Below are 57,671 nucleotides of genomic sequence, written 5' to 3' on the forward strand. Positions count from 1 at the left end.
CTCAGGAAGCAATTTCGTCATGAACTGCTTTAGATCTATCCGAGAACGTTTACTTTTTCAACTGCCAAAAAATTATTTTCCTGGTGCGACCTGATGCTGTGGCTGCGTTTTCCCCATCCGGAACCATTCCGGCATCGACAGCGGATTATTCCAATTTTCCTGCCTTACCACGGCTGTCCACATCGTTGTTCGTATTGCGCGCAACACCTTCAAACAGGTGCCGGCTCTCCAACCTTAGAGGACATCCATGTCCGGATGTCCAAAGAGCTTGCGGGCCTAGAGCAAAGCGGCTCTCGGCAGTTCGGTGTTGCCTTTTACGGGGGGACATTCACCGCCCTTCCGGATGCCTGGCAAAGACGATTCCTTGCCGCCATTCATCCCTACCGGGAATCGGGCCTGATTTCCCATGTCCGCTGCTCCACCCGACCTGATCGGATTTCCGCGGACCATTTGCGATGGCTGCAGGAGCTGGGCATGAACATGATTGAATTAGGCATTCAAAGCTTCGATCAAAAAGTTCTCCAGGCTTCGGGCAGGGGATACGATCCGGAAACCGCCGAAATGGCCTGCAGCCTTGTCCGCGAAAGCGGCCTGCAGCTCGGAGTCCAGCTCATGCCGGGCCTGCCGGAATCGGCCATGCAAAGCTGGCTGCACGATGTTCGGCGGACATGCGCCCTCCTCCCCGAGGCTGTCCGCATCTATCCCTGCCTTGTATTGAAAGACACCCTTCTGGCCCGACAATTTTATGCCGGAAATTATCGCCCTTGGTCCCTGCCCTTCACCACATGGGCCATAAGTCAAGCCTTACTGCGGCTCTGGAAACACGGGATTCCAGTCATCCGCATTGGACTTGCTCCGGAACATGACCTTTTCAGCGCCATCCTCGACGGCCCCTGGCATCCCGCAATGGGTTACCTGGCGAAATCCCATGCCTTGAAAGCATGTATCCTCCATCATCTGTCTGTCCTGCCGGATGTTCCATTGCACTTGAACATCCCGAAACGCTTTGCCGCTGAATTCTGGGGACATGGCCGGGAACACGCCGAGACCTGGCTCCGCTATGGTCTTAGTCCATCTCATGTCCGAACCTGGGAACATTTTTTTTTCATGATTACGGAAGCAGATCCCGTGAACTTCACGGACTCCGCCCGTGTCGCACGTGTCGCCCGCAGGAGGTCAATCTGATAAATGCTTTCGCAACACCTTGACTCCGCCACTTCCTCTTTGTAATGAAACGAATTCGACAGTTGACCATATCTGATGGGCACGGCCTTGAGCCGTCGACGACAATATGCAGTTGACGTGTTTCTGAATCAATTCTTATTGGACCAGAAGACGACACCGCCCAACGAAACGGCGTAGGGAAAACTTTTTTTGATGGATATGCAGGACGAAGGAGAACACCATGAAACGGACGTATCAACCAAGCAACACTCGTCGCAACCGCACCCACGGCTTTCTGGTGCGCATGAAAACCAAGAACGGACGGGCCATCATCCGCCGACGTCGGGCCAAAGGCCGCAAACGCCTAGCCGTTTAAAGCTTCACCCCCGTGACAAGATCAAGGAACGGGAAGATTTTACAGCATGCTATGAGAAAGGCAGGAAGTACCATTCCAGGTATTTCCTCCTTTTTTTTCTTACCGCAACCGACATGCCATCCCATGACGGTACCCGAATCGGTATTGCCGCGGGACGAAAAATCGGCAACGCCGTGCAACGCAACCGTATCAAGCGTCTGATTCGCGAATCTTTTCGGCTTGAGCGGAGCATTTTTCCTGCCAATGCCGATATTGCCATTGTCGCCAAACGAGGCATTGATCCGATGAAACTGCAACTGGCCGACGTTCAGAAGGATCTACGCATCATCATGCATCGAATTTGCCGCGACGTGAATGCGCTTGCACCCTCGAAGGCCGCTCGTCGGGAAGACCGCTCCTGCGGCAAGCCGGATGCCAGATAATGCGCCGTTTGCTGATCCTGTTCATCCGGGGCTACCAGTTGTTCATTTCACCCCTTTTTCCACCCAGTTGCCGGTTCATCCCCTCCTGCTCGGAGTATGCACGACAAGCCCTCGAGCGGCACGGCTTTTTCAAGGGACTCCTGTTGACCGCATGGCGAGTTCTGCGATGCCAGCCTCTTTGTTCCGGCGGTCTTGACCCGGTTCCGGAACATTGGCCCGCCGTATCCAGCTCACAATCCAGCGTCGTTCCGCCTTCCATCGCAACCCTTAACCACCCAAAATCCTGACATGGACCATAAAAGAGCCTTTCTGGCGATCACAGTTTCCCTGGCATTTCTTGTATTATGGAGCTGGTATTTCGCTCCCCAACACCAGCCCGTTCCCAGGACGGACACCCCGCATGTGGAGTCCCAACCCAGCCCGGCTCCGGAAATCACCCCCATAGATCCATCCCTTGCCCCCCCCCCTGCCATTGCGCCGGGCTTTCAGGCCGAGACCCCTTTGGATCCCGGTTTCACCGCCGCACCACTGGTCCGGGGAAAGCAGATCACTGTTCGCAATCCCTATTTCCAGGCGGTTTTCAATTCGGAAGGCGGTGTTCTGGAGCGATTTGAACTGCTTCAATACCGCCAGACCATTGATCAGAACGCCCCGTTCGTCGACTTGATCGGCTCGCCCGAACCCCGCAAACGTCCCATGGGACTGCTCTGGAACAGCCAGCCGACGTGGATGCAGGGGGAATGGACGTTTGAAGGCGAAAATCTCCATTTGCAGCATGGCCAGACCGGAACCCTGACCTTCATCGGCCGCTTCGGACTTCTGGAGTTGGTCCGTACCTTTCAGTTCACTGGTGATTCATACCTGATCGATGAGCAGGTTCAAGTCCGCAACCATTCGCCGAACCAGATCAGCGCCACCCTCGGATTCACTCTGGCCAGCGAAGCCCTGAGCGCCATCCGGGACCGCTACACGCCAACCCAGATCATGTTCTATGATGCCACCGGACTGGAACAGGAAAAAAGCGAAAAACGACTGCTGCCGGGCATTCAGGCCGAGGGCGGCATCCGCTGGGGCGCCATCCAGAGCAACTACTTCCTCACCGCCGTTGTTCCTGCTTTTAACGATCCGGTTTTCAAGGCGCGGCTTGAAGACGGCGTGCACAGAGCGGTCATGGAAACCCGGAACTTCGTTCTGGATCCGCAACTGGAAATGCAGTTCCGGGCCACTTATTACCTCGGACCGCGCGAACGCGAGGCTCTTTCCGTGGCTCCTGGCAACCTGCTTGAAGCGCTTCACTATGGCTGGTTTGATCTTATTGCCAGCCCGTTGATCCAGGTGCTCAACTTTTTCTACGGATATGTTCACAATTACGGCTTGGCGATCATTCTTCTGACCGTGGTCATCAAGCTGATCTTCTGGCCGCTGTCCCAGAAAAGCTATAAATCCATGCAGCAGATGAAGAAACTGCAACCCATGATGCTCAAGCTGCGGGAGAAGCACAAGGACGACCGCCAGAAAATGAATGAAGAGATGATGCAGCTGTACAAGACCTACAAGGTGAACCCCTTGGGCGGTTGCCTGCCAATTGCCGTGCAGATTCCGGTGTTCATCTCCTTGTACCAGGCCTTGATGGGTGCCATCGAGTTGCGTCACGCTCCCTTCATTTCGCATGTACCCTTCACGGACATCATCTGGCTGGCCGACCTTTCCGCAAGGGATCCCTACTACATTACACCCGTTGTCATGGGGGCGACAATGTTTCTGCAACAGAAACTCACCCCCGCCCCCGGTGATCCCATGCAGGCCAAGATCATGCTCTTTTTGCCGATCATATTCACCTTCCTGTTTCTCAGCTTTCCATCCGGGTTGGTGCTTTACTGGCTGGTGAACAACGTTCTCTCCATTGCCCAGCAATGGTGGGTCATGCGCAAGGCGTAATCCCAATGGAGCACCGTGCGGGCGCCGGAATGGACGCATTCCGGCTGCGACGCGCAGGTAAAGGAGAACAACTACAGAATGAACGAAGCAAAAGATTTTCAAAACAAAAGTGTTGATGAGGCCATTGAGGATGCGTGTACTTTTTTTTCATGTCCCCGTGAGGAGCTGGAAATTTCGATCCTCGAGGGCGGTTCCTCGGGAATTTTCGGCCTTGTAGGTGTACGCAAGGCCAGGATCAAGGCCCAGCCTCGGATACGCCTGGGCGAACTTGAAGCAATGATCCGCACCATAACGGAGCGCATCACCGCCGACATCGTGGACAACCCTCGGGTCAGGGTTGAACAGCAATCCGACATGATCAAGGCAACCATTGAATCCACGGGCGACATTGAACAGCTTCTTGGCCGGGATGGACAGGTGCTTGGCGCACTGGAATACGTCGTCAACCGGATCATCGCTCGTCGCTGGCCCAACGCAGTACGCATCATGCTCGATGCCGGCGGATTTCGGGAAAAACAGGACAATGAACTCAGCATCCTGGCGGTCTCGCTTGCTGAAAAGGCAAAATCAACGGCATCCCCGCAGAGCACCAAGCCTCTACCGTCATATCAACGTCGCATTGTTCACCTGGCCTTGCAATCCATCACGGATATCCACACCAAGAGCAAGGGCGACGGCCCGATGAAACGGGTGTTGATCATTCCTCGTGCTCCAGCCCCCCAAGAACCAATGGAGGCTTCCGCAGGCGACCAGCCTCATGCGACATGATCGCACTCTCCACGGAGACCATTGCCGCGATTGCCACACCGCCGGGACACGGCGCCGTCGGCATCATCCGAGTCAGCGGCACTTGCGCCAGGGTGATCGTGACAAAGCATTTTGCCTCCTCCCGCCGAACCTTCAGGGAGCTGCGCCCGTATCGGTTGCATCACGGACACTTCTTCAATGGAACAGGGCAGATCCTGGACGAGGTCCTTGTTGCCTTCATGCCCGGTCCCGGTTCATTTACCGGAGAGGACGTGGTAGAAATCAATTGCCACGGCTCGCCCGTCGTCCTGCAAAGCATATTGGAAACCTTGCTCCAAGAAGGCGTTCATCCGGCAAATCCTGGTGAGTTCACCCAGCGGGCTTTTCTCAATGGCCGCATGGACCTGACCCAGGCCGAAGCCGTGGCTGAAATCATTTCGGCCGTTTCTCCCACCGCGTCGCTTCTTGCCCAGAACAAATTGTCAGGAGCACTCCGGCACTGTCTTCAGGGATTGCGTGACCGCCTGGAGGAATTGCGTGCCCAGCTCTGCCTGGCCGTGGATTTTCCGGAAGAAGAGGTCGAATGCCTGTCTCCGGAGTTGTTTCTGCAGTCCGTAGAGGACATCCGGAAGCAGCTTGGCATTTTGTTGCAAGGACATCTCCAAAGCCGCATCTGGAACGATGGCGCGCTTTGCGTTCTTTCCGGGGCAGTCAATGCGGGCAAATCCAGCCTGCTCAACCAGCTCCTGGGCCGGCAGCGGGCCATTGTCAGCCCGGAACCTGGAACAACCAGGGACTACCTGGAAGAACGGATCACGCTGCATGGGTTGAGTCTTCGGCTTGTGGATGTCGCTGGTACACGCAAGGAGGCTGGAATTCTGGAACGTGAAGGTCTGGCCTTGGCCCGACAATTCCAGGATGAGGCGGACCTGATTTTGCTGGTGGTGGACATCGCGACCCAAGCCCCCCTTGGCGTCGTGAAGGATCAGAACCTCTCCCTCTATCCTCCCTCCAGAACGCTGATCGTAGCCAACAAGTGCGACCTGAAACGCGATCCGGAAACAGAATCCTTCCTTTCCAATCAGGGGTATGATGTCGTACCTGTTTCCGCGAAAAACGGCCAAGGCTTGGAAGAGCTGCAAGACCGAATCTGGCGCAGATTGATCGCAAACTCCCCGGAGCCGCGCCCGGATGCCTTGACCCTGAACCTGCGTCAAAGCGGGGCCCTGGAGCAGGCTGCCCTGGAACTGGAACGGCTGCGGGAGGATATCATGCAAAACGTTCCATACGATCTGCTGGGTGTTCGTCTCGAATCAGCAAGCGTTATTCTTGCCGAAATTACCGGAGAAATCACCTCTGATGAAATTTTAGAGTCGATTTTTCAACGATTTTGTATTGGCAAATAACTTGTAGCGGCTCAGCCGAATAGCGACTTGCCAGTCCCGCGGTCCTCAAAACTTCACCCTCATAGTATTCATGATGCCCTTTACTGGTAAGGTTGTATCCCGCCAAGGGTTGCAGGCCCAAGTTCTGCCGGATTCCTCTGAAAAATGCACCACCTGTTCCTGTGCCTCGCCCTGTAAGGATCAGGGGCTTTCCTCTCGAGTCATCACCGTGCAAAACCCTATTGGTGCGGCAGTCGGCCAGTCTGTGCTGATGATTGAACAGCACAGAGCGAAAACAGCAGCACCGTTCATTCTTTTTCTCATCCCTTTGGTGGGGCTTTTTTGTGGAGTCCTGGCGGCAACATGTTGTTTGATGCCTTTCAGCAATGAAGATCTGAATGTTTTTCTTGGAGCTGCTGCCGGCTTGGCAACGGGTTTTGTTCTGGCAAGACGAATCGCAACAATTTTCTTCCCTGAAAACCTCTCCTTTCCCCTCATTGTCGAGATTGTCTCCCCTTCGGCAAACCAGCCAACTCCGCGGAAGACGAGCTAGGCCCACAATCTTAGCCACAGGACATAAAGACCAGCAATTTCAGACAAATAATCAGTGTTTATTTGCGCTATTTTTTTCACAAGCACGTTGGAGCTGCTTGACAATACACGCCGGCTCATCTAGCAAGTCTACCTAAAAACCCGCCTAATGATGCGGTTATATTGCTTCCGCAAAAGACCCTGATTTGCTCTACGGTCTTTCGAAAATACCCTCCATTGCAAAGAGGTTATTGTTTTGCCCGCGGCACCTCAATCAGTTGAATCAATGCATCCAGATTCTGGAAGCGTGAAAAATTTCATAAAAAGGAGCGTACTGGTGACATGGTGAATGTATAAGTGCCGGCAAACGCGGACACGAGGCAGAGGCAATTCGATTGGCAGCAAGCAACACGCTCAACGTATGTGAAAAAGGGAGCGATTTTCATGGCATACAGGAAATTTGTACTGGGATTGTCCGGTTGCCTGTTCGTAGTAATTTGCGTGCTTTTAGTACAAGCCGACGTCATGAGCATGATCAGTTCTTCCGGAAACAATTCCGGCAGAGCGGATCTTATCATGATTCAGACCATGGCAAAGCAAACGACGAAACAGGCCCAGGCTGTCCCTTTTCTACACGATTTGCACACCGAGGCATTGGCCGAACAGGACAAGGACTGTACCGCCTGTCACATCAGAAATGATCAGGATGTGATCTCTTTCAAGTATATGCGCTTGGAAGATCCCCCCGCGGAGCAGTTAAAGAATCTGTACCACCAAAACTGTACAAGCTGCCATGCCGGTAATGCCGCCGCGGGTATGCGAAATCCCGGTCCGCAAATCGGCGAATGCCGCAAATGCCACGCCGAGCCGACCTCCGCCCAGGAGTGGGTCTCCGGTGGCATGGACAACATGCTGCACTACATCCATTGGAGCTCCGACCTGATCCCCAAGGATGAAGGCGAAGAAACCAACTGCGGTCAGTGTCACCATGACTACGATCCGGACAAGGAAGAACTCGTCTACACCAGGTTTACAGAGGAAGGTTGCCGTTCGTGCCATACCTCGGAGCCGCAGGAACCGGTGAAGTCGAATCTTGCGGAAGCATTTCACGGCCAGTGCGTGACCTGTCACCTGGATCAACGTGAAGCGAATGCGGAACGCAACGGTCCCCTGGACTGTGCTTCCTGCCACGGCACCGCGCAATCGCTGGAAATGCGAACCAAGAACCAGCAAAGACTCGCTGAAATGGACGGCGTAATGCCGCGCCTACCGCGTAACCAGCCCGATGCGGTTCTTCTGACCGCAAAAATGCCCGAGAATACTAACGGCACACGCCCGACCTTGATGTATCCGGTTGCCTTCAATCACGAGCTGCATGAACACCAGACCGATGCTTGCGGATCGTGCCACCATGAGACGTTGAAGAGCTCCTGCACCGATTGCCACACCCTCCAGGGCACGGAGCAAGGCGGTTACATCACGCTGGAAAAGGCAATGCATTCAGCTCAAAGCACGTACAGCTGCGTCGGCTGCCACAACGAACTCAAGAATGATCCCAGTTGCGCGGGTTGCCATGCCGCCATGCCGCGGGGCACTGAGCCGCCGGCAGCAAGCTGTGCAGTGTGTCACGTGAATCCTGACACCACGAATCGGAACAACAATGAAGCAGCTCAGGATTATTCGGACTACACGGAAATGCTCATTCCTGCCCAGCCCAATGGACGCATGCCGCCCCGCGAACCCTTTGTTCTCCCAGAGGACAAGGAAGGGCGCGCGGTCTTGGCGCAGCAGATCATTGACCGACGTCCCTCGAAGCCGTTGCTGATCTCCGTGGAAGATATTCCGGATGTCGTGATAATTGATGTCTTGGCTGACGAATATCAACCGGCCGAGCTGCCCCACCGCAAGATCATCCTGAGCATGATGGAGAAAATGGAAGATAATTCCCTGGCTACGGTGTTTCATGAAACTCCGGTAACCATGTGTCAGGGGTGTCACCATCACAGTCCGCTTTCCGCAACGCCTCCAAGTTGCCAAACATGCCATGATCAGCGTTCCCCGATTGGACGGGTTGGACGGCCTGGGCTTTTGGCCGCCTACCACATCCAATGCATGGCCTGTCACCAGGAAATGGAACTGGAGAAACCCGTGGCCACTGACTGTTACTCCTGCCACAAACAGAAAGATAACGGATAGCCTGTAAGGAGATGGATATATGAAACGCAGATCATTCCTTGGATTGATGGGCGCAGCCGGGGCTGGACTCGCAGCTCCGGCCCCGGCCAAGGCTGCAGTCCGGGATTTCAGTTTTTTTCACGGTACTCCGGGAGTACTTTTCGACGGCACGCGCTGCATCGGCTGCCGGAGATGCGAAATGGCCTGCAACAAGGTCAATCATCTTCCGGAACCGACAGTTCCTTTCGATAATCTTGATGTTCTCAAGACCCCTCGGAGAACCGATGCGACCACCTATACCGTTGTCAACAGATTCGACTTGCCTGGTGGTCCGGTCTTTCGCAAAAACCAATGCAATCATTGCATTGAACCGGCCTGTGCATCCTCCTGTTTCGTGGCGGCGTTCCGCAAGCTGCCGGACAGTTCCGTAGCCTACGATGAAACCGTGTGCGTCGGTTGTCGTTACTGCATGATCGCCTGTCCTTTCGAGATTCCCACGTACGAATACAACAAGGCGCTCACTCCGCGCGTAATGAAGTGCACGCTGTGCGGACCGCAGATGCGGGCCGGCGAGTTGCGGCTTCCCGGTTGCGTGGCTGCCTGTCCGGTGGAAGCCATGACCTACGGCCCCCGCGACGAATTGATTCGAATGGCCCGCAGAAGATTCGAGTCCTTTCCCGGCAGATATGTGAATCATGTCTACGGTGAAAACGAGATGGGGGGCACGAGCTGGATGTACATCTCGGGAGCTCCCTTCAGCCAGGTCGGCCTTAGAGAAGATTTGGGAACCAAATCCGCTCCCGAACTGACTTCCGGCGCACTGGCGGCCGTTCCGATTGTCGTGGGCGTCTGGCCCATCCTGCTTGGCGGCATCTATGCCATCAACAAGCGCAAAGACAAAATCGCCCAACAGGAAAAAGAGGACGAAATCGCGAAAGCCCTGGCCCAGGCCAAGGCCAAAGCTGAGTCCGAAAAAGCCGAGGCTTTGGCAAAAGCCGAAGAATCCGCCAACCGCCGCCTGGAGAATGAAGTGAAAAAGGCCGTCAAAGAAGCCCTGGCTCAGAAAGAGCAGGAAAGCAAACCGGAAGAGGAGAGCGGCAAATGAGCAACGTAACTCAAAATGACTCCAAGTCGTACTTTACGCCATTCAACATCGTGACAGGCCTGATCATCATCGCCGGGCTCATCGTCACGGTCCTCCGGTTCACAGGGGGATTAGGCGCGGTGACCAACCTCGACGACAACTATCCCTGGGGTATCTGGATCAGCTTTGACCTGCTCTGCGGCGTAGCTCTGGCGGCCGGCGGCTATACCACCGCCGCGGCCTGCTACATCTTCGGCCTTAAAAAATTCCATTCAGCTGTTCGTCCGGCGCTCCTGACCGCATTACTTGGCTATATCCTGGTAGTTCTTGCACTGCACTATGACGTCGGTCGTCCTTGGCGTCTGCCCTATCCGCTTTTCGTCCAGCAGGGTGTCACGTCGCTGCTCTTTGAAGTAGGTTTGTGTGTCTTTTTGTACCTCACGGTCCTGTTCCTTGAATTTCTGCCGGCGGTTTTTGAATGGACCGGGTGGAAGAAGCTGCGCGAGCCCCTCATCAAACTGACCTTCGTCCTGACAATCTTCGGCGTTGTGCTCTCGACCCTGCACCAGTCTTCACTGGGAGCGCTTTATCTTATTGCACCGATGAAAATCCATCCTCTCTGGTACAGCGCATACTTGCCGATATTCTTTTTTGTCTCCAGCATAGCGGCCGGCCTTTCGATGGTTATGTTCGAAGGTGCGTTGTCGCATCGTTATCTGCACAGGATGATGGATGACGAGTACAACAAGAATCACGACTACGTCGTGCTCAGCTTTGCCAAGGCCTGTTCCTGGGTCTTGTTCGGTTACTTCGCGCTGAAAATGATCGGTGTCGCCTACGACAACAACTGGCACTATTTTTCCACCGGTTACGGCGTGTGGTTTCTCGTTGAGCTTCTCTGTTTCGTCGCCCTGCCTGCTTTTCTCTATGCCGTGGCGGCTCGTGAGAAAAACTTCGCGCTTATCAAGTGGACGGCAGTCATCACCGTGCTGGGCATCGTGCTGAACAGGTTTAACGTCTCTCTTGTCGCGTACAACTTTCATTTACCCGCGGAGTCACGGTATTTTCCGAGCATCATGGAAATCATCATTTCCATCTTCATCGTTACCATCGGTCTTGTGGTGTTCCGCTTTGTTTCCTTAAAAATGCCCGTCTTTTTCGAGCATCCGAAATACAAGGCTCTGCATTGAGCCACCAGGGAGGTTAAGACATGGAATTCAATACGTTGCATGAGTTTTATCTGCATAGCAAAGGGATCACCTACCTGCTCATGGGCGGCATCCTGATCGGCGCTGTCCTCTGGTGGCAGTTTTTGATGGGCGAGAAGAAGCCTATTGAAAACCCCCATCGAAAGAGTGAAGGCAACGAGCATGGGCATTAGGCCCCATCATTTTTTCAGTGACGCCGGGTTCGACAGCGAACCCGCGTCATCTGCGACCACAGGCTCGAACTGTCTCATGACCCGCAACAACAGTGATGCTCGAGGAGACGCACATGTATAATTTTTTGACGGGACCAATGGTCTGGATCACATTCCTGATCGTGGTCGTTGGATTGACCTATCATGTCGTGACATACATCCGAGGCCTGGATTGGCGTCTGGATCGTGTCGGATACCGGCCGAATATGAAGTTTGGTTTAAAAGGCGCGGCCAGATCCATTTTTTTCTGGATTCTGCCCTGGGGATCTCACGGATGGAGAGCAAAACCTCTTTTCACTCTCCTTTTTTTCGCATTCCATATTGGCCTGGTCTTCACCCCCATCTTTCTCGAAGCCCATAATATCATGCTCAAGGACAGCTGGGGCATCCGTCTCCCGGCCTTTTCCAGCGGCGTGGCCGACGCGCTTTCATGGATTGTCGTCGTCGGCGGAATTTTCCTCATTCTTCGACGCATTGCCTATCCGGAAGTCAGAATCCTCACATCCATGTACGACTATGTCTTGATCATCATCGCAGTGGCGCCATTTTTGACCGGCTTGATTGCCAGATACAATGTTGGTGATTATCATTTCTGGTTGTTGGTCCATATCATCACAGGCCACATTTTTCTGTTGAGCCTCGTCTTCACCCGCCTCAACCATGCAATTCTCTTCTTTATGACCCGTGCCCAACTGGGCATGGACTACGGCATTAAGCGCGGTGGGATGAAAGGCTCCCAAATGTCCTGGTAATGACCCAGGTTCTATACAGTTAACATTCAGGGAGATAGAATATGCCCGAAGGAATTCTTTGTAACAAACAGCCCATCGTTACCGACGAGCAATTGAAGCTGACGCTCGGGGACAAGGGCGGCAAACAATACTACGCGGAAATGGAACAACTGGAAGTCGACACGGACAAGCTCTGGGCGACGATCCAGAATACGATGAAATCCAGGCTGAAGACATGGCTCAATATTTGCGCAAGATGCGGCCTTTGCGCGGACAGCTGTTTTCTTTACGAATGCAATGATCGTAAACCAGAGCAGGTTCCCGCTGCGAAGATCCATGCCACCCTTGGAGAGATCGTTAAACGAAAAGGGAAGGTTGACAACGCCTTCATGCGCAGAACTATGGACATTGCCTGGAGCTGGTGCACCTGCTGCAACCGGTGCGGCCAGTTCTGCCCCCACGGCATCGACATGGGCATCATGTTTTCCTACTTGCGGGGCCTGCTCTTTTCGCAGGGTTTCGTGCCTTGGGAGTTGAAGATCGGATCCGGCATGCACAGAGTCTACAAGGCGCAGATGGACGTGACCACCGAGGATTGGGTGGACACATGTGAATGGATGGCCGACGAGAACTGCGAGGAATGGCCGGGGTTGGAAATTCCAGTGGACAAGGAAGACGCGGACATCATGTACACGCTCAACGCTCGCGAAGCCAAACACTATCCTGAAGACATCGCCGAGGCGGCCATTTTGTTCCATGTGGCCGGAGAAAACTGGACGGTCCCCTCTGAAGGCTGGGAACAGACATCATTGACCCTCTTCGCCGGTGACTGGGAAGGTTGCAAGCAGAACGTCCTGCACGTCTATGACGCCATTGAGAGGCTGCGGCCCAAGCGTGTCGTGGGCACGGAGTGCGGCCACGCCCACCGGGCCACGGTTATCGAAGGACCGTACTGGGCCGGTCGCGAAGACGGCCAGCCCCCCAAGCCTTTTATTCACTACGTGGAATGGCTGGCTGAAATGCTGCGCACCGGGAGAATCAAGATCGATCCGGAAAAGCGCATCAAGGAACTGGTTACGCTGCAGGATTCCTGCAACTACGTCCGCAACCAGGGTTTGAAAAACATCACCCGGGAAATTGTCAGTTATCTCGTTGAGCCTGGCTATTTCGTGGAAATGGCTCCGAACAAGGAATACAACTATTGTTGCGGCGGTGGCGGCGGATTCAACGGGATTGGAAAATATCGCCCCCAGCGCAACATCGCCCTGCTCAAAAAAAGGGAGCAGATCCTGGACACCGGGGCAAAGCTGGTGATCGCGCCCTGCCACAACTGCTGGGACGCCATCCGCGACCTTGAGGAAGAGTATCCCATGGGTATTCGCTGGTCCTTCCTCAAACCGTTGGTGATCAAAATGATGATCGTTCCGGAGCATCTCAAGCCCAAGGATGAGGAAGGCGAAGAGGAATAAATCCGGTTTAGCCGCACCAACAGTCAGCTTACACGAGGTATTAGATGAAAAAGAAAATTCTCTTGGCGACCACTGGATCTCCGGCCAGCTTCGGATCAGCACGGGTGGCCTTCGAAATGGCCCAGCGCTACGATGCCGAATTGCTTCTCTTTCATGTCGCCGGCGTACCCAAAAAGGGGTTTTCGTATCAGGAAGTCAACGATGTGCGGTCTCAGGAGGCCGTTGAAGTCGACGCGGAATACCTGGCTTGGGTTGAAGAGGAGTTGAAGACCACCTATGCCAAGCAGCTTGAAAACTGCAAAAACGCCCGTATTATTTTGGCAACGGGTCTTCCGCACCGGGAAATCCTTCGTGTCGCCCGCAGTGAAGATGTGGACATGATCATCATGGGAGCGCATTCGGGCGACTCCAGCGCAGTCTACTCCAAGGGCTATCCCGGCAGCACGCTGCAGCGTGTTGCCAAGGCGGCCAAGTGTCCGGTGATGACCGTTCACCGTGAATCTGCGTCGTATATGGGCGGTTTTTCACATATCGTCTTTGCCACGGATTTTTCCAAGCAGTCCGACAGCGCCTTCAAGTACGCGCTGTCCATGGCAAAAGAGTTTAACTGCGAACTGACTCTTTTCCACGCTCTGGATATTACCAGCAAGGTTCTGGCCCAGAACGAGATCGAGGACAAGTTGATCGCCATCAGAAAGCGGTTGCGCGACACATACGGTCCCAAAATGGGCGACTTCAAGAACTTTGAGGTGGACGTCTGGGAAGGGATTCCGTATGTTGAGATTGTCAAAATAACCCGTGAACGAATGGGCGATCTGATCGTCCTGGCCCACAACACCAAGGATCTTGACCCAGAACAAGCCAAGCTCGGCTCTACGCTGGAACAGGTGATCCTGCGGGCCAATTGCCCAGTGGTCAGCGTGAACAGGCCGGATAAGGTCTGAGGTGCAGCAAATTCTTGCTGACAAACGCGCATTTAACGGCAGTCGGTTATTCGGCGCCGCCGTACTATGGGCGGAATGAAATCACCATCGATATCCCTGGGACATCGATGGCGACAACCTCAAGGACTGGAAACACATTCCATGTCGTAGCAGGAGGTGTACATTGGCTAAGAAAATCATGGTAATCGACGACGACAAGGAAATCACTTCCTATCTGACCCAGTTGTTCAAGGACAACGGCTATGAGACTGTTGAAGCCAACGACGGCTCCGAGGCCCACGATATTGTGGCTCGTGAGATGCCCGACCTGATCACCCTTGACCTGGAAATGCCCAATGAATGGGGACCACGGTTCTATCGCAAGTTTTCCCAGAACCCTGATTTCAGAAAAATTCCCATCATCGTGATCAGCGGTTTACCTTCCAACCAGTATGCCATTCAAAAGGCTGTTGCCAGCCTGACGAAACCCTTTGACAAGGATGAACTGTTGAAGATCGTGAAGCAGACCATCGGCTGACGCCAACTCATCCAGTACAAAGCCTGCCTACGTGTAATCACAAGGCAGGCTTTTTTTTTATCAATTCGCAACTACTCTGGTAACGTCCGGATTATTCAGAATTGCGGCCTCGCAATCTTACTCTCTACTGGTATTGCTCAATAATTTTCCTCTACAGCCGTTATTGCTTTTTATATCTACCCCATCTAATTATTTATATTTTCCGCATGATCTTTAATGTTCGGCCAGGAGCCGCCTTGGTGCTTTGCAGCACAATCAAGTACCCTAGGTCGCTGGTTGGGAGTTTTTTGAGCTTTAACGTTTAGATCATGGCTTACAGCGGTTCAACGCTATCGACCACTTATCCAAATATGGAGCTGGGCATGAACAAGAAGATTTTGCTGGTTGACGACGAAGAAGGTATTCGCCGCTTTCTCGGCCTGACCCTCATGGAGATGGGGTACGATGTCAAAACCGCCGAGAACGGTGAAGTGGCTCTTCAGGTTTATCGTGAGTTTCAACCTTCCATCGTGCTCAGCGATATCAAGATGCCGGTAATGGACGGTATCGAACTGCTTCGCCACCTCAGGTCCGAATACCCTGACGTCGAAGTGATCATCATCACCGGTCATGGCGATCTGGACTTGGCCATCGAAGCCCTGAAGCACGAAGCCGCTGACTTTATCACCAAACCCATCAACGAGGACGTCCTGGAAATATCTCTGAACCGTGTCGGAGAAAAGCTGTCCATGAAACGCCAGCTCAAGGATTACACGGAGAATCTCGAGCGGCTCGTGGATGAGAAGACCCAGCGGATAGTCGAACTTGAACGGCAAACGGCTGCCGGACAGATGGTGGAGAAATTCAGCACGATCCTCTCCAGCATATCCACCGAGGTGGAAAACCAATCCGGCCTGTTCAATGAATTGCCCTGCCTGGTCACTCTGCACAACAGGGACATGCGTGTCGTGGCCTGCAACAACCTGTTCAAGGAACGTATCGGCGACTGTTCGAACATGAACACGCATCAAATGTATTTATTTCGTGATTTCGCCGACAACGAATGCCCTGTCGGCCTGACTTTCAAAAGTGGCCGCGGCCAGCGCAGCATGGCGACTCTCGCAGGGCATGGCGAGGAGGCCATCCCCGTGACCATGCATACTTCTCCCATTTCAAACAAGCAGGGTGAAGTCGGTCTGGTCTTGAACGTCTCCGTGGACATGACCGAACTGAGCCGGCTCAAGGACGAATTGCTGGCCACGCAACACAAGTACCAGCGACTTTTTGACGAGGCGCCCTGCTATATCACCGTCCAAAACAGGGACTACTCCATTGCCGAGCTCAATCGGCGCTTCAAGGAGGAGTTCAGCGATGGTGAGGGGCTGCGATGTTACAGCGCCAAGCAGGACAGGGAAGCTCCCTGTGACGATTGTCTATTGGAAAAGACACTCCAGGACGGGCAAAGCCATCAGATGGAAACAGTTATCACCACCCGTGACGGTGCAAAGAAGAATGTTCTGGTGACTTCTTCACCCATCCGTAACGTAGCGGGCGAAATCCATCAGGTCATGGAAATGTATACTGACATTACAGAAATCCGTCGTCTGCAGGACCATCTGACGTCTCTCGGTTTGATGCTCGGATCCATGTCCCACGGGGTCAAGGGAATGCTGACAGCCCTTGATGGCGGAATCTACAGACTGGAATCAGGCCTACGTAACAACCACGTCACCCAGATTCAAGACGCCCTGAACACCTTGAAGAGCACCATCGGACGCGTCAAAAAGCTTGTCCTGGATATTCTGTATTATGCGAAAACCCGTGAGCCCGAACTCCAGCAGATGAATGTCGCCGAGTTTCTCGAACAGACGGCCATTCTGGTGAAGGCAAAAGCAGAAAAGGAAGGTGTCCAGTTTGAAAGCAACCTGCCTTCGGACCTCGACGCTTTTGAAATCGATCCCAACGCCCTTTCCGCGGCCCTGGTGAATTTTCTCGAAAATGCCGTGGATGCATGCGAAGGCAGTGAGAGAGAGCAATGTCATGTCCGGTTGTCCGCATCCGGGAACAGCGATACCGTAACCATCACGGTTCAAGACAACGGCAAGGGCATGGACAAGGAAACCCGGGACAAGATTTTCACCCTCTTTTTTTCATCCAAGGGCAGCAAGGGCACCGGCCTCGGGCTTTTCATCTCCAATCAGACCATAGAAAAGCATGGAGGCACCATCGCCGTGCAGTCCGAACCCGGACAAGGCAGCACGTTTACCATCACCTTGCCCAGGAAACAGACATGCAAAATCCTATCGAGCCGGAAGACTCCCCCCCGGAAACTTTCTGCCCATTAAGCGGCAACATATGTAACTACTTATCACATTTTTACTGCATGGCATGAAGTGGTCCGGCTTGTCTTGCCGTTTCGCGTCAGGCGAAGCATCAGGCGAGCCAGGTTCGTGCCGTCCTGGGCAGTGGGATTCAAGGGTACCGAAGCCAGGATGCCCAGACCTTCGCCGGCACGATGAAAATTCTCCTCGTCAAGTGATGATACGACGATCGTGTTGATCATGGCATTGATTTTCAGCAATTCGCGGGTCAATTCCAAGGGAGCGCCCTCCGGCAGCCCCTCGTCCAGAATGATGAATGCCGGTGCGCTCATCTTGACCGCAGCCAGTGCGTTGGCCCAACTGTTGGTGAACAGCAGATCCGCATCCTTGAGATCGCGGTTCAACGCCTCGGCAAAGTCGTAAAAATCCGCCGATCTGGTTGTCGCTATGAGTATTTGCACGTTCCCCTCCCGAACACATGATCAGACCTGCGCGGTTCCCCCGCAGGTGTTTTCAGTACTGAAAGCGGGCAGCGTCCCCATCAGGAAGGCTTCAACCGCATGACCTACGGATGGAGCGCCAGAACCATACACCACCCGGACGCCCACCTGCTGAAATCCCATGAGCGGACGCAACCCCATCCCACCGGCAATAAGCACCTTGACCCCGTTGCTGGCCAGATGGTTCACCGGCGCCATGCACCCGCCCTGCTGATGGGGAACATTGGGCAAAATGCCTACCGACTGAATTTCTCGACCCTTCACCACAACGATGGTGTAGAGATCACAGTGGCCGAAATGCTGGCCGATGGCGGCGTCAAGGCCGCCGGGGTTCTCGGATGGGATGGCGATGATCAGTGTGTCCATGGATGCGTTTCCTCTGGTATTAATGGTGTTGGAGATGACCGCGCCCACCACTGGGCAATGAAACAATCCTTTGCCAAATATCCCGGATGCTTTTTGCAAAAGCGGCTTCGGGCATTTCCGTGACGCACTGGCCCTGCAGCATGGCCTGGGTCACCACCTCGTCATAAGGCAGCATCCCGAGCAGTTCATGGCCGTTGTGGCGGCAATACTGCTCGATCTCCCTGCTGTTCGACGTGTTCAGGTCATACTTATTGATGATCACCGAGGCGGGAATACGAAAATGGGTGCACAATTCAGCCACCCGCGCCAAGTCGTGTCTTCCTGAAGGTGTGGGTTCGGTGACGATGACCGCCAATCCTGCCCCGGAGAGCGAACTGATGACCGGACAGCCGATGCCGGGTGCGCCGTCGCACAACACCAGAGGGATTCCCTGGGACTCGGCCCGCTGGCGGGCCTCCTTCTTCAAGATGGCGACAAGGCGTCCGGAGTTTTCCTGTCCGGGAAAAAGCCGTGCATGGACCATGGGACCAAAACGCATGGAGGACACATACCACTGCCCGCAGTATCTTTCAGTGAATGCCACGGCCTTGGCAGGACAGAAATGCACGCAGACCTTGCAGCCTTCGCAGCGCAGGGGGTCGATCTGAAAATCCTCCGTGCCCCCTTTCCGCACGGCGTCAAACTGACACAGACTCGCACACAGACCGCACCCCGTGCACAGCAAAGGATCAATGTATGCCTCGTACCCGGAACGAAACGCATGTTCCTCCTCAAGCCGGGGAGCCAGGAGCAGATGCAGATCCGGGGCGTCCACGTCCAGGTCGCAAAGCATCACGTTGTCCGCCACGTGGGCAAATGCCGCGGTGATGCTGGTTTTGCCCGTGCCGCCCTTGCCGCTGATAACGACAATCTCACGCATGACCGGCCTTCCTTAAACCAGAAATTGCCGCAAACAGTTTCTCCGCAAGCTCGATAAAAATCTTGCGCAGTTCCGGAATCTCCCGGCTGATCACTTTGCCTTGGGAATAGGCCTGGGCAGCAGCACGAGAATAGGGAATCTCAGCCCAAACAGGCAGGCCGTGATCCAGGCAATATCTTTTCACCTGTCCATCCCCGATGCCCGCCCTGTTGATCACGGCCCCAAGCTGTTTGCCCAGCGGCGTGAACGCCTCCACGGCCAGCTTGAAGTCATGCAGCCCAAAGGGAGTCGGTTCGGTGACCAGGACGATGCAGTCCGCGTCCATGACCGCGTTCACCGCCGGACAGCTCACGCCGGGAGGAGCATCAATCAAGACATCTCCTGCATCCCCTTCCGACATGAGTCGCTGCTTCACCTGCCGCATCAAGGGAGGACTCATGGCCTCTCCCACCCGCAGGCGGCCCATTAAAAAACGGGCGTTTCCAGCTCGCCCCTCCAGAATTGTCCCCAGTTCCCGGCCGCCGGGTCTGAGCGCCCCTTCAGGACAAAGCGCCAGACAGCCGCCGCAGCCGTGACACATCTCCGGAAACACCAGCAGTTTCTTGCCAATTACGGAGAGCGCCTTGTACTGGCAAAATGCCGCGCATTCCCCGCAAAGAGTGCACAGGGCTGGATCCAACTCTGGAACTTCCAGCAGGCCCTTACTCTCGCCGGTGATCACTGGATTCAGAAAAAGATGCAGGTTCGGCTCTTCCACGTCCAGATCTACCACTGTAAGCGGGTGATCCCAGATTTCGGCCAAGGAAGCGGTTACCGTGGTTTTCCCCGTGCCGCCCTTGCCGCTGGCAATGGCGTAAATCACCGTGCTCCTCCAGCCCCTTGCCGCTTTCCTCCCGTGTTTCCGTGGCCTCTGGAATTGGGAGCGTCGGCCACCTTCAATTCTCCTCGCCGATACTTGTCCAGGGCCTGGGCCACGGTTACCCCCTCAACATTCTGGATTATCCGAATTCCCGCGGCGGAAAGAGCTTGGAAGGCCTTCGGCCCGACAAAACCGCTTATCACCAGATCCGCACCGGCTTGAGCCACGTTTTCAGCGGCCTGAATGCCCGCCCCCTGGGCCAGGGTCTGAGAGCCGCCGTTGTCAATGTACCTGGCTTCATTCTTGGTCAGGTCCATTATCACAAACCCGGCAGCCCGCCCGAAACGAGGATCAACCATATCTTCCAGGAGAGGGCCTTCACTGGTCACGGCAACAACTTCACTCTTCATTTCAGCACCTTCTTTATGGTTGTATTCTGATCCGTATCTCTTCTGTTTGCCGCGGCATCCAGCGCATCCGGGCATCTTCACCGACTGGATGCGGCCGGAAAACCATGCGTTGAGCACTTCGTCCACGGCTCCTCCAATCCAGGGTTCCACCCGGATCCCCTTTTTGCGGAGCGTTTCCAGGTCGCCGCAGGTGAGTCCGCCGCAGAGCAACACATCCGTCCCCCACATCGCCAGCATGTCAATGAAACCGATCAGGCCGACCTCGCGCACGGGTGTCGGCAAGACGATGACAAGCTTTTCCCCCACCTGCACGTCCGATTCCTCTCCTGGCCTGGATTGATCAACCCTGACTTTGGTCGCGGGGTAGAAGCACAACTTTGTGGCGGTTTCCAACAATGTCGCCACACGATCTCCGTAACATGCCAGGCATAGACGCATGGGATTTCCTTCGAAAGATGGCTCAACGAGACCTGCTGGGTCACATTCAATGAATGGCAGAAAACATGCCAAACAATTTAATTCTATAGTTACGACATGTTAAAAAATTTCACAGCAGAGCAAATCAGAAGTCGGGCGCAAAACAAGCCCAGTTCGTGCACCGATGGACGTCACCAGGAGCAGGCCGTTGTGGAAGGTCGGCTTACCGGCATATGGAGATGTGGGAGTAGGGAAGAAGTACGCGGTGCTGATCTATCAGGATCATAAAGAGGTGAACGTTGTGCCGAAGATAAGCTGCTTAGGCGCGGTCATATTGCAGAGGAGTTCATCTTGCGGGATTTATCTTTCTATGCGGCCTGCGAGGCGTTCAGCAGTCGACGCAGGGTATCCTTGGAAACCATCAATTCACGGCAGGCGGCCATGACGCGTCCGTTGTTGCGGGCCAGGGCAGCAGCAGCAGCCTGACGTTTGATCTCGTCCATGGTCCCTCGAAAGGTCGGCGAAGGGCTGGGTGCCTCGAAAGGGCACAATCCCTCGGGCAAATGCTCCTGCATAATGAACCCGCCGGGGCAGAGGATAAAGGCATATTCGATGATGTTCTCCAATTCCCGGACGTTGCCGGGAAACGCATGCCGCATCAAAAACTGAAGCACCTCCGGGGCAAGTCCCTGGATGTCCTTGCCGCTCAGGACATTTTGTCGCTTGATGAAATGCTGGGCCAGAAGCAGAATGTCCTCAGGCCTGCGGCGTAATGGAGGCAGAACCAGGCGGACCACGTTAAGTCGATAATAAAGATCGCTGCGAAAGGTTTGCCTGGAGACCATCTCCTCCAGATTGCGGTTTGTGGCGGCAATGACCCGGACGTTTACCGCAACGCCGCGAACCGACCCCAAAGGTTCAACCACTTTCTCCTGCAGAACGCGCAGGATTTTGACCTGCAAAGCCAGCGGCATGTCGCCGATCTCATCAAGGAACAAGGTGCCGCCGTCGGCCATTTGGAAGCGTCCGGGCTTGTCCTTTTTGGCATCAGTGAACGCCCCGGCCTTGTGACCGAAAAGTTCGCTCTCCAGCAGATTTTCCGGCAAGGCGCCGCAGTTCACGGCAACGAAGGGCTTGGTGCTGCGTCCGCTCAAATTGTGAATCGCACGGGCCACAAGCTCCTTTCCGGTACCCGACTCGCCAAGGATAAGAACCGCAGAGCCACTGGCCGCGATCTGCGGGAGAATACCGAGAATCCGCTGGAACTCTGGACTCTTGCTGAGAATGTCTTCGATCCTGTACAGTCCGTCGAGTTTTTTCTGAATCAGGCGCAATGCCGAAAGATCACGAAACGTTTCCACCCCCCCCACGATTTTTCCCCGCCGGTCGCGCAAGGGCGCCGCACTGATGCTGATGGGAACTTTGGTTCCGTCGGCACGAACAAAATGCAAAGAGCGGTTGCCTCGATTTTCTCCGGCTTCCAGTGAGGTCCTGAGAACGCAGGCCCCGTCGCAGATGCTGGAACGAAAAACCTCCCAGCACTTGCGCCCCAAAGCCTCGTCCTTGAGCACCCCGGTGATGGCGCTGGCCGCACGATTGAAGAACGTGATGTTCCAATCCAGGTCCACCGTAAATACGCCGTCGGCCAGGCTGTCCATGATATGTTCACAGGAAATATCTTTCGGAAAACTCATAAATGCCCCATTCATAAAATTCGGCCCCAGGTGGGGGAGATGCAAACTGCTAAAAATACGCCCTAAGAAGCCATTCGGGCTCATAATTAGCCCAAGTCGCTTGTACACCCATCGCCATAGATGTCAACCCTCTATATATAATGAATAAAATTTTCGGCACGCAAAATGCTTATTGACAAGCCAAGCACAGTCCAAAAACAGGGCAAACATGAACCGAATCCCATTCCTTGAATTCAAGAAAGCATAAAAAACAAATTATTTCATGAATATGGGAATCCGCCCGACCCTTTCAGAAATATTTTACGATCTGATCGAACATTCAAGGAGGCTCAGCCATGCCGAATCAAGACGGTACAGGTCCAGTAGTTCAGGACAAAGACGGAAACAGAGGCAAACAAAAGCGGCGCGGCCAGTGCCGGCGAACCGGGGAAAATGGAAATGGACCACGGTGCCAAAAGAACCGAAACCGCCAGGGCCAGTGAGCCATTTTCAATCAAGGATCTTGAACGTGAACCCCATCCGGGAAAGCCAAGCCGCAACATGGATACATCGCTCCGGCAAATGAAACATCCTCGGTCCGGGATCATTGGAACCGTTTCCGTGTCCGCGGCGCAGAACAGCATGCCAAGGAGGAGAATATGTTCAAATTGATCCTTCTTGCCCTGTCCGACAGGGGCGACGGGAAAGCCGCTTTTCAGGCGGCATCCTCCATGGCTGTCAGGAACAACGCGGGGTTCACGGTCCTGCATGTCAGCACCCCCCTCGGCCATGAGGGGGGTTGCGTGTTGCAGCTTTCCAACGCGGAGGAAATCTCCGCGCGTCGTGTGGAAATTGAGGACATGTGCCGGGCGATGATGCCATCGGGGCTCACGGCGGATGTCATGCTCAGCGCGGGATTCCTTGATGTGGAGATCCTCAAGACATGCCGTCTTCTGGAACCGGACCTTCTGGTGGTTGGAGAGCAAAGCGGGGCCGACAAATGCCGGCGGGAGCTGACAACAATGGGCGCTGCCGATACCGCGGAACTGACCGCCCGGACAGCTCCATGTCCGGTTATGGCAATTCCCGCCGCTGCGAAACCCGACACCTTATCCGGCGCGTTCCAGCGCATCCTGATAGCCAGTGATCTCACTCCGGGAACAACCGGCATTTTCAAAGTGGCGGAACAGATTTCCGCTCAGGAGAATGCGGAGTTGCGCGCATTCCATGTCCTGGCCGCGGATGAGTCCGTTTCGGACAGGACAGCCCTGAACTGCAAAATTGAAAAGGCAAAGAAACAGTTGACGTATCTTTGCCGGAATCTGCCCGTAGCCTGCCTGACCGCTGCCCGTGAAGGGGAGCCTGCTCTGGAGATCCTGAAATACATGCGCGAACACGATGTAGATTTATTAATCATGGCAACGCATTGCTATAACGCAAACCCAGAAGAACAAAACGGAGCCGTCGCGGCAGCCGTGATCAACCGGGCACGCTGTCCGGTCATGCTTGTCGGCCCCGCTGTCGCGACCATCAACCCAGATGTTTCAGCACGAACACCACGAGGAAACAAATAGATGCCGCAGCACATCGTCATCATCGGAGCCGTGGCCCTTGGCTCAAAGGCCGCGGCACGTTTCAAGCGTCTGGAGCCGGACAGCCGTGTAACCCTTGTGGATCGGGGAAAACTCATCGCCTACAGCGGCTGCGGCATTCCCTATTATGTTTCCGGTGAAGTGAACGAAGAACGGGAGCTGCAGAGCACCGCCTTCCATATGCTTCGTGATACCGAGTTTTTCCGCAAGACCAAGGGAGTGGACGTGCGGATCGAAACCGAGGCTTTGGCCATCGACCGCAAAAACCGGACCGTAAACCTGCGCCACCTGCCGACCGGAAATGAGGAAATTCTGGCTTACGATCAGCTGGTGCTTGCCACGGGCAGCACCCCGTTCCAGTTGCGTGTTCCGGGAACAGCCTTGCAGGGTGTGCATACCATTCAGGATCCGGAATCCGCCCGGCAGATTCGATCACGCATCGCCGGCGGCAAGGTGAAGCGAGCCGTGGTCATCGGCGCGGGTTTCATCGGCATGGAGATGGCCGTGGCTCTGGCGGATTTGTGGGATGTTCCGACCACGGTAATCGAGTACCGCGACCAGATCCTGCCCGGCGTCATCGGGAACAATCTGGCGCGGATGGCACAGCGGCGCATGGAGCAAAAAGGAATCACATTTCTGTTGGGAGAACAGGCCAAGGCCTTTGAAAGCGATGACCAAACGCATGTGGCTCGCGTGGCCATGGAAACGACGACGTTGCCCGCTGATCTGGTCATCGTTGCCGTGGGAGTTCGGCCCAACAGCGCATTGGCTCGTCAGGCAGGCCTCGAGGTTTCCGAACGCGGGGCCGTACAGGTTGACGAATATCTGCGGACTTCAGATCCACATATTTTCGCCGGAGGCGACTGCGTAGATCTGCGCCACCTGCTTACCGACATGCCGGTTTATCTGCCCATGGGATCCCTGGCCAACCGGCAAGGCCGGATCATCGGTGACAATCTGGCAGGCGGAAGATCCAAATTTTCTGGAGTGACAGGATCCTGGTGTGTCAAGCTCTTCGACCTCGCCGCCGCGGGCACGGGCCTGACGCTTCAAGGCGCCAAGAATGCGGGTTTTAACGCCCTGTCCGTGCATGTGAGCCAACTCGACCGTGCGCATTTCTTCCCGGAAAAAGGGCTCATGAGCCTGGAACTGGTTATTGAACGCGATACAGGTCGGATGCTCGGCCTGCAAGGACTGGCCGACATGGGCGACGCCCTGGTTGGCAAGGTAAATGTGGTGGCGGCGCTGCTACCCTCGGCTCCGAATGCCCGTATGCTGAGCAGCCTGGAAATGGCATATTCACCGCCATTTTCCGCTGCCTTGGATATTTTGAACGTGCTCGGCAACGTGGCCGACAATATCCTTGCGAACCGCTACCGCGGCATCCACGCGGACGATTTCGCGGCCATGTGGAAAGAGCGAGAGCACAACGACCTGTTCTTCCTCGACTGCCGTGAAACGCTCGAAGCCGAGAAATACGCACACGCTCACCCGGAATTCTGGCACAATATTCCGCAAGGCGAGCTTGCCGAAAGATTAAAGGATATACCCGAAAACCATCGACTCGTGCTTATTTGCAACACCGGTGCCCGAGCCTACGAGGCACTTGTTACCTTGAACAACGCAAACTTTAACGACGTGGTCTGCGTTGAAGGCGGCATGACTGCTCTCACGGCCGCGGGGGTGCAAGTGTGATGATTTTCCAGAAGGCAACTCGGTTGAGGTCATACCGGCGAAAGCCGACGCGTTATCGCTCTTCATGAAAGCCTGCCCGAAGCAATTCAGCAGTTACCGCATTGAAGACTAATCATCCCTCCTGTTGAGTCTTTCCGAACCATGCCGCCGCTCGCTCTTGGACATCCCGCGCTGCTGTGTTTGCATGCAGCCGGAAATACGCGATGTCTTTCTCTTCCCCAATCGCTTAATGATTCCATTTATCATCTTGAAGGCTCAATGTGCATGGCAGAGCAACCTGAAATTCCACTCTTAGTTGAAATACGTTTGATCAAAAATCCATACCTCTCCCTAGAAAGAAGTTATTTCGATGCTCAATAAGGTCATTTGGCAAAGAAATTTTTGTCGCCATTCCCCTTGCATAGTTTTCAAGATTGGGCGACTATGTTATAAAAAGAACAAGAAAAGATGTCTAATAAAAAACCTGAAGCAATTTATCCATGTAACAACCTCTCACTCCCTCCAGCATACCAAGAGCGCAGAGGTAATCTTGTGGGCAAAACATGGCATTATCCCTCAATCTGAGGAAGTCCTTTTACTCATAACGCTGCTATTGCAAATAGCCCAGACCAAAATACTACCAATTCAGTCCACTTTCACGTAGTTCTCAAGGGAAGTCCATGAAAATTAAGAACATGGTCCAGAACTTGACATTCAAGATGCTCCTCTCCGGAGGGGTAACTTTCTTTATCTGTGCTGGACTCTGGGCCGCGTTCAATGTGGTTTATCTGCGCGATTTCATCCTGCGCAGCATCAAATCAGACATCATTACCCTTTCCGATACCGTCCTGCTCGGCCTCGATTGCGCAACGCTCCATGACTTCGAGGAAGACATCAAGCAGATCATCGCCTTCAGCCCACACAAGAACATCGAGGCCATCCGGCTTTTGGACAAGAGGGGCAGGATTGCCTACTCCAGTAATGCCGAGGAAGTCGGCACATTCGTGGCCAACTCCTCTGAGTCCTGCCGAAAATGTCATGATCAAAATCCACCTCCGGCAATCTTAAGCCAGGAGGAACGCAGTCGGGTTCTTCAGGCCAATGACACCATCATCATAGGTACAGTAACGCCAATTCCCAACAAGGTCGGCTGTAGCGGGCAAACCTGTCATGCTCATTCGGAGACGGAGCAGTTGCTCGGTATCCTGGACATGGAAGTGACCACGGAAGTCAAGGGAACGGTCCTGCGGGAGTTCCAGCAAGCAAACATGCAGATTTCACTGCTTGTTTTTCTGGCCACCTTTCTTGTTCTCTTTCTGAACTACCATATTCTGATCTTCAAGCCCATTCGTCGCCTGATCCAGGCAACCAAGGACATCAGTGCCGGCGGGAACTATTCGGACATCTCCGTCCGCCAGGCAGACGAAATCGGCGTGCTGGCCGGGTCATACAACGACATGTGCCGCAAAGTAGCTGAAAAGGAAGCCTTGCTGGTCGCGCAACGCGAGGAATACCGCAATCTTTTTCAAAACGTCCCCTGTCTGCTGAGCGTTGTGGACAAAAACTATATGGTGGTCCGCCATAACAAGAAGTACGGGGACCATTTCGGCAGCTTCAAGGGCAGGCATTGTTATGAGATAAACAAGGGTTTAACGGAAAAATGTCCTGTTTGCCCTGTGGAATTGACATTTTTGCATGGCACTCCTCATGTCAGTGAAGAAGTCGGTTTGTCCAGAGACGGAAAAACCATCTACTGGATTGTGTATACGGCTCCAATAAAAGATGCTGAAGGCAACATCGTTGCGGCAATGGAGATGATGCTCGACATTACGGCGCGCAAGGAGCTTGAATTCAAACTCGCTGCATCAGAACTGCGTTATCATTCGATTTTCGAGTCCATTCCCAGCGGACTGTTCGTTCTGGACTACGAATCCCTGACCATCATGAACTGCAATGATGCCGTACAAAAAAAATATGGTTACAAGCCCGAAGAACTGCTTGGAAAATCGTTCCTGGTCCTCTTTCGTGAGGAAGAGCACGATTTATGGGAGCAAAAGATCCGTCTCGCCCAGGAAATCAACCAAAGCTCCCAGATTATCAAGAACGGTTCGATCATTTACGTGGCCATGCACATCTCCCATTCGGAATTCGAAGACCAGAAGGTCCTCATCGTCTCCTGCACCGACGTGACCAAGAAACTTGAATCCGAACAGCAATTCATCCATTCCAGCAAAATGACGACGCTTGGGGAAATGGCCACGGGCGTGGCCCATGAACTGAATCAACCTCTGGCGATCCTCAAGTCCATCAGCGGCTACCTGACACGGAAGATCAACAAAGGAGAGATCCTGGATTTTCCCATGCTGGAAGAAGTGGCCCAGAGCATCAGTACGCACGTGGACAGGGCGGGCAAGATCATTACGCACATGCGTGATTTTGGTCGCAAGTCCGAACCGAAAACCATGCCCGTGCAAATCAACGACGTGCTGCGGCGGGGGCTGGAGTTCTTCAGCCAGCAGCTTAAGGTCCGCAACATCAAGGTCGAATTGAATCTGGAGGAAGATCTTCCGATCATCATGGCCGATCCCAACCGCCTCGAGCAGGTGTTTATCAACATGCTGATCAACGCCAGGGATGCGATTGAAGAACGCTGGGTGCAGGGGCATCCTCCACTCGGTGAGAAAAAGATAACCCTGCTTACCTGTTCAAATGGTGAAAACGTGAAGATCAATATCTGCGACACCGGCACGGGCATTCCGCCGGAACTGAGTGAAAAGGTTTTCGAGCCGTTCTTCACCACCAAGGACGTTGGCAAGGGAACAGGACTGGGCCTCTCCATCTCCTACGGGATCATTCAGGATTATCATGGGACGATCACAGCGACCTCCACCCAGGGTGAAGGCGCATGTTTTACCATTACCTTTCCCATCGCCGGAAAGTTTGAGCGAAACAACTCTTTGTAGCACGGATGCTCATGGGAAGGTTTCGTAGAATTGCGGCAATTGATGTCAGGCAACAACCGAAACGGAAGACGTACAGGAGAAGTGGACCTCGTCCATGACGACAGCATTAACTCATGGAATCAATCTCTAACAACGGAGGAGTGCATGCGAAACAGAGTTCTATTTGTCTGTTGCCTTGCAATGATCGTCTTGCTTGCCGGTACGCTTGTTGCACAAGAAGATCGTTTTCTTATCCAAAGCAAGGCGTTTGAACCACGTCAGCGTCCCGGAGTCGAGTTCAACCATCTGTTGCACTATGAGTTCCTTGAATGCACGGATTGTCATCATGATTATGTTGATGGCGAGAACGTCTGGGACATGTACTCCGGGAAGAATTACTGTTCTGATTGCCACACGGTAAATGGAGACGAACACGCCATGGGGCTGATGGATGCATTTCATGAGCAATGCATCGGCTGTCATCAGGAGTACCAGAGACGTGGCCTATCGACGGGTTACATCATGTGTGGAGAATGCCACGCCAGACGTTAAGGTGCCGGTTTTCCCCAACGTATGGTTCATGAGACAGATTTTTCATTCTTCTTGAATTCCGTTTTCAACCGAGAACAAAGAGGAGCTTGGATATGCACGAAAACGCAGCGTCCTGGGACTGGCTGGCCGGTGAACAGGTTGTGCTGAAATCGGCAGCATGCAATGCCCAGCACCAATGGCAGGAGGAACCGTATGTCTCGCCGGATGGCGAGAAATTTTGCACCATCGTCCGCTTGGAAGACGACTCATTCACCATGTGCGTCAATGGTCAACCATGGGAAGCTACTTTTGAAAAGATGTGGAAGCCCGGTTTTTCTCCAGATGGCCGGCTTGTGGCGATCATCCAGCAAGATGGTGAATGGACTCTGGCCGTGGACGGAGAGACATGGCCGGAATTCTACGCTTACATCTGGCATCCGATCTTTTCCGCGGATGGCTCGGTCATCGCCGCTGCTGTTCAGATGGATGGCAAATATGGCATGTGTGTTGATGGAGAACCATGGCCGAACCTGTTCGACAATGCCAATGAGTTCGCCATCAGCAACAACGGGCAAAGCACCACTGCTGTGATCCAGACGGAAGCCATGGCTGCCGCGGATCTGGCAGCTTTCAGACGCGGTGTGTATACCGTGGCCGTCAATGGCCAACCCTGGGAGAAGAGCTTCATGAATATCTGGAGCCCGGTTTTTGATCCGCAAGGAAAGCGGGTCGCTGCTCAAACGCGGCTCAACCTTTATGAATACACAATCATTGTGGACGGAGAAACCTGGCCCGAAGCGTTTGGCTGCGTATGGGAACCCTGTTTCAATCCGGTTACCGGGACAATTGCCGCTCCAGTACGCATTGCCGGTTCCTGGGGCATGGCCCAGGATGGCAAAGTCATCTGGGAGCCTGTTTTTACCCAGTGCTGGCACCAACAGTTTAGTGCCGACGGAAAGACACTGGGCGCCATTGTCGCCCCTTCCTTCGGCAACTTCACGGTAGCCCTGAACGGCAAGCCTTGGTCATCGGTCTATCCCGTGGTCACGGAACTGGCAGTTTCCGCGGACGGCAAACGAGCCGCCGCCCTGGCCAGTGAGCATAACGTGAACTGGCGTGTCGTGGTGGACGGGACCCCCTGGGATGGCGCCTACGACATGGCCTGGAAGCCGGTTTTCAGTGCCGACGCCGGCCATGTCGCGGCCAAAGTGGAGCACAAGGGAAGACATAAAGTGCTTCTCGACGGCAAGTCGTTCAAACGCGACTTCGACCGCGTCTGGGACCCGATCTTCAGCCCTGACGGCTCCAAGCTGCTCATCCGGGCCCTGGACAAAGGCGCATACCTGCGCATCGTCGCCGATGTCACGGACTTCTAGCCAAGGGGGGGATACCATGTACGACATCTACAATTTCGTGACTGGACCACTGGTCTGGATCGCATTCATCATCTTCGTCGTCGGCTCAATTTACCGCCTCGCCAGCATGTATGCCCTGGCCAAGAAAAAGGATGCCGTGTCCCTGGCCTACATGGACTGGAAATTCTCTTTCCGTTCCATCATCAACTGGTTGATCCCCTTTAACAGTCTCGGCTGGAAAGCCAACCCAGCGTTGACCGTGGTCACATTCATATTCCACGTCCTGCTACTGCTGACGCCGATTCTGCTTTCCGCACATGTCATTCTCTTTTCAGATTCCTGGGGTTTCAGCTGGTGGACCATATCCGACAACACGGCCAACTACATGACCATGGCGATCATTGCCGCCTGCATATTCTTTGCGGTCCGTCGTTTCTATCTTAGAGACGTCCGTTTTCTGACAACGTCCCAAGATTGGCTGATTTTGGCCCTGGTGGCGCTGCCCTTTGTTACCGGGCTGTTGGCTTACTACCAGCTCTTCAATTATCAAATCATGCTCATCGCCCACGTTGTGGTGGGGTGCCTCGTGATTGCGGCGATTCCCTTCACCCGCCTCAGCCACATGCTCTTTGCGGTATTCACCCGAAGCTACATTGGTTCCGAATTTGGAAAAATCCGTCGCGCCAAGGACTGGTAGGACAAAAAGGAGGAATTTCCATGGGAATTCAGGAAAGACTTATCGAGGACGTGGGGCTTCGGGAAGGCGTCTCACGTTTGACCGAAGAAAAGATTCAAAAGACGGTGCAGGCGGTTTTGAAAGGGGAAAACGGGGCTCGCTTGAAACTGTATGATGAAATATGCCTGCGATGTGGAATGTGCACGGAAGCCTGTCATTTCTATCTTTCACACGACAAAGACCCGACCTATGCCCCCGCGGCCAAGGTCAAGCAAACCATCGGCACGTTGCTGGCCAGCAACGGGCGCGTCACGCCCAGCCAAATCTACAACATGGCCCAGATCGCCTACACCGAATGCAACCTTTGCCGCAGGTGCATCCATTTCTGCCCTGTCGGCATCGATACGGCATACATGATGATCACCATGCGCCGCATCTGCCACAGGCTGGGAGTCACTCCTCAATACATCCAGGACACGGCGCACAGCCATTCCGCCACGTTCAACCAGATGTGGGTCAAGGACGACGAGTGGACGGACACGTTGCAGTGGCAGGAAGAGGAAGCACGGGATGAATTCCCGGACTTGAGAATTCCCCTAGATAAGGAAGGAGCCGACGTCTACTACTCCGTCATCGCGCCGGAGCCCAAGTTCCGGACCCAGCTCATCTACCAGGCCGCGGCCATCCTGCACACGGCCAAGGTGGACTGGACCATGCCAGCCGAACCCGGCTGGGACAACTCGGACATGTGCATGTTCACCGGCGACTTTGAAATGATGGGGCGCCTGAAACGCAAGCATTTCGAATCAGCCCAGAAGCTCAAGGTCAAGAGAATCGTCATGGGCGAATGCGGTCACGCTTTTCGATCAGTGTATGATGTCGGCAACAGATGGGTCGGCTGGAAGCAGTTTCCCGTTCCTGTGGTGCATGCCATCGAGTTCTTCTGGGAATTGCTGACCGAGGGAAAAATCAAGCTGACCTCCAAGTATCCTGGGCCGGTCACGGTCCAGGATCCGTGCAACATGGTCCGCGGACGCGGCCTTGGGGACAAGCTTCGCGAGGTGGTCCACATTCTTGTAGATGGAGAGATTATCGAGACGGCCTCCAACCGGGAACACAACCTCTGTTGCGCCGCGGGAGGCGGCGTGATCAACTGCGGACCTCCCTTCAAGAACGCCCGGGTCCAGGCCTGCAAGGCCAAGGCGGAGCAACTCCGGGCCACGGGCGTCAAGACCATTATTGCTCCGTGCCATAACTGTCACGGGGGGCTGGACGATACCGTTCACAAATATGAGTTGGGCATGGAAATCAAGTTCCTGGGCGACATTATTTACCAACTCATGGAGAAACCATCGTAGATACGTTCAACCCCGCGGTCCGGATTTTCTCAATCCAATGGCCGGATAAAGATTTACCGTAAAAAAGCCCGACAAGCAGTGCTTGTCGGGCTTTTCCATGAATGTCCGGCAACAATTCAGATAGAATTCGTCACACAGCACCCAGATCGACGGCTTCAGCCAAATACGCGCTAAACAATTCAACTTTCGCATCCAGCTCATACGCCTTGCATGTTTCCTGGATTCCATCCTCGCAATTGTGGCAGGCCACCACGATCATTTTCGCCCCCGTAGCCCGGATGCTCTCGGCCTTGGCCTTGAGAGCGGCAATCTTGGCCTGCTTGTATTCCGGCATCAACCCCTGTCCGCCGCCGTTACCGCAGCAATAGGTCGCGTTTCCGTGGGGGTGCATTTCCCGGAAATCCGCCGCCACCCGGGACATCAGCTCACGGGATTGCTTGTACATCCCGGCATTGCGGATGAAGTTGCATGAATCCTGGAAGGTTGCCGGTTCCTGATGAAACCCGGGAATAAGTTTCAGTGCGCCGGAACGCAGGCAATCCGCCCAGACCTTGATCGGCGGCGTGGCTTCGAAGGAAAACTGCTTGCCCAGCCAGAGTGGCGCCTCGAACCCGAGGGCCTTCATGGAGTGGCCTCACTCCGCGGTGATCACCGCCTTGACCTTGAGTTTTTCAGCCACCTCCACCACGTTGTTCGCCAACCGGGAGGCGGCAGCCACATCTCCCGCAAATAATCCAAGATTCGTGGAATCCCAGGACTGGGGCGAGATGGTGAAATCCACGCCGGCAGCATTGTACAGCTTTAAATAGTTGTAAAGGTTTTGGGGGTAGAACTTGATGTCCCGGGGATGAAAGGTCAGCAGATACCGCGCACCCACCTTGTTCAGGGGAGCCACGGCCGCGGGCATTTCCTCCTGCAACTCTTCCAGCTGCCATTCCACGGTTTCCAGGAAGTCATCCTCGGTCACCGCGAGATTGTTCCCGAACTCCAGGGCATTCTGCATGCCTTTGGCCAGACCGGGAGGAATCATCCCCATGCTGACGGCAACGCCGCGGGCCGCGTGGACCAGGGAAGCTATGCCGATGCCGTGGGGACAGTACATCGTGCAGCGCTGGCACATGGTGCACGTACCGTAACAGACGTCGCGCAACACCTCGAGCATCTCGCCGTCCACCCGGCCGCGTTTGCGGTAGAGATCGAGCAAGGGCTTGATCCGATAGGCAGGAACATGCTCCGGTTTGGGGTTGGAGGCGTAATAGTGGCACCCCTCGGCACACATGCCACACCGAGAGCAAATGGCCAGCCACATTTCCAAACGCGCACCGGCTTTCTCCGCCAGAACCGCGGCCAGAGCCTTTGTATCAACGGTCATTAACTGCTCCATCCATAGTTTGCGGTTACCACGGCCCCACCTCCCGCTTCCCGAAGTCGCTTCCCGTGGCGGCCCTGGATACAAAGAAAAGCACCATGTGGGAAAGTTTGGTGAAGGGAATGAGAATCAGCAGAAAATTTGCACTCAGGATGTGCAGGGTCAACATCACGGGATAATCGCCCCATTGTCGATGTGCGGCCAAACCCGTGATCAACGGCAAGGCCACCAGCATCAGGACCAGAATATCCTTCTTCTCCGTCAATCCTCTGAGCGATGGGTGCAAGAGACGCTTCAAGAGAAAAAACAGGAGACTGAGCAAGGCGAGTATTGCCAGAACGTCGGCCCATGGATCAGGAATGGTGGGCCATGAGACACCCCAGCTCATCTCCAGCATGATCACGTGAGCCGAAAGAAAAAAGATCACGGTGAACAGACAGACGTGCAGGGCAAAACCCGCGGCGGTGGACCAGGGGCTGGATTTCGCGGTCCGGTTCAGCGGAAGAAGAAAATGCAGGATCGATGCGAATGCCCAGTTGGCGCGAAAGTCCGCCGGAAGCCCCTTCCTGGCCAGCGTCGCCTTGCGGCGATAATTCACAAGCCTGTAGGTGAGACCGAAAGTTAAAACGACAACAGCCAGCCAGACCATGGGGCCGGCTGCGAAATTGTAAACGTCATAAATCATTTCTTGGCTCCGCCGAGGTTAGCGAATGATTGTCTATGTGGCTGCTTGTAACTGCTCAGCTGCGTTCCGACTCATCGCATCATGTAAATGTGATGATATTCAGCCCAATGTATGCACGTGGTAAATCGGAACCGAAATCTGTTAACTCTCTATCAAGCTGCAAGAAAAATCCCGGTTGCCCGCTCAAATCAATAATCAAATCCCCTCAAAGTGTCCATTTTGCCTGTTTTGCACCTCATCAGCAAACTTGACTGAAACGAAGCCGGTGCATAGAACGTTCACTACGACTGCCCGCTCAACTATCGCGTGATGTTCCGAACCATTCATGACAATAAAATCATGTACCCATCAATCTCAATCCGACGGACATCATCATGAAACTTTCTGCCCGCTCCCGCTATGCCGCCCGAATTCTGCTCGATTTGGCGGAGCAAAAAGGTAATACGCCTGTCTGCGCCTCCTCCATCTCTGAGAACACGGAGATTTCTGTTCCCTTCATCGAACAGATACTGCGGCCGCTCAAAAAAGCAGGCTATATTCAAAGCGTAAGAGGCGCCTATGGCGGACATGTCCTGCTCAGGGATCCAGCGACAATCACACTTGGCGATATAGTTCGCACCATGGGAGTAGAAATCAATGTCGCCCAGTGCTGCTCCGACCCGACCATTTGCACCAGAAGCGATGATTGCCGCACCCAAATCGTCTGGGAACATCTGTCCAATGTAATCGAGCGGGAGCTGGACTCCCTGACCCTCGCCGACTTGATGGAAGGTTCAGGATCACTTCGAAAATTAATTTCTCTCCGCCAACAAAAATCTTGCTGATGGATATAAACTACAAATTCAGATCCGACAGCCACCTCTCAAAAAACAGCAAAATCTCGATCAAATAGCTGTTCGACACGGACAGACACACTCGCCCTCTCCAATCATTTAATTCCCGCACTCACGGGAATCACCTTTCATGACTCATCTGCTTGACAGTTTTTCACGATCTGGACTAATGCTGCAACTGTTTTTGACCAAACTAATTACGATTAAATTAATCTAGATTAACTTGGTTTCAGTTCAACAGTTTCAACAAATTTTGATCGTGTACAACTTTTGACCCATTTGAGTTATCGCCCGGATAAGTTGAATTATTCCGTTTGCGTGTAAAATATTTGCTGGCTTCATCAACAAAGTTCTTTCCTGAAACACGACCGAAACAATCTATATTAATATAGTCCACATTAGACAAGACGAATTTAGTAAGCGGACCAACTGATCAACAGGAGAAATACACGTGCAGTTATCCAGCCGTGCGAGACATGGCGCCCGCCTGCTTATCAATCTCGCTCAATCCAATCAAGACGTGCCGAAAAGGGCCGCCTCCATTGCCAATGACCTTGGCATTTCCCTGAAATATCTCGAAAAGATCCTAAAACCTTTAAGAAAAGCCGGAATGATCAAAGGCTTGCGCGGTCCCGGGGGAGGCTACTTTCTCCATCAAAATCCCAATGAAATAACCCTGGGTGGAATTGTTCAAGCGTTGGACGACAACCTCCGGCTCTCATGTTGCGTCGAACCGGGGAATTGCGATCCCATGGATTACTGCGGCGCGCCGTCGCTATGGGATGATTTGAGTACGTCTCTGCAAAACAAGCTTAATTCCATCACGCTAGTCGGCCTGATCCAGCAGGACGAATCTTCCCGCAACAATATGTCGCCTTCGCATTTCACTCTCGCGCACAGATCTGTCCAGGCCGCCTGTGAGACGGCTAGAGTTGCCTGAAAAAACTGCGTTACCGGTGAATCCGACTTCAAGATGCACTTCTAAACGGTGTTTTACCCACACAATCATATTCAGAAAAAGGAGTTTCAGACCATGAAAAAATTGCTCATTCTTGGTTCCGGTTCAGGCGGGACCATGGTTGCCACGAAGATACGCGAAAAGCTCCCGGAGAAGGAATGGGAAATCACGGTCATTGATCGCGACTGGCAGCACCATTATCAAGCCGGTTGGCTCTTCGTCCCGTTCGGAGTCTACACCCTGGATGATTGCATCAAGCCCAAGGCGGACTTCGTTCCCAAGGGCGTCAAACTGGTCATGGACTCCATTGAATCCATCGATCCGGCGAAAAAGACCGTCAAATGCAAAAACGGCTCCTACTCCTACGACTGGGTGGTGGTTGCCACCGGTTGCCGTATTGCGCCGGAAGAGGTCGAAGGAATGATGGACGACTGGGGCGGTAATATCCACAACTACTACACCCCGGACGGCGCAGTGGCTCTGTTCAAGAAGTGGAAGAACATGAAGGAAGGGCGCATCGTGCATCACATTTCCGAGATGCCCATCAAATGTCCCGTAGCGCCGCTGGAGTTTGTCTATCTGGCCGACTGGTTCTTCACCATCAACGGTGTGCGCAAAAACATAGAGATTGAACTGGTCACTCCGCTGACCGGCGCCTTCACCAAACCCGTTGCCGCCAAAATCCTCGGCAAGGTCTGCGATGACAAGAATATCAAGGTCACCCCGAACTTTGTCGTGGACAATGTCAACGTGGGCAAGAAAAGCATTGAATCCGTCTCCGGTGAAGAGGTGCCCTACGATCTGCTGGTAGCCATTCCCCCGAACTTTGGTCAGCAGGTGATCATCGACTCCGGCCTTGGCGACGCCATGGGCTATGTAGATACGGACAAGCATACCCTGAAAGCCAAGAACTTCGACAACATGTACGTTATCGGCGACGCCACCAACGTCCCCACCTCCAAGGCCGGCAGCGTCGCCCACTACGAATCCGACATCGTGGTGGACAACCTGATCCGCGAAATCGAGGGAGAAGAGCCCCGTCCCGACTTTGACGGACACTCCACGTGCTTCATTGTTTCCGGTTACGAACAGGCCTACCTGATTGACTTCAACTACGAGGTGGAACCGCTTCCCGGCAAGTACCCCTTCCCCGGAATCGGTCCTTTCTCCCTGCTCGGCGAGTCGCACATGAACTACTGGGGCAAAATGATGTTCAAGTGGATCTACTTCGACCTGATGCTCAAGGGAAGCGAATTGCCCTTGGAGCCGCAGATGTTCATGGCCGGAAAAATGCGCCACTTGGCCAAAGCTTAAGCCAGGAGGTTGATGCAAATGAACAAAGAAGACCTTATTCTTCAACGCCTCGATGAAATCGAGGCCAAGGTGGCCCTGGTGCACCAACGCGCCGTAGCCGCCCAAAACCTCAGGCACGAGCTGCAGCCTGTTCTGAACGACGCATTCAAGGTCATGCTCCACGAGCTGGGTGATATCGAGACCGGTTTTCAGCTCGAAGACCTTTTCGATATGCTCAAGACGACCATGCGCAACGTCAAGAACCTGACCTACATGATCAAGCAGCTCGAAAACGTCATCGACCTGTGGCACACTTCGGAACCATTGCTGAAGACCACCGTACCCAAGGCCATCGCCTACCTCGACGACCTTGAGCAGAAAGGCGTCTTTCGCACCTACCAGTCCATGCTTACCTTGCGAGCCAAGGTGGCCCAGGAATACGGGCCCGAACAAATCGAGGAAATGGGCGATGCCTTTGTATTCTTGATCGGCATGCTCAGCAAACTCTCCGATCCCAAGGTCCGTGAAATGATCGAAAAAGCATCCGATGCCTTTACGGAGATGGACTTGAAGGATGTCCAGCCAACCGGCGTGTTCGGAATGATGAAGGCCATGTCCAGTCCAGAGGCCAAACAAGGTCTGGGCGTGATGGTCGAAATGACAAAGACCCTTGGCAAGCTGAAGTAATGAATCCGCAAACGCGGGAGCTGTTTGCCGGCTCCCGCGTTTGCAATTGCCGGTACACACTCCCCCGAAGCCAACCTGGATCTAAGAAATAGGAGCTCTCCATGGCAAAAAAAATCCTGATTGTCGACGATGACCCGGAAATCTTGGATTATCTCAGTGAATTGTTCCAGGACAGCGGCTACAAGACCGTGACCGCCATCAATGGCGTGGAAGGTCTGGAAAAAGTTCGCGCTGAACAACCGGACCTGATCACCCTGGACATGGACATGCCGGAGAAAGGCGGCACTAACTTCTACGCCGGATTGCGCAAGGACCAAGCCAACCGCGACATCCCGGTGATCGTGGTCAGCGGAGTTGGTCCGCGTCCCCCTGTCTTGACCAAAGACGTCCCCACCATCTCGAAGCCCATCGACAACGCAAAGTTGATGCAGCTTGTATCTGATATGATTCCATAGCATTGCATAACCCGCGACCGATTCAATTTTTTGAATCGGTCGCGTTTTTTTGCTTTCCAGTACACGTGAATAATACTCCCCAACTCGCTGCTCCCAACGAAATCCTGAACGTCTTGATAGTTGACGACGAGCAGGACATTCGAGAAATGATGGCGATCCTGCTCAAGGAACTCGGATTTGCCACCCTCCTCGCCGCCGACGGCTTCAAGGCAATGGAAGCCTTCCACCGGCACAAGCCACACATCGTCCTCACCGACATCAAAATGCCGGGAAAGGACGGGATTGCCGTCCTCAAAGAGGTCAAAGCTGCATGTCCGGAAACCGAAGTGATCATGATCTCCGGCCATGGCGATATGCATTTGGCCGTGCAGAGCCTCAAGCATGATGCGGCGGACTTCATAACCAAGCCCATCGATGAGGAGCTTCTGGAAATCGCCCTGGCCAAGGTGTCCGAACGGATTCGTCTGCGCCGCCAGGTGCGTGAGCATACGGAAAATCTGGAAAACCTGGTTCGCGAAAAATCCGCTGCTCTCGTGGAGATGGAGCGAAGGCTCGCAGCTACGCAGATCATGGAGGGCATGGGCCGGGCAATGACCATACTTGCCAGCGACCCCGCTGCGGGGGAGTATTTTCCAGAAATGCCCTTCTACGTCGCCATCCATGACGCCGTATGCAACGTGGTCACCGTCAATCAGGCATATCAGCAAAGATTCGGCGACCGCGTCGGTCTGTCCAGTTGCAAGATCTATGAACGATGTGGCGAGCCGGGATGGAAAAGTCCGGTCCGCGAAGCCGCTGACCAGCAGGCGAGCATTCATCGTCACGAGAACATGATTGCTAAGGACCAGACCTGGCTGCCCGTGATCACTCACGTTTCCCCGGTTACCGGGGTAGGGGGAAAGCTGGAGCTGCTCCTTGAAATTGCCGTGGACATCTCGGAAATGCGCCGCCTCCAGGATGAGTTGTCCCGCACCCAGCGCAAGTTCGAGCGCTTCTTCAATACGGTGCCCTGTGCCATCACCGTGCAGGACAAAAATCTTCAAGTGGTGGAATCCAACGCGAGCTTCCGCAAGGATTTCGGCGAACCTCAATGCCGTCCTTGCCACCAGCTCTACAAGCGCAGTGATGAACCCTGCACCGATTGCCCTGTTCTGGCCACCTTCGAGGACCAATCCCCGCACCAGTACGAGACCGTGGTCACAACCAGAGGAGGCGAAAACCGCAATATCCTGGTCTGGACTGCTCCCCTAGCGGATGCAGACGGAGAAGTGAATCAAGTTCTGGAAGTGGCTACGGACATCACCCAGATCCGGCAGTTGCAGGACCACCTCTCTTCGCTTGGAATCATGCTCGGGTCCATGTCCCACGGCGTTAAGGGCCTGCTTATGGCCATAGACGGCGGGGCCTACCGCGTTGACAAGGGGTTGGAGAAAGGGGACCTGCAGCGGGTCGCCGCCGGGTGGAAGACCGTGCGTCACAGGCTGGATCATATGCGCAGAACCGTGATGGACATTTTGTATTATTCCAAATCAAGGGAACCGGACCTCAGCCCCCACGCTTTGCGCGGCTTGGCGGAACATCTGGCTGAAACCGTAGCCGCCAAGGCAAGCAAGGCGGGCATAGCTTTTCAAACGGATTTTTCCCAGGCGGAAGGCACCATCCTGATCGATGAAGTCGCCTTTTCTTCAGCCATGGTCAATATTCTGGAGAATGCCGTGGATGCCTGTCTTTTCAACCGCAACGCCGAAGAACACAAAATCGAATTCGTCGTCTTGAGCGAGGACGATCAGGCCGTCTTCAGGGTCCGGGACAATGGCATCGGCATGGACCAGGAAACCAGGGACAACATGTTCACCTTGTTCTTTTCATCCAAAGGCGCCCTCGGCACGGGAATCGGCATGTTCGTCACCCATGAGATCGTCACCGCTCATGGCGGCAACATCACCGTTGACTCCGCACCCGGCAAAGGCACAACGTTCCGAGTCGCCGTTCCTCTTGCCGAGTCGACAGAAACGGCACGACATCATGACCAACACCTCATTGTTGAATGAAATTCTCCAATCCCTTCTCCGCTCTCTGACATTCCGGTTGAGCCTGTTGATGGCTTTGGGTCTGTTCGCGCTCATGGCCGTCTTTCTTCTCCTGGTTGGAGGCAATCCTGGTCACCCGGCAGGTCCGGCCATAACGTTCGGCGACCTGCTCATGCTCCTGACGTCAGCTCTGTTCATCCTTATTGCGTTTGCGCTGATCGTTTCCCAAAGGCTGACCAGGCCTCTGAACAACGTCATGGAGCATCTGAAAACCACTTCACACGGAACCCACTGGGTGGATCTGGATTATACGCACGCGGGAGAGTTTGGAGAATTGGCGGCAACCGTGAATAAAATCGCCGACTCGGTTCGCCTGCGCAATCAGGAAACGGATGAATTGCTCTCCATGTACCAGAGTCTATTCGAAGGCGTGCCCTGCCTGATCACGGTCCAGGACCGGGACTTGCGCCTAATCCGTTACAATCGGCTGTTCGGCGAGCAGTTCGGGGCCAAGCCGGTGGAGCATTGCTACAAGATATATAAGGGGCGTGACCAGAAGTGTTTGAACTGCCCGGTGGAGAAGACTTTTTCGGACGGAAAATCCCACACCACCGAGGAAAATGGGTTTTACAAGGATGGAAGTCCGGCCCACTGGATCGTCAGCACGGCTCCCATCCGCGACCGCAGCGGCAAGGTGACGGCTGTGATGGAAATGTGCCTGGACATCACCCAGCGCAAGGAGTTGGAGCAGAAGCTGAAAAAATCGGAAAAAAAATACTCCACCATTTTCGACAACATTCCCGTGGCCGTCTTCGAGCTGGATGCCGAAACCCTGGACGTTCGCAACTGCAACCGCAACATGTCGCAGCTCTATGGCTACTGCAAGGGCGAGGTAATCGGCAAATCCTTCACCATGCTGTTCGCCCCAGACTCCGCAAACGTCCACCTGGAGGCAATGAGGAGTAGGCGGAACATCCCTCAAGCCAAGCATCTGGACAAAGATGGTCAGGAGTTTTTCGTAACCATCGACATCGCGCGTATTTTTTTGGAAAAAAAAGAGATCCTGCTATCCGTGGTCACGGATGTAACGGACCGCATCCGCGCTGAACAGCAGGTCATCCAGTCCAGTAAAATGGCCACGCTTGGCGAAATGGCCGCCGGCGTGGCCCACGAACTGAATCAGCCTTTGGCCGTGCTGAAAATGGTGGCCAATTTTTTCCTGCGCAAACTACGCAAGGCCGAATTGCCAGATCCCGAAGAACTGCGGCAGATGACGTCAAAAATCATCAACAATGTGGAGAGGGCCGGCAAAATCATCGAGCATATGCGCGAATTCGGCCGCAAGCCAAACCTGCAAAGCACGCATGTTCAGGTCAACCAGGTCCTGCGGCGTGCCTGCGATTTCTTTGGCGAACAGCTCAAGATTCGCGATATCCAGGTTAGATGGGATCTGGATGACGATCAGCCCAACGTACTGGCTGATCCGAACAGACTTGAGCAGGTATTCATCAATCTCCTGGTCAATGCCAGGGACGCCATTGAGGACAAATGCGCCAGCAAGGAATGTTCCCAGGCTGATCGAGTCATTACTTTGCGTACGCGATCCAACGCCCGCCATGTGGTCACGGAGGTAGTGGACACGGGACCGGGGATCACCAAAGAAATCGTCGGCCGAATCTTTGAACCTTTTTTCTCCACCAAGGAAGTCGGACGAGGGACAGGTTTAGGCCTGTCCATCTGCTATGATATTGTTACCGATTACGATGGGACAATTCATGTTTTTTCCAAACCTGATCAAGGCGCCCGCTTTGTCGTCACCCTGCCCATAGCCGGATCTCCACGCAACGGCAGTTAAGGCGAAACGCCTTTAAGCCATCGACAAACCCAAATCAAACGGCGGCCTCACGGCCGCCGTTTGATTTGGTTCCTGTCAACTCCACGCCATCATACTTTTCGTACAGTGACGAAATGCTCCTGCATGGCGATGCCGCCGCCGGCGGGATCCCATTTTTCCAATCCGCCTACCATCAGGCGGTGATCAGCAACGCCTTTTCCACGAGCCCTGGTTTCAGCTGGGACGCCATCGTCGAATCCGTGGATCATGAAAACGGCCTCCGGGTGGATGAAGTCGGTTACAAAAGCCTTGATTTTGCCCGAATAACCATTGTTTCCAGCCACCTGGACCAGATCCCCGTCGGCAATGCCCAACTCGCCAGCCCGCTGGCTGTTGATCCAGAGCACATTGACCGGCATTTGCTCATGGAGAATCGGATTGTTCATGGTGTGCCCCTGGGTGTGCACTCCGCACCGACCGAAGGTAATCCGGAACTGATCACCCTGAGGGGTTTCCTTGTCCTCAAAAGGCTTAAGCGACGGCACCCCGCCCTTTTCCAGCTTCTCGGAAATGATCTCGATGGTTCCCGAAGGCGTCTTGAACTTCAATTTATCCCGGTCATGGTAGATCGGTTTGTCCGCCAACGAGACAAATCCTTTGGCATCGAAATCCTGGACGCTGACCCCAGTGTCCTGAAGTTGATAGGACCAGATGTCTTCAATGGAGTCGAAAGCCAGCTTTTCCATGCCCATGGCGCGCGCCAACCCTGCCAGAATTTCCCAATCCGCTTTACTATCGTAACGTGGCGCCACGGCACGTTGGCGAACAAAAAACTGTGGTTTCAATCCTCCCTTTGATGCGATGATGCTCTCGCGTTCAAGATACGGGGACATGGGCAGGACCACATCCGCATTCCAGGCCGTGGCCGACCAGGAGAAGGTGATTGCCACCAGCAAGTCCAGATTAGCGAAAATCCGCTTCTGTGCATCCGGGTCAGGCATGGCCTGCATCGGGTCGTGTCGACAGGCAAAATACGCCTTCACCGGGTAAGGGTCTCCACTTTCAATGGCCTTGAATGCCAGATGGAGCAAACCAGGCCCCGCATCGAAATGGGTATGTTTCCAGCCGACGCCGTCGGCGCGCTTGCCTTCCGGTTTCGGAAAAAGGTCCGCCAGCGCCTTCAATCCCTTGCGCCCGCAATCCGCCGGTTTGGCTCCGATGGCCAAGCCTCCCTTGCTGCCGATGCTGCCCAGAAGTGCATTGATGATGTAGGCAGTTCTGGCGACATAGAATGAGTCCTGATACCTGGCGGCCATCCACCCCGGATGCCAAATCACGGCAGATTTCGCCTTGGCCAGTTCAGCCACGAAAGCCCGCAACTCCTTAACCTTGACGCCGGTGACGGTCTCGGCCCACTCGGGAGTGTATTCTCCAATGAAGCTCTTCAGTGCATCAAAGTTGGAAATATATTTCTTCACGTATTTCGAATCATAGAGATTTTTCTCGACCAGTTCGTTAATGACCGCCAGATTGAAGGCATAGTCCGTGCCCGGTCGAATCTGAAAAAATCTGTGCGCTTTCCCAGCAGTGATCGTTGCCCGGATGTCGATGACCGTCAGTTTGCAGCCATCGGCCATTCCATCCAGCAGGTTGTTCACCTCCGCTACGTTGATGGCTTCGAAGATGTTTCGGGTCTGCAGGATTACGTGCTTGGCGTTCTTGAAGTCGTAAACGAAATCCGTCCGACCGTAGCCGGTCACGCTCTGTGCCGCGTGGTGCACGTTTCGAGCGCAGGATACGTCGTGATTGCTGTAATTTACGGAACCGATGCCCTTCATGAAAGCCTTGTACATATCCACAAAAGGACCGGATCGATCCGACCAAAGTACGGCGTTAGGACCATAAGTCTCAACCACCCCTTTGAGCTTCTCCGCCACATGAGCATACGCCTCCTCCCATGTCGCCTTCCGCCAGCGCCCCTCGCCGCGCTCGCCTTCCCGAATCAGCGGATGACGAATCCGATCAGAATCCTTGACTAGGCCCGGACCGGCACCGCCTCGAGCGCAGAGCGCCCCCTTGAGCGGCGAGTGAGGGTTGCCCTGGATGAACATGACCTCATCTCCGTCCACGTCCACCTGAATGGGGCACCGGACTGTACACATACCGCAGACACTGAAACAACTTGTTGTGGCCATAATCTTCCTCCATTGTGCAATTCCGTACTGCCTGCTGGACAATAGCGGATGGTTCAGATCAACCAGTAAAGCAAAAAAAAAAAATAAAATCCAAAATAAAATCTTCATTGTAATCCCGACCATTGCAGTCGGAATTGCAATATCTTCATCACACTACAGAAAGACGGAAATCAAGGCAACAGCATTTCGAGATTGAGAAAAAAAAAACAATCATTTTTTGCTTGACAATGATTTTTCTTTGATGTTTATGTTTGTCTAAACACTCCTGAGTCCATAAAATTCACTTTGATCAAAGTTGTTTATGGATCAGTGTGTCCTTTTTTTTTGCATGATACGTTATATTTTGGCGAGGAATAGACATAATAATAATTCACCCAAGGAAGATACGCTTATGAGTCTTTCATGGCTGCATGTTTCCATTCTGCTTTTCTTTATATCTGGAGCTCTTTTTGCTATTGCTCCTTTTATTGCTTCTATGTTGATTGCAACAAGAGCCAAGTCTCCTGCGCTGTATACTCCTTATGAATGTGGAATGGATCCATATGGATCAGCCTGGACAAAATTTGGCATCAACTACTATTTTTATGCATTGCTATTCCTTGCTTTCGATGTCGATGTGCTCTTTTTGTTTCCCGTAGCCACCGCCTATGCGGATGGCGCCGGATTGGTGCCATTCATCAAGCTGCTCATTTTCATCGTCATCCTTTTGGCATCAGTGATTTTTTTCTGGAAAAAGGGAGTCTTCACATGGCCCAAGAGAATCAGATTTTAAACATTCTTTCTGCGGATACGGAGACGGAAGCGCCCGTCATCAATTTCCCCATATCCCAGAAAGCTCTGGATCTGTGTCGAAGCATGTCCTTGTGGCCCATGACCTTCGGCTTGGCTTGTTGCGCTATTGAAATGATGGCAATTGGCATGGCGAGGTTTGACGTTGCCCGGTTCGGCGCGGAAGTCTTTCGACCATCCCCGCGCCAGTCCGATTTAATGATCGTCGCGGGCACTGTTTCGATAAAAATGGCTCCTTTGCTCGTCCGCTTGTACGAGCAGATGCCCGCGCCACGGTGGGTCATCGCCATGGGCAACTGCGCGATTTCCGGAGGACCGTTCCGTTACGAAGGACAATATGGAATCGTCGAAGGCGTCAATAAACTGGTGCCGGTTGACGTTTATGTCCCCGGTTGTCCGCCGCGTCCCGAAGGCCTGCTGGAGGGTCTCTTCCAGCTGCAGCAAAAGATTACCAAAAAGCGATGGTGGCCGATGCCTGAAACAGAATCCGCGGGAGCCGAACATGTCCGCTGAACATTCTGTTGCATCCGTTTTTCAAGTTTCCTCCAACTCACCGACGCAGTCCGGGTATCGCGCCGATCTGTTCCTTGCCCTTGATTCCCTGGTGGAGGCTTCGCGGATACTGAAACAAAACGATTTTTTTATCGAGAACATTACCTGCCTCGATTTGGTTGAAGGACTTCTGCTCGTATACCACTTCAACCACACCCAAAGCCCGGGCAGAATCTGTCTGCGTGTGATGATCAACCATGAACATCCCGAGGCGCCCACAATCAGCGACATTTACGCCGGCGCCAACTGGCATGAACGGGAATGCTTCGACTTTTTCGGCATTACCTTCACCGGACACACCAATCTGCTGCCCCTGCTCCTGCCGGCGGATTTTTCGGGAGATCCGCCCTTGCGCAAGAAGCCAGGCAAGCGTTGCGACCTGCACCAGTTGTTTCCGGGAAGATCCCACCTTCCTCTCACGGTTCAGGATCCGGAATTCATTCGCTCCGTGACCGCGAAGCCGCAAACCACTCCCTAGGAACGCCTCATGACTCTGGACTTACGTTTGGACAGCACTGGCGATTTCTACGCCCGAAAATTCCAGCCTGATCTGCGCGATGATCGGCTTATCTTGAACATGGGCCCGCAACACCCTTCCACGCATGGCGTTTTACGCGTCCTGCTGGAGGTTGACGGCGAATACATCGTTCGAGCTGAACCCGTGCTCGGCTATGTCCACCGGATGCAGGAAAAAATGGCGGAGATCCGCACCTATCCTCAGTATCTGCCGAACATGGGGCGGGTCGACTATCTGCATGCCTTGGCCTGGAACTGGGCCTACGTCGGCGCGGTGGAGCGCTTGATGGACATCGAGGTTCCCCAGAGGGCCGAATATATCCGAGTCATCACCTGTGAGTTGAACCGGATCAAATCCCACCTGCTCTGGTGGGGGGCATATCTTCTGGACCTGGGAGCCTTCACGCCGATCATGTACGCCTTTGCCGACCGGGAGAGATTGATGGACATCCTGCAAAGGATCACCGGCTCTCGACTGACCTTCTGTTATTACCGGTTTGGCGGCGTCAGCACGGATGTGGACCAGCGGTTCGTAGAGGAAGTCCGGGCTTTTTGCAGCGATTTCGATGAACGTCTGAAGATCTTCAAGGATCTGGTGACGGACAACATCATTCTGCGCAGCCGCGTGGAAGAGGTGGGAGAAATTTCACCGGAAGTCTGCCGGAGCTTCGGCGCAACAGGTCCGGTCATGCGCGGCTCCGGCATCGAATACGACGTCCGCCGGGCAGAACCCTACTCGATCTATTCGCAGTTCGACTTCCAAATTCCCGTATACGACCAATGCGACGCTCTTGCCCGATATATGGTGCGTATGGATGAGATGAGCCAGAGCGTGTCCATCGTGCTCCAGGCTCTGGACGCACTTCCTACAGGAGACCATATCCACCCGTTGGCTCCTCGTCGTCCGTGCCCCCCTCCTGGCGACGTCTATTTCAGCGTCGAAAGCGCCCGTGGGCAGGTCGGCGTCCATCTGGTCAGCCATGGGGGCGAATCCCCGTACCGACTGAAGCTGCGATCACCGAGCTTCTCAAATCTCAGTCTGCTCTCGGAAGTCGCTGAAGGCTCCTTGATCTCCGATGCGGTGTCCACTCTGGGCAGCCTGGATCTCGTCATCCCGGAGATAGACAGATGATGGAACTTTTTCCCGCGCAACTGATCGTGATTTTTGTCGGTCTGGCCGCAATCATGGCCTTTGTCGGCCTCAACGGCCTGGTGCTGGTCTACCTGGAACGAAAGGTGGCCGGTTTTATCCAGCGCCGCCCCGGTCCGTACGAGGTCGGCCCTTACGGCCTGCTTCAACCTCTGGCAGACGGCCTGAAGCTGGTTGGCAAGCAGATGTTCACGCCGGCGTGCGCGGACAAATGGCTATACTGGCTGGCCCCGATTCTTTCACTGGCTCCGGTACCCGTGGCATTCCTGGCCGTCCCCTTCGGCCCAAATCTACATATTCTTGACATCAATATCGGCCTTGTTCTGATCCTGGCTTTTGTCGGCTTGAATGTCCTGGCCATCTGTCTGGCCGGATGGAGTTCCCAGAACAAGTACGCTCTGCTCGGGGCCGCCCGGAATATTTCCCAATCCGTAGCCTACGAGATTCCGTTGCTGCTCTCGGTTTTGCCCATTGTCTTCATCACGGGCTCTCTGAATCTCTATGAAATCTCCGCAGGTCAGGGCGCCTGGCCCTGGCAATGGCACATCCTGACGCAGCCCGTGGCCTTCGTAATCTTCTTTCTCTGCGCGCTGGCCGAAACCAACCGCGCGCCCTTCGACCTGCCCGAGGCTGAAAGCGAACTCACCGCCGGCTTTCACACTGAATATTCAGGCATGGGGTTCGGCGTCTTCTTTCTGGCCGAATACGCCTACATGATCATCGCCTGTTCCGTGGCCACTGTTCTGTTCCTTGGCGGCTGGAACGGTCCTGTGATCGCCGGATGGTGGTGGTTCCTGGCCAAGGTCTACTTCCTGCTGATCGTAATGATGTTTTTCCGCTGGACCTACCCCCGAGTTCGTTTTGACCAACTCCTGAACCTCTGCTGGAAATGGCTGATACCCCTTGCAACGATCAACCTGCTGATCACGGCACTGGTGATTGCTTTATGATAAAGACTTTGCGCGAAGCCATGACCGGCGCATGGAGCATGCTGGTCGGGCTGAAAGTGACCACGTCCAATTTCTTCCAGCCAACGATAACTGTTCATTATCCACGTGAGACGGTGGATACGCTGGAAGGCTTTCGTGGGCATATCGAACTGGTCTGTACCGAGGATGATCCGCTTCGGTCCAAATGCATCACATGCGGGGCCTGCGCTCAACTCTGCCCTTCCAACTGCATCACGGTGCGTGGTCAGCGGACGGTATTGGAATCAGCGATTCTTCCGCCTCATCCGGACATTTTAGCTCTGCCGCTGGAATTTCGTAAAAAAGTCAGTCACCCAGCGGAAATGCACCGAGAACCGGAATCCTTTCACCTGGACTACAATTACTGCAGCCTCTGCGGCCTTTGCGTGCAGAACTGTCCTGCCGGGGCGATCCGCTTTTCCAGTGATGTCTACCTGGCCAGCGAGCAGCTGGAAGATTTTCAATATGACCTTCTCGTCCGGATGCGTGCCCAGGCCGGCCCCCGCACCCAGGGCGAACCCAAGGAGTCGTGATGCCAAGCCAAAATCTCGCCTATGCGGTCATGTTCGGGCACATCGTCTTCATCGTCGTGGGAGCCCTGATGACCGTGCTTTCCCAGAATCTTGTCCGGGCTCTGCTGGGGTTGATCATGACGTTGTTCGGCGTGGCAGGTCTGTTTTTTCTAATGTCCGCGCCTTTTGTCGGCCTGATGCAGATTCTGATCTACATCGGCGCGGTGAGCATCCTGATCTTCTTCGCCATCATGCTCACCCAGTCCTGGTCCACGGGAGATGAATTCCGCGGCGGCTCGCGAAAGCGGCTTGTTCCGGCAACCCTGACCGCCCTGGCTCCAGCCCTGTTTCTGGGGCTGATGATCATCTACAAGGCCCCGGCGTCCATGCTTGTAGCCGAAGAGACCGAGGTCAAGGCACTGGGTCGATTCCTTCTGGAGCCCTACATCCTGCCGTTTGAGTTGATCTCCCTGCTGTTGACGGTGGCCATGGCCGGAGCCGTGATTCTCGGATTTGAGCGGAGGAAACAGCGATGATTCCTGAAATCAGCCCGATGACCATCTATCACCTGGTGGCCCTGTTTCTGCTCTGTACCGGATTGTTCGGCGTCATCTACCGCCGGACCCTGGTGGGCATGATTCTCGGGATCGAATTGATGCTCAACGGAGCGGGGTTGAGCATCATGGCCTCTGCCCAGCTCACTCCGACGCCCAATGAGATAGGGCAGGTCGGAACCTTGTTGGTGATGGGCATAGCGGCCGCGGAGGCCACCTTGCTCCTGGCGATCGTACTCGTCGTCACTCGACGCTTCAAGGGCGTGGAGGCCGCACGGTTGGCCACCATGCGTGGATAGAACAATAATACGCCCATACCCCAAGGATTCGCGAAATGATGCCGTTCATTCTCCTGCAAACGATTCTTGTACCAGCCCTTGTCGCCCTGGCCATCCTGCTGTTGCGATATCAGATCGGCAGAAAGGCCGGCTGGGTGGCCGTCACGGGATTGATGTACACCACCGTTCTTCTCGTGATGGCCATGATCGAGATCTATCACGCAGGGCCCATCGCGGAAAAATACGTTCTTCTGTCCGTCCCAGAGATCAGCATTCATTTGCTGGGCGACGGGCTCAGCATCGCCATCGCCCTGATCTGCAATCTGTTGTGCCTTGCCTTGTGTACGTATTCCATCAAGTACATCGATCACCGGATAGAACTTCTGTATCCGGAACTCGATGAGCGAGGGCAGGTCAACTATTTCACGTCGTTCTTCTATCTCCTGATGCCTTTTCCGGTTGGGTTCATGGGCGTCAGTTTTGCCGCTGACCTTGTCCTGATGTACTTTTTCCTGGAAGTCTTGACCCTCTTTCTGTTCTTTCTGATGGCCTATTTCGGCTACCAGGACCGGGTCAAGGTAGCCGTGATGTGCTTTATCTGGGGGGTTTTCTCCGCGCTTTTCTTCCTTGGCGGCGTCGTGATCATCTACTCTCAGGTTGGATCGTTCCAGATGGACCAGATCCACCTGCTCTCCGGCCATCCTCTGGCATTCTGGGTCATTTTGCTGGTGCTGATCGGCTTTTTCGCGAAGCTGGCCATCGTTCCACTTCATGTCTGGATGCCTTGGGTGCACGCTGAACATCCGACCTGCATAGCAGGACTGCTGGCGGTCTATGCCAACATTGCCGCCTACATCATCGTCCGGATGCTGGTCCTGCCCCTGTGGGACGATTTCCAGGTCTTCGGACCGCCGATCATGATCTTTGCCGTGATCACCATGGTCTACGGTTCATTGTTGACCTTGGCGCAAACGGACATGAAACGCATCCCGGCCTGCTCCACCATCAGTCAGAGCGCCTATTCCATGCTCGGAATCGGAGCATTGACCGCCGCGAGCATCGAGGGAGGACTGTTCTTCTTTCTCAGCCACATCATGGGCAAGACCGTCTTTTTTTCTGCCTGCGGCCTTGTGGTCTACACAACCCACATCCGCAACATCAAACACCTGGGCGGACTGGCCGCCAAAATGCCGCTGACCGCCCTGCTCTTTCTGTCCGGCGGCATGATGCTGGCAGGGATTCCGCCCTTCAGCAGTTTCGCGGCGGAAGTCGTGATGTTTGCCGGAATTTTTGAACGAGGCGACACCATTGGCTTTGTCATCGGCATCGTGGGACTCGTGGCCATCCTGCTGACCATTTCCTATGCCGTTCATTTCACGCGGGTCATTTTTTTCGGGCCTCTTCCGGAAAAACTCGCCGAGAACAAACACCTCCGCGATCCGTCCTGGGTCATGACCGCACCCCTGATCGTCATCATCCTGGTCTCCGCGGCATTGGGCCTCTACCCGTCACTGATCATGAATCTGTTTGAACCGGTCATCAGCGGATACCTGGCGAACATGTAGCGACGTCTGCAACCAAGTTACACACCACTCACCCTAACATGAATGGACTTGCGATGGACATCCAACTTGCCTGGCTCTGCCTGACGATTCCGCTCCTCGGCGTGCTGATGACGCCGCTTCTGGGCCGCATCAGCACCGCGGTGATGACGTACGGAGCAGTTTTTTTCTCCTTTCTCACCGCGCTCAGCGCCGTGATGATGCTCCCGCTTCTGTTCACCGCGGAAATGCTTCCGCTGGAATCAAAGGTGCTCTGGCTGAACACGCCGATCACCATCACGTTCGGCGTGTTGCTGGACCCGCTGAGCATCATCGTCGCCAACGTGGTCGCGGTGATCAGCTTCTTCATCATGGTTTACTGTATCGGCTACATGAAAGGCGATCCCGGCATCATGCGATTCTGGATGCTCATGAACGCCTTTATCGGCAGCATGCTGCTCCTGGTTCTCGCCGATAACCTGATCATCATCTTCATCGGATGGAAACTGGTGGGCTTGTGCAGCTACGGACTCATCGGCTTTTACTACCGCGATGACCGCAAGTACTGGATCGGCGGCCCTGAACCCTACTCCTTCGACAAGCCTTCGGCATGCGGGGTCAAAGCCTTCATCGTCACCAGCGTCGGCGACATGCTCATGCTCGGAGGCATCCTGATCCTCTATTTTTATGCCCGCACATTCAACATTCTGGAATTATACCAGACCGCCCCGGAGTGGATCCCCGTGATGGCCCAGACTCCATGGATGATCATCCTGGTCAGCATCCTGCTCATAGCCGGGCCAGTGGGCAAATCCGCTCAGTTTCCACTCCATGAATGGCTCCCGGAGGCCATGTCCGGACCTGGTCCGGTATCAGCACTGATTCATGCCGCCACCATGGTCAAGAGCGGCGTCTTTCTGATCGCACGGTTCATACCCATCTTTTACTACGGTTACTGGACGGCCGGGGTGGAAGAAGCCATGTACTTCTTCGTAATCGTTGCCTGGATCGGCGCCATCACCGCCTTCCTGGCCGCCAGCCAGGGCCTTGTCGCCCTGGAACTGAAGAAGGTTCTGGCCTACTCCACGGTCAGCCAGATCGGCTTCATGATGCTGGCCATGGGTGTTTCCGGGTTCAGCCAGGACCTGCTGGTCAGGGGATACATGGCGGGAACCTTTCACCTGGTCAGCCACGCCATGTTCAAGGCCTGTCTGTTTCTGTGCGCGGGCACGGTGATTCATGCCGTGCATTCCATCTATATCCATGAAATGGGTGCCTTGCGCAGATTCCTTCCCTACACATCGCTGTTCATGGGCCTGGCCACCCTCTCCCTGATCGGCGTACCTCCGCTTCCAGGCTTCTGGAGCAAGGAAGCCGTTCTCTACGCCACGCTGGAATCCCAGAACTATACATTGTTGGCCATCGTCCTCGTTACCGTCGTCTTCACCGCTTTCTACTCCACACGTTATTTCGGGATGATCTTCCACGGCAAGGCCTCGGACCATGTCCGCAAGGAAACTGAAAAGCCGCACCACCATGTAGGCGAGGGTCTTCTGCCTCAAACCTTCGCTTGCGGCGCTCTGGCCGTCGGCCTCGTCGTATTCGGCCTGCTCGGTCCAAAAGCCGAGCACGCATTGCACGCCCTGTTCAACACCCAGCTCGTTACCGGTCTCGGACTGATGGCCGGAGACGCGATACCCGTCTTCCCCCCCTCCCTTGTCGTCGGACTGTCCATCGGCAGTGTCCTTATCGGCGTGATCCCTGCCTATTTCTTCTATGTTTCCAGATCCTGGAACGTGAACACGTATTTCGAACGGTCCGGAATTATCAGGGGGCTGCACACCTTTCTCTGGAACAGGTGGTACATCAACAGCCTGTACAACTGGTTATTCGTGCGCGGCGTGATGCAGGCAGCCAGTATCGTCCGCGACAGGATCGAGGTTGCCGCGGATAGCGCCATCAACAAGAAAATCCCAGCCTCTGTATTTGCACTGGCCAGCATGTCCAATTGGTTCGACCAAAAAGCCATCGATGGAGTTGTGGACGGAACGGCCGGCAACTTCCAGAATACAGGATCAGCGCTTTCACAATTGCTCACGGGCAGGGTTCAGGATTATCTCGCCGCTGCCGTGATCCTCGCTCTGCTCGTCGGCGGAGTGACATGGCTGATGATCCTTTAAGCTCCTTGTGCCCGAGCCGACATATGCAACACGAACTCACACCGCTCCCGGAGTAGCCGAACATGCTCTACGCAGACTTTCCCGTGCTCAGCGCCTTGATCTTCTTTCCCCTCGTGGCGGCGATCGCCCTGGTCTTTCTGCGCAAGGACGAGACGATCCGGTATGTCACTCTGGCTGTGGGAATCCTTGAATGCCTGCTGCTCTTGCCACTTCTGGCCTTCGACCTTTCCACGGCCGAGTTTCAGTTTGTCGAACGGCTGACATGGATCGAGGCATGGAATATTCAATATTATTTGGGTATTGACGGCATCAGCATCCTGATGATCGTGCTTACGGTCCTGCTCCTGCCCTTGTGCGTGCTCTGCTCCTGGCGCTATATCGGGCAGCGCGTCAAGGAATTCCATATTTGCCTGTTGCTCATGACCACGGCGTGCATCGGCGTCTTCTGCGCCCTGGACTTTGTCCTGTTCTACATCTTCTGGGAAGCGATGCTGGTGCCCATGTTCCTGCTGATCGCGGTCTGGGGCGGCGCCCGGCGCAGGTACGCCTCCATCAAATTCTTCCTCTACACCTTGGCCGGGAGCACCCTGCTCCTGGTAGCCATCGTGGCCTTTTTCATCGCTGCAGGCACCTTCTCCATTCCTGACCTCATGGACCAGCGCTTCGGTCTTCGGTTTCAGCAGCTGACCTTCCTGGCCATGGCGTTGGCCTTTGCCATCAAGGTACCCATGTTTCCTTTTCATACATGGCTCCCGGCAGCCCACGTCGAAGCGCCCACCGCCGGTTCCGTTCTGCTGGCTTCCATCCTGCTCAAAATGGGAACCTACGGCTTTCTGCGGTTCTGTTTGCCCATCACGCCCGCCGCAAGTGAATTTTTCGCGCCATTGATGATTGTTCTGGCCGTCATTTCGATCATCTACGGTTCGTTTGTCGCCATCGGCCAGCAGGACATGAAAAAGCTTATCGCCTACTCCTCCGTAGCCCACATGGGGTTCGTCACCCTGGGCATTTTCGTTTTCGCCTTCCAAGGAGTTGAGGGCGCCATCATGCACATGGTCAACCATGGAATCATCACCGGTGCGATGTTCATGCTGGTCGGCCTGTTGTACGAACGCAGCCACAGCCGCGAGATCGATGACAATCTCGGGCTGAGCAGCCATCTGCCGATCTATACGGGTTTCCTGCTGCTCTTTTCCCTGGCCGCCTTTGGCTTTCCGGGAACCAACGGTTTTTTCAGCAAACTTCTGGTGCTGATCGGTGTCTTTGAGGCCAGCTATCTCCTGGGCGTTTTGTTCATCATCGGCTTGCTTCTCGGGCTGGCCTATCTGATGCGGCTCTTGCTGGCCGTGGGTTGGGGAACTCCCGCCAAAGGGGCCGGATGGAAGGACGTCAATTCAAGGGAATGGGCCTATTTGCTCCCCCTGCTCGTTCTTGTCTTTTATCTGGGGCTGGCACCTGGGCGGGCTCTGAACATCATGGGGCCGTCCATCGAAAATTTATTGATCAACTTTGATGATCATCGTTTTGTCTCCGAAGAGTACCAGGACACACGGCAACGTCCTCGCCAAATCATGATCCAGCCGGACATGATCCCGGAAAACAACGTGGCCCCGCAGCAACGGTCCAAGGCCATGGACTCAGTTCACCTCACCGCTCAACGGACGAATTGAACCACAACCAGCGATTCCTGTAGCGCTGGATTACGGATACGCAAGAGGAGACACGCCTTGCTGAACTTCACCCCTTCCCTGATCATTCCAGAACTGTACATGGTTGTCCTCTTGATCGTCCTGTTCGTGCAGACCGTCACGGACAAGATCAAGGACAGAACCGACTGGTTGGCCTATGCCTCCCTCGGCGGCGTACTCATTGCAGCGCTGTCCATGGAACAGTCCGGCATGATGTTCTACGATTCCTATCAAATTGACGGGTTGTCGCAATTTTTCAAGCTGATTGTCGTGCTCGGGCTGGCAATATGCGTTCTCAATGCCCTTCGGAACAACTCATTGGGCAAGACCAACAGAGCGGACTATTTCTTTTTCATGTTCATGAGCGCCTTCGGCCTCATGCTCCTGGCCAGCACCGTGGAGCTTTTCACGCTGTATATTTCTCTCGAACTAGCTTCCTATAGTCTGTACATTCTGCTTCCCCTGCGAAACGACAATCCCCAGGCCGTTGAAGGAGCCATCAAGTATGCCCTCTTCGGAGCCGTGGCCACGGCCATCGGCTTGTTCGGCGTATCCTACATCATCGCGGGACAACATACGACGTATCTCCATGAACTAGCCACTATGAACTGGTCCTTTGCCGAACAACCCATGGCGCTTGTCGGCCTTGGTTTGTTCTCTCTGGCGTTCCTGTACAAGCTGGCCTTGTTCCCCTTCCATTTCTGGGCGCCGGACGTGTATCAGGGAGCAAACAATGAAACCGCGGCGTTTGCCGCCACCTTGCCCAAGGTTGGGGCCATTGTCGTTCTTGTGCGCCTGATGAGCCTGGAGCCGGGCGTTGAGATAAAAATCATTCTGGCCATCTTCGCCACGCTTTCCATGACATTGGGCAATCTGCTCGCCCTTCGCCAGACCGATCTCAAGCGCCTTTTGGCCTATTCCAGCGTCGCCCACGCAGGTTTCGTGGTCATGGGGCTTGTGGCGGGAGGCATGTATGGACTTGCCGCCGCGTCCTACTATGCCCTGGTATATGTGGTCATGAATCTGACCATCTTCTGGGTGATCACCCGGATTTCGGATGACGGGCGCAATATCCAGCTTCACGACTTGAAGGGATTGCATCGCAGTTCGCCATTACTGGCTTTTGTCCTTGCCGTGGCGGCCTTCGGCCTGGTGGGTCTTCCGCCGACAGGGGGGTTTACCGGGAAACTGTTCCTGCTCAACGCGGCCTGGGGTGAAGGATTTTACCTCTTGGTCATCATAGCGGCGCTCAATACGGCCCTCGCCATCTTCTATTATTTGAACATGGTGCGCCATGCCTATACCATGGACCAGGATTCTCCCAGGTCCATCCAAGGGACCATGATCGGCGCAACGGTTGCCCTGGCACTTGCTTTGGGCGTACTGTTCTTGGGACTAATGCCACAGGGACTTTTTGACTTGCTGCTGCGGGCCAGTAATGCGCTGCTGCTGTGAGCGATACGGGTGCATCAACGGCAATAAACAGTTTTTACACAGGATAATATAGCTTAAGAAGCAAAGAAGGAGCATGACTCATGAGCAACTATTTCATCAAGATCGATCAGGACAGGTGCATCGGCTGCAAGGCATGCGAGGTTCATTGCAAGGCCAAGAACAGGGTGCCTACCGGAGCAAAATTGGGACAGCACGTGACATTGGGACCAATCGAAAAAAAGAATCAGGCAAAATACATGTACATGTTCATGCCCTGCTTCCACTGTGAACAGCCTTGGTGCGTCACAGCCTGCCCCACCGGGGCCATGACCAAACGGGAATCCGACGGAATAGTTTTCGTCAAAGCGGAACTCTGTGTCGGCTGCAAGGCCTGCATCATCGCCTGTCCCTGGAAGGTGCCGCAGTGGGACATGGTCAACGGCCGTGCAATCAAGTGCGACTATTGCCGGGACAGGGTGGATCAAGGGCAGAAACCGGCCTGCGTTACGGCCTGCACCACCCATGCCCTTTCATTTGTCAATCCGAATGTCGCCTCCAGCAAAACCAGGGAGGACTACGCCCACCAGGTTCTGCTCTCAGACCCGGAGCGGCAATGAATCAAGATGGGAATACAAGATCTAGGAAACTTGCCAGAAGCGGGCCTGCTGCTTTTCCCTCCAAGGCAAGAGTTGCAT

General features: G+C 54.4%; 52 protein-coding genes and 1 pseudogene. 44 read left to right on the top strand and 9 right to left on the bottom strand.

Annotated features, from left to right (window positions below):
* The first annotated feature begins 93 nt into the window (after positions 1-93).
* The 17 genes and pseudogenes from BLP93_RS08990 (at position 94) to BLP93_RS09060 (ending at position 17,227) form a co-directional block, all read left to right on the top strand.
* On the top strand, positions 94-1,185 hold the full coding sequence (locus tag BLP93_RS08990; protein WP_092120240.1) for an elongator complex protein 3: 1,092 nt from the start codon (positions 94-96) through the stop codon (positions 1,183-1,185).
* A gap of 220 nt (positions 1,186-1,405) precedes the next feature.
* Positions 1,406-1,540 (top strand): 50S ribosomal protein L34, encoded by a 135-nt coding sequence (rpmH, locus tag BLP93_RS17025; RefSeq protein ID WP_161946270.1) that lies wholly within the window; start codon positions 1,406-1,408, stop codon positions 1,538-1,540.
* A 17-nt stretch (positions 1,541-1,557) separates the two neighbouring features.
* A pseudogene (rnpA, locus tag BLP93_RS17110) lies at positions 1,558-1,962 on the top strand (ribonuclease P protein component); the annotation flags it as partial.
* Positions 1,962-2,249, top strand: a complete 288-nt coding sequence (yidD, locus tag BLP93_RS09000) for a membrane protein insertion efficiency factor YidD (RefSeq protein WP_092120245.1) — start codon at positions 1,962-1,964, stop codon at positions 2,247-2,249. The pseudogene rnpA and the gene yidD, both read left to right, overlap by 1 nt.
* A gap of 1 nt (position 2,250) precedes the next feature.
* Positions 2,251-3,900 (top strand): membrane protein insertase YidC, encoded by a 1,650-nt coding sequence (gene yidC, locus BLP93_RS09005; RefSeq protein ID WP_092120248.1) that lies wholly within the window; start codon positions 2,251-2,253, stop codon positions 3,898-3,900.
* Positions 3,901-3,978: 78 nt separating this feature from the next.
* On the top strand, positions 3,979-4,668 hold the full coding sequence (locus tag BLP93_RS09010; protein WP_092120439.1) for a Jag N-terminal domain-containing protein: 690 nt from the start codon (positions 3,979-3,981) through the stop codon (positions 4,666-4,668).
* Entirely contained in the window at positions 4,665-6,053 is a 1,389-nt protein-coding gene (gene mnmE, locus BLP93_RS09015) for a tRNA uridine-5-carboxymethylaminomethyl(34) synthesis GTPase MnmE (protein WP_092120251.1), read from the top strand. Before BLP93_RS09010 ends, mnmE begins: the two co-directional genes overlap by 4 nt.
* A gap of 70 nt (positions 6,054-6,123) precedes the next feature.
* The gene (locus tag BLP93_RS09020; RefSeq protein ID WP_092120254.1) at positions 6,124-6,585 is read left to right on the top strand and encodes a SoxR reducing system RseC family protein; all 462 of its coding nucleotides are present in this window, start codon (positions 6,124-6,126) and stop codon (positions 6,583-6,585) included.
* 422 nt (positions 6,586-7,007) lie between these two features.
* Positions 7,008-8,759, top strand: a complete 1,752-nt coding sequence (hmcA, locus tag BLP93_RS09025) for a sulfate respiration complex hexadecaheme cytochrome HmcA (protein WP_092120257.1) — start codon at positions 7,008-7,010, stop codon at positions 8,757-8,759.
* Between the two features lie 19 nt (positions 8,760-8,778).
* On the top strand, positions 8,779-9,843 hold the full coding sequence (gene hmcB, locus BLP93_RS09030) for a sulfate respiration complex iron-sulfur protein HmcB (RefSeq protein WP_092120260.1): 1,065 nt from the start codon (positions 8,779-8,781) through the stop codon (positions 9,841-9,843).
* Positions 9,840-11,012 (top strand): sulfate respiration complex protein HmcC, encoded by a 1,173-nt coding sequence (gene hmcC / locus BLP93_RS09035; protein ID WP_092120263.1) that lies wholly within the window; start codon positions 9,840-9,842, stop codon positions 11,010-11,012. The genes hmcB and hmcC overlap by 4 nt, the downstream gene beginning before the upstream one ends.
* 20 nt (positions 11,013-11,032) lie before the next feature.
* The gene (gene hmcD / locus BLP93_RS16655) at positions 11,033-11,203 is read left to right on the top strand and encodes a sulfate respiration complex protein HmcD (RefSeq protein WP_139162964.1); all 171 of its coding nucleotides are present in this window, start codon (positions 11,033-11,035) and stop codon (positions 11,201-11,203) included.
* Between the two features lie 113 nt (positions 11,204-11,316).
* Positions 11,317-11,994, top strand: coding sequence for a sulfate respiration complex protein HmcE (gene hmcE / locus BLP93_RS09040; RefSeq protein ID WP_092120266.1), 678 nt, complete (start codon positions 11,317-11,319; stop codon positions 11,992-11,994).
* Between the two features lie 41 nt (positions 11,995-12,035).
* Complete coding sequence (gene hmcF, locus BLP93_RS09045) at positions 12,036-13,442, top strand: sulfate respiration complex iron-sulfur protein HmcF (RefSeq protein WP_092120269.1); 1,407 nt, start codon at positions 12,036-12,038, stop codon at positions 13,440-13,442.
* A gap of 44 nt (positions 13,443-13,486) precedes the next feature.
* Entirely contained in the window at positions 13,487-14,386 is a 900-nt protein-coding gene (locus BLP93_RS09050) for a universal stress protein (RefSeq protein ID WP_092120272.1), read from the top strand.
* A gap of 163 nt (positions 14,387-14,549) precedes the next feature.
* Positions 14,550-14,903, top strand: a complete 354-nt coding sequence (gene divK, locus BLP93_RS09055; protein ID WP_092120275.1) for a DVU0259 family response regulator domain-containing protein — start codon at positions 14,550-14,552, stop codon at positions 14,901-14,903.
* Between the two features lie 362 nt (positions 14,904-15,265).
* The gene (locus BLP93_RS09060; protein WP_092120278.1) at positions 15,266-17,227 is read left to right on the top strand and encodes a hybrid sensor histidine kinase/response regulator; all 1,962 of its coding nucleotides are present in this window, start codon (positions 15,266-15,268) and stop codon (positions 17,225-17,227) included.
* A 23-nt stretch (positions 17,228-17,250) separates the two neighbouring features.
* Here BLP93_RS09060 and BLP93_RS09065 read toward each other — a convergent pair whose 3' ends face one another.
* The 6 genes from BLP93_RS09065 to BLP93_RS09090 all read right to left on the bottom strand — a co-directional run bounded on the left by BLP93_RS09065 (position 17,251) and on the right by BLP93_RS09090 (position 22,368).
* Positions 17,251-17,664 carry a response regulator gene (locus tag BLP93_RS09065; RefSeq protein ID WP_092120281.1) on the bottom strand — a complete coding sequence of 138 codons (414 nt, stop codon included), beginning with the start codon at positions 17,662-17,664 and terminating at the stop codon, positions 17,251-17,253.
* A 21-nt stretch (positions 17,665-17,685) separates the two neighbouring features.
* The gene (locus BLP93_RS09070) at positions 17,686-18,069 is read right to left on the bottom strand and encodes a NifB/NifX family molybdenum-iron cluster-binding protein (RefSeq protein ID WP_092120284.1); all 384 of its coding nucleotides are present in this window, start codon (positions 18,067-18,069) and stop codon (positions 17,686-17,688) included.
* A gap of 19 nt (positions 18,070-18,088) precedes the next feature.
* A complete protein-coding gene (locus BLP93_RS09075) occupies positions 18,089-18,988 on the bottom strand; it encodes an ATP-binding protein (RefSeq protein ID WP_092120287.1) in 900 nt (299 codons plus the stop codon).
* Positions 18,981-19,850, bottom strand: coding sequence for a nucleotide-binding protein (locus BLP93_RS09080; protein ID WP_092120289.1), 870 nt, complete (start codon positions 19,848-19,850; stop codon positions 18,981-18,983). The genes BLP93_RS09075 and BLP93_RS09080 overlap by 8 nt, the downstream gene beginning before the upstream one ends.
* Positions 19,847-20,662: a NifB/NifX family molybdenum-iron cluster-binding protein gene (locus tag BLP93_RS17385; RefSeq protein WP_244148699.1), complete on the bottom strand. Its 816-nt coding sequence runs from the start codon at positions 20,660-20,662 to the stop codon at positions 19,847-19,849. The genes BLP93_RS09080 and BLP93_RS17385 overlap by 4 nt, the downstream gene beginning before the upstream one ends.
* Positions 20,663-21,042: 380 nt before the next feature.
* A complete protein-coding gene (locus BLP93_RS09090; RefSeq protein ID WP_092120292.1) occupies positions 21,043-22,368 on the bottom strand; it encodes a sigma-54 interaction domain-containing protein in 1,326 nt (441 codons plus the stop codon).
* A 638-nt stretch (positions 22,369-23,006) separates the two neighbouring features.
* On the opposite strand from BLP93_RS09090, the gene BLP93_RS09100 reads away from it, so the two are divergent.
* The 7 genes from BLP93_RS09100 (at position 23,007) to tmcB (ending at position 32,475) form a co-directional block, all read left to right on the top strand.
* Positions 23,007-23,921 (top strand): universal stress protein, encoded by a 915-nt coding sequence (locus BLP93_RS09100; protein WP_092120298.1) that lies wholly within the window; start codon positions 23,007-23,009, stop codon positions 23,919-23,921.
* Positions 23,922-25,634, top strand: coding sequence for an FAD-dependent oxidoreductase (locus BLP93_RS09105; protein WP_092120301.1), 1,713 nt, complete (start codon positions 23,922-23,924; stop codon positions 25,632-25,634). It begins immediately after the preceding gene.
* 659 nt (positions 25,635-26,293) lie between these two features.
* Positions 26,294-28,576 carry a PAS domain S-box protein gene (locus tag BLP93_RS09115; RefSeq protein ID WP_244148700.1) on the top strand — a complete coding sequence of 761 codons (2,283 nt, stop codon included), beginning with the start codon at positions 26,294-26,296 and terminating at the stop codon, positions 28,574-28,576.
* A 144-nt stretch (positions 28,577-28,720) separates the two neighbouring features.
* Positions 28,721-29,107, top strand: coding sequence for a cytochrome c3 family protein (locus tag BLP93_RS09120; RefSeq protein WP_161946263.1), 387 nt, complete (start codon positions 28,721-28,723; stop codon positions 29,105-29,107).
* Positions 29,108-29,199: 92 nt separating this feature from the next.
* Positions 29,200-30,462, top strand: coding sequence for an electron transfer complex subunit TmcD (tmcD, locus tag BLP93_RS09125; protein WP_092120310.1), 1,263 nt, complete (start codon positions 29,200-29,202; stop codon positions 30,460-30,462).
* Positions 30,463-30,478: 16 nt separating this feature from the next.
* A complete protein-coding gene (gene tmcC / locus BLP93_RS09130; protein WP_092120313.1) occupies positions 30,479-31,138 on the top strand; it encodes a TmcC family electron transfer complex membrane anchor subunit in 660 nt (219 codons plus the stop codon).
* Positions 31,139-31,158: 20 nt separating this feature from the next.
* Positions 31,159-32,475 carry an electron transfer complex ferredoxin TmcB gene (gene tmcB / locus BLP93_RS09135; RefSeq protein ID WP_092120316.1) on the top strand — a complete coding sequence of 439 codons (1,317 nt, stop codon included), beginning with the start codon at positions 31,159-31,161 and terminating at the stop codon, positions 32,473-32,475.
* Positions 32,476-32,605: 130 nt separating this feature from the next.
* Here the strand turns inward: tmcB and BLP93_RS17590 are convergent, their stop codons facing one another.
* Both BLP93_RS17590 and BLP93_RS09150 read right to left on the bottom strand, forming a co-directional pair.
* Positions 32,606-33,847: a (Fe-S)-binding protein gene (locus BLP93_RS17590; RefSeq protein WP_333473916.1), complete on the bottom strand. Its 1,242-nt coding sequence runs from the start codon at positions 33,845-33,847 to the stop codon at positions 32,606-32,608.
* A 25-nt stretch (positions 33,848-33,872) separates the two neighbouring features.
* Positions 33,873-34,529 carry a hypothetical protein gene (locus BLP93_RS09150; RefSeq protein ID WP_092120324.1) on the bottom strand — a complete coding sequence of 219 codons (657 nt, stop codon included), beginning with the start codon at positions 34,527-34,529 and terminating at the stop codon, positions 33,873-33,875.
* Positions 34,530-34,903: 374 nt separating this feature from the next.
* Between BLP93_RS09150 and BLP93_RS09155 the strand changes: the two genes are divergently transcribed.
* The 7 genes from BLP93_RS09155 to BLP93_RS09185 all read left to right on the top strand — a co-directional run bounded on the left by BLP93_RS09155 (position 34,904) and on the right by BLP93_RS09185 (position 42,640).
* Positions 34,904-35,353 (top strand): RrF2 family transcriptional regulator, encoded by a 450-nt coding sequence (locus tag BLP93_RS09155; protein WP_092120327.1) that lies wholly within the window; start codon positions 34,904-34,906, stop codon positions 35,351-35,353.
* Positions 35,354-35,813: 460 nt separating this feature from the next.
* Positions 35,814-36,302, top strand: coding sequence for an RrF2 family transcriptional regulator (locus BLP93_RS09160; RefSeq protein WP_161946265.1), 489 nt, complete (start codon positions 35,814-35,816; stop codon positions 36,300-36,302).
* 93 nt (positions 36,303-36,395) lie between these two features.
* A complete protein-coding gene (gene sqr, locus BLP93_RS09165; protein ID WP_092120333.1) occupies positions 36,396-37,634 on the top strand; it encodes a type III sulfide quinone reductase, selenoprotein subtype in 1,239 nt (412 codons plus the stop codon).
* 18 nt (positions 37,635-37,652) lie between these two features.
* Positions 37,653-38,300: a helical membrane plugin domain-containing protein gene (locus tag BLP93_RS09170; RefSeq protein ID WP_161946266.1), complete on the top strand. Its 648-nt coding sequence runs from the start codon at positions 37,653-37,655 to the stop codon at positions 38,298-38,300.
* 101 nt (positions 38,301-38,401) lie between these two features.
* On the top strand, positions 38,402-38,755 hold the full coding sequence (locus tag BLP93_RS09175) for a response regulator (RefSeq protein ID WP_092120339.1): 354 nt from the start codon (positions 38,402-38,404) through the stop codon (positions 38,753-38,755).
* Between the two features lie 65 nt (positions 38,756-38,820).
* A complete protein-coding gene (locus tag BLP93_RS09180) occupies positions 38,821-40,806 on the top strand; it encodes a response regulator (protein WP_244148701.1) in 1,986 nt (661 codons plus the stop codon).
* A complete protein-coding gene (locus BLP93_RS09185; protein ID WP_161946267.1) occupies positions 40,781-42,640 on the top strand; it encodes a PAS domain-containing sensor histidine kinase in 1,860 nt (619 codons plus the stop codon). Before BLP93_RS09180 ends, BLP93_RS09185 begins: the two co-directional genes overlap by 26 nt.
* A gap of 89 nt (positions 42,641-42,729) precedes the next feature.
* On the opposite strand, the gene BLP93_RS09190 is transcribed toward BLP93_RS09185, so the two are convergent.
* Positions 42,730-44,814 (bottom strand): molybdopterin-dependent oxidoreductase, encoded by a 2,085-nt coding sequence (locus tag BLP93_RS09190; RefSeq protein ID WP_092120347.1) that lies wholly within the window; start codon positions 44,812-44,814, stop codon positions 42,730-42,732.
* A 391-nt stretch (positions 44,815-45,205) separates the two neighbouring features.
* On the opposite strand from BLP93_RS09190, the gene BLP93_RS09195 reads away from it, so the two are divergent.
* The 13 genes from BLP93_RS09195 to BLP93_RS09255 all read left to right on the top strand — a co-directional run bounded on the left by BLP93_RS09195 (position 45,206) and on the right by BLP93_RS09255 (position 57,593).
* Positions 45,206-45,586 (top strand): NADH-quinone oxidoreductase subunit A, encoded by a 381-nt coding sequence (locus BLP93_RS09195; protein ID WP_092120350.1) that lies wholly within the window; start codon positions 45,206-45,208, stop codon positions 45,584-45,586.
* Positions 45,562-46,116, top strand: coding sequence for an NADH-quinone oxidoreductase subunit B (locus BLP93_RS09200; protein WP_092120353.1), 555 nt, complete (start codon positions 45,562-45,564; stop codon positions 46,114-46,116). The genes BLP93_RS09195 and BLP93_RS09200 overlap by 25 nt, the downstream gene beginning before the upstream one ends.
* Positions 46,106-46,633: an NADH-quinone oxidoreductase subunit C gene (locus tag BLP93_RS09205; RefSeq protein ID WP_092120356.1), complete on the top strand. Its 528-nt coding sequence runs from the start codon at positions 46,106-46,108 to the stop codon at positions 46,631-46,633. Before BLP93_RS09200 ends, BLP93_RS09205 begins: the two co-directional genes overlap by 11 nt.
* Positions 46,634-46,642: 9 nt before the next feature.
* Positions 46,643-47,803, top strand: a complete 1,161-nt coding sequence (locus BLP93_RS09210) for an NADH-quinone oxidoreductase subunit D (RefSeq protein ID WP_092120359.1) — start codon at positions 46,643-46,645, stop codon at positions 47,801-47,803.
* On the top strand, positions 47,803-48,771 hold the full coding sequence (nuoH, locus tag BLP93_RS09215) for an NADH-quinone oxidoreductase subunit NuoH (RefSeq protein WP_092120448.1): 969 nt from the start codon (positions 47,803-47,805) through the stop codon (positions 48,769-48,771). The genes BLP93_RS09210 and nuoH overlap by 1 nt, the downstream gene beginning before the upstream one ends.
* Entirely contained in the window at positions 48,768-49,322 is a 555-nt protein-coding gene (locus BLP93_RS09220; RefSeq protein ID WP_161946268.1) for a 4Fe-4S binding protein, read from the top strand. The genes nuoH and BLP93_RS09220 overlap by 4 nt, the downstream gene beginning before the upstream one ends.
* On the top strand, positions 49,322-49,837 hold the full coding sequence (locus tag BLP93_RS09225) for an NADH-quinone oxidoreductase subunit J family protein (protein ID WP_092120365.1): 516 nt from the start codon (positions 49,322-49,324) through the stop codon (positions 49,835-49,837). Before BLP93_RS09220 ends, BLP93_RS09225 begins: the two co-directional genes overlap by 1 nt.
* Before the next feature lie 8 nt (positions 49,838-49,845).
* Positions 49,846-50,154, top strand: a complete 309-nt coding sequence (locus BLP93_RS09230) for an NADH-quinone oxidoreductase subunit NuoK (RefSeq protein WP_092120450.1) — start codon at positions 49,846-49,848, stop codon at positions 50,152-50,154.
* A 35-nt stretch (positions 50,155-50,189) separates the two neighbouring features.
* Entirely contained in the window at positions 50,190-51,698 is a 1,509-nt protein-coding gene (locus tag BLP93_RS09235) for a complex I subunit 4 family protein (protein WP_092120368.1), read from the top strand.
* Positions 51,699-51,751: 53 nt separating this feature from the next.
* Positions 51,752-53,854, top strand: coding sequence for an NADH-quinone oxidoreductase subunit 5 family protein (locus BLP93_RS09240; RefSeq protein WP_161946269.1), 2,103 nt, complete (start codon positions 51,752-51,754; stop codon positions 53,852-53,854).
* A gap of 62 nt (positions 53,855-53,916) precedes the next feature.
* The gene (locus tag BLP93_RS09245) at positions 53,917-55,524 is read left to right on the top strand and encodes a complex I subunit 4 family protein (protein ID WP_092120374.1); all 1,608 of its coding nucleotides are present in this window, start codon (positions 53,917-53,919) and stop codon (positions 55,522-55,524) included.
* 60 nt (positions 55,525-55,584) lie between these two features.
* Complete coding sequence (locus BLP93_RS09250; protein ID WP_092120452.1) at positions 55,585-56,997, top strand: NADH-quinone oxidoreductase subunit N; 1,413 nt, start codon at positions 55,585-55,587, stop codon at positions 56,995-56,997.
* 80 nt (positions 56,998-57,077) lie between these two features.
* A complete protein-coding gene (locus BLP93_RS09255) occupies positions 57,078-57,593 on the top strand; it encodes a 4Fe-4S dicluster domain-containing protein (protein WP_092120377.1) in 516 nt (171 codons plus the stop codon).
* Positions 57,594-57,671 lie beyond the last annotated feature (78 nt).

This window comes from Desulfonatronum thiosulfatophilum, from assembly GCF_900104215.1.
Lineage (GTDB): Bacteria > Desulfobacterota > Desulfovibrionia > Desulfovibrionales > Desulfonatronaceae > Desulfonatronum > Desulfonatronum thiosulfatophilum.

Coding starts and splice junctions, on each gene's coding strand:
- sqr (WP_092120333.1), top strand. CDS start 36,396: ATGAAAAAATTGCTCATTCTTGGTTCCGGTTCAGGCGGGACCATGGTT.
- nuoH (WP_092120448.1), top strand. CDS start 47,803: ATGGAACTTTTTCCCGCGCAACTGATCGTGATTTTTGTCGGTCTGGCC.
- BLP93_RS09190 (WP_092120347.1), bottom strand. CDS start 44,814: ATGGCCACAACAAGTTGTTTCAGTGTCTGCGGTATGTGTACAGTCCGG.
- BLP93_RS09070 (WP_092120284.1), bottom strand. CDS start 18,069: ATGGACACACTGATCATCGCCATCCCATCCGAGAACCCCGGCGGCCTT.
- tmcB (WP_092120316.1), top strand. CDS start 31,159: ATGGGAATTCAGGAAAGACTTATCGAGGACGTGGGGCTTCGGGAAGGC.
- BLP93_RS09100 (WP_092120298.1), top strand. CDS start 23,007: ATGTTCAAATTGATCCTTCTTGCCCTGTCCGACAGGGGCGACGGGAAA.
- BLP93_RS09050 (WP_092120272.1), top strand. CDS start 13,487: ATGAAAAAGAAAATTCTCTTGGCGACCACTGGATCTCCGGCCAGCTTC.
- BLP93_RS09155 (WP_092120327.1), top strand. CDS start 34,904: ATGAAACTTTCTGCCCGCTCCCGCTATGCCGCCCGAATTCTGCTCGAT.
- hmcF (WP_092120269.1), top strand. CDS start 12,036: ATGCCCGAAGGAATTCTTTGTAACAAACAGCCCATCGTTACCGACGAG.
- BLP93_RS09205 (WP_092120356.1), top strand. CDS start 46,106: ATGTCCGCTGAACATTCTGTTGCATCCGTTTTTCAAGTTTCCTCCAAC.
- BLP93_RS09240 (WP_161946269.1), top strand. CDS start 51,752: ATGGACATCCAACTTGCCTGGCTCTGCCTGACGATTCCGCTCCTCGGC.
- mnmE (WP_092120251.1), top strand. CDS start 4,665: ATGATCGCACTCTCCACGGAGACCATTGCCGCGATTGCCACACCGCCG.
- hmcA (WP_092120257.1), top strand. CDS start 7,008: ATGGCATACAGGAAATTTGTACTGGGATTGTCCGGTTGCCTGTTCGTA.
- tmcC (WP_092120313.1), top strand. CDS start 30,479: ATGTACGACATCTACAATTTCGTGACTGGACCACTGGTCTGGATCGCA.
- BLP93_RS09225 (WP_092120365.1), top strand. CDS start 49,322: ATGCCAAGCCAAAATCTCGCCTATGCGGTCATGTTCGGGCACATCGTC.
- BLP93_RS09220 (WP_161946268.1), top strand. CDS start 48,768: ATGATAAAGACTTTGCGCGAAGCCATGACCGGCGCATGGAGCATGCTG.
- BLP93_RS09185 (WP_161946267.1), top strand. CDS start 40,781: ATGACCAACACCTCATTGTTGAATGAAATTCTCCAATCCCTTCTCCGC.
- hmcB (WP_092120260.1), top strand. CDS start 8,779: ATGAAACGCAGATCATTCCTTGGATTGATGGGCGCAGCCGGGGCTGGA.
- BLP93_RS09170 (WP_161946266.1), top strand. CDS start 37,653: ATGAACAAAGAAGACCTTATTCTTCAACGCCTCGATGAAATCGAGGCC.
- BLP93_RS09120 (WP_161946263.1), top strand. CDS start 28,721: ATGCGAAACAGAGTTCTATTTGTCTGTTGCCTTGCAATGATCGTCTTG.
- yidD (WP_092120245.1), top strand. CDS start 1,962: ATGCGCCGTTTGCTGATCCTGTTCATCCGGGGCTACCAGTTGTTCATT.
- hmcD (WP_139162964.1), top strand. CDS start 11,033: ATGGAATTCAATACGTTGCATGAGTTTTATCTGCATAGCAAAGGGATC.
- yidC (WP_092120248.1), top strand. CDS start 2,251: ATGGACCATAAAAGAGCCTTTCTGGCGATCACAGTTTCCCTGGCATTT.
- BLP93_RS09245 (WP_092120374.1), top strand. CDS start 53,917: ATGCTCTACGCAGACTTTCCCGTGCTCAGCGCCTTGATCTTCTTTCCC.
- BLP93_RS09255 (WP_092120377.1), top strand. CDS start 57,078: ATGAGCAACTATTTCATCAAGATCGATCAGGACAGGTGCATCGGCTGC.
- rpmH (WP_161946270.1), top strand. CDS start 1,406: ATGAAACGGACGTATCAACCAAGCAACACTCGTCGCAACCGCACCCAC.
- BLP93_RS08990 (WP_092120240.1), top strand. CDS start 94: ATGCTGTGGCTGCGTTTTCCCCATCCGGAACCATTCCGGCATCGACAG.
- BLP93_RS09175 (WP_092120339.1), top strand. CDS start 38,402: ATGGCAAAAAAAATCCTGATTGTCGACGATGACCCGGAAATCTTGGAT.
- BLP93_RS09060 (WP_092120278.1), top strand. CDS start 15,266: ATGAACAAGAAGATTTTGCTGGTTGACGACGAAGAAGGTATTCGCCGC.
- BLP93_RS09010 (WP_092120439.1), top strand. CDS start 3,979: ATGAACGAAGCAAAAGATTTTCAAAACAAAAGTGTTGATGAGGCCATT.
- hmcC (WP_092120263.1), top strand. CDS start 9,840: ATGAGCAACGTAACTCAAAATGACTCCAAGTCGTACTTTACGCCATTC.
- BLP93_RS09200 (WP_092120353.1), top strand. CDS start 45,562: ATGGCCCAAGAGAATCAGATTTTAAACATTCTTTCTGCGGATACGGAG.
- BLP93_RS09090 (WP_092120292.1), bottom strand. CDS start 22,368: ATGAGTTTTCCGAAAGATATTTCCTGTGAACATATCATGGACAGCCTG.
- BLP93_RS09020 (WP_092120254.1), top strand. CDS start 6,124: ATGATGCCCTTTACTGGTAAGGTTGTATCCCGCCAAGGGTTGCAGGCC.
- hmcE (WP_092120266.1), top strand. CDS start 11,317: ATGTATAATTTTTTGACGGGACCAATGGTCTGGATCACATTCCTGATC.
- BLP93_RS09150 (WP_092120324.1), bottom strand. CDS start 34,529: ATGATTTATGACGTTTACAATTTCGCAGCCGGCCCCATGGTCTGGCTG.
- tmcD (WP_092120310.1), top strand. CDS start 29,200: ATGCACGAAAACGCAGCGTCCTGGGACTGGCTGGCCGGTGAACAGGTT.
- BLP93_RS09235 (WP_092120368.1), top strand. CDS start 50,190: ATGATGCCGTTCATTCTCCTGCAAACGATTCTTGTACCAGCCCTTGTC.
- BLP93_RS09210 (WP_092120359.1), top strand. CDS start 46,643: ATGACTCTGGACTTACGTTTGGACAGCACTGGCGATTTCTACGCCCGA.
- BLP93_RS09195 (WP_092120350.1), top strand. CDS start 45,206: ATGAGTCTTTCATGGCTGCATGTTTCCATTCTGCTTTTCTTTATATCT.
- BLP93_RS09075 (WP_092120287.1), bottom strand. CDS start 18,988: ATGCGTGAGATTGTCGTTATCAGCGGCAAGGGCGGCACGGGCAAAACC.
- BLP93_RS09115 (WP_244148700.1), top strand. CDS start 26,294: ATGAAAATTAAGAACATGGTCCAGAACTTGACATTCAAGATGCTCCTC.
- BLP93_RS09105 (WP_092120301.1), top strand. CDS start 23,922: ATGCCGCAGCACATCGTCATCATCGGAGCCGTGGCCCTTGGCTCAAAG.